The organism is Micromonospora sp. 15K316, assembly GCF_004348525.1.
In the GTDB taxonomy this organism is placed as follows: domain Bacteria; phylum Actinomycetota; class Actinomycetes; order Mycobacteriales; family Micromonosporaceae; genus Micromonospora.
Map to the genome: position 1 here is coordinate 1 of NZ_SMKG01000016.1, position 56,624 is coordinate 56,624.

54 protein-coding genes and 1 pseudogene (1 of these 55 running past the window's edge) are annotated in these 56,624 nt (G+C 70.0%); 28 read left to right on the forward strand and 27 right to left on the reverse strand.

Going from position 1 to position 56,624, the window contains the following annotated elements; genetic code table 11:
- The 4 genes from E1211_RS06280 to E1211_RS06295 all read right to left on the reverse strand — a co-directional run.
- A partial coding sequence (locus E1211_RS06280; protein ID WP_132346350.1) for a TOMM precursor leader peptide-binding protein occupies positions 1-1,940 on the reverse strand: 1,940 nt, incomplete at its 3' end.
- Between the two features lie 125 nt (positions 1,941-2,065).
- A complete protein-coding gene (locus E1211_RS06285; protein WP_132346352.1) occupies positions 2,066-3,814 on the reverse strand; it encodes an AfsR/SARP family transcriptional regulator in 1,749 nt (582 codons plus the stop codon).
- 424 nt (positions 3,815-4,238) lie between these two features.
- The gene (locus E1211_RS06290) at positions 4,239-4,421 is read right to left on the reverse strand and encodes a thiazolylpeptide-type bacteriocin (RefSeq protein ID WP_132346353.1); all 183 of its coding nucleotides are present in this window, start codon (positions 4,419-4,421) and stop codon (positions 4,239-4,241) included.
- Between the two features lie 112 nt (positions 4,422-4,533).
- Positions 4,534-5,841 carry an amidohydrolase gene (locus E1211_RS06295; RefSeq protein ID WP_132346355.1) on the reverse strand — a complete coding sequence of 436 codons (1,308 nt, stop codon included), beginning with the start codon at positions 5,839-5,841 and terminating at the stop codon, positions 4,534-4,536.
- A gap of 213 nt (positions 5,842-6,054) precedes the next feature.
- Here E1211_RS06295 and E1211_RS06300 point away from each other — a divergent pair, with 213 nt between their 5' ends.
- From E1211_RS06300 to E1211_RS32355, 5 genes are all read left to right on the forward strand, one after another.
- On the forward strand, positions 6,055-7,095 hold the full coding sequence (locus tag E1211_RS06300; RefSeq protein ID WP_132346357.1) for a LuxR C-terminal-related transcriptional regulator: 1,041 nt from the start codon (positions 6,055-6,057) through the stop codon (positions 7,093-7,095).
- 454 nt (positions 7,096-7,549) lie between these two features.
- Positions 7,550-8,074 carry a YfbM family protein gene (locus E1211_RS06305; RefSeq protein ID WP_132346443.1) on the forward strand — a complete coding sequence of 175 codons (525 nt, stop codon included), beginning with the start codon at positions 7,550-7,552 and terminating at the stop codon, positions 8,072-8,074.
- A gap of 78 nt (positions 8,075-8,152) precedes the next feature.
- On the forward strand, positions 8,153-8,719 hold the full coding sequence (locus tag E1211_RS06310) for a histidine phosphatase family protein (RefSeq protein ID WP_132346359.1): 567 nt from the start codon (positions 8,153-8,155) through the stop codon (positions 8,717-8,719).
- Positions 8,720-8,850: 131 nt separating this feature from the next.
- Entirely contained in the window at positions 8,851-9,003 is a 153-nt protein-coding gene (locus E1211_RS32350; protein ID WP_165947187.1) for a hypothetical protein, read from the forward strand.
- Positions 9,004-9,055: 52 nt separating this feature from the next.
- Entirely contained in the window at positions 9,056-9,508 is a 453-nt protein-coding gene (locus tag E1211_RS32355) for a PH domain-containing protein (RefSeq protein WP_165947188.1), read from the forward strand.
- 106 nt (positions 9,509-9,614) lie between these two features.
- Here E1211_RS32355 and E1211_RS06320 read toward each other — a convergent pair whose 3' ends face one another.
- Complete coding sequence (locus tag E1211_RS06320) at positions 9,615-9,977, reverse strand: nuclear transport factor 2 family protein (protein WP_132346363.1); 363 nt, start codon at positions 9,975-9,977, stop codon at positions 9,615-9,617.
- A 74-nt stretch (positions 9,978-10,051) separates the two neighbouring features.
- Positions 10,052-10,672, reverse strand: a complete 621-nt coding sequence (locus tag E1211_RS06325; protein ID WP_132346365.1) for a hypothetical protein — start codon at positions 10,670-10,672, stop codon at positions 10,052-10,054.
- Between the two features lie 112 nt (positions 10,673-10,784).
- On the opposite strand from E1211_RS06325, the gene E1211_RS06330 reads away from it, so the two are divergent.
- The gene (locus E1211_RS06330; protein ID WP_132346367.1) at positions 10,785-10,988 is read left to right on the forward strand and encodes a hypothetical protein; all 204 of its coding nucleotides are present in this window, start codon (positions 10,785-10,787) and stop codon (positions 10,986-10,988) included.
- 123 nt (positions 10,989-11,111) lie between these two features.
- On the forward strand, positions 11,112-11,924 hold the full coding sequence (locus E1211_RS06335) for an alpha/beta fold hydrolase (RefSeq protein ID WP_132346369.1): 813 nt from the start codon (positions 11,112-11,114) through the stop codon (positions 11,922-11,924).
- A gap of 119 nt (positions 11,925-12,043) precedes the next feature.
- Here E1211_RS06335 and E1211_RS06340 read toward each other — a convergent pair whose 3' ends face one another.
- Entirely contained in the window at positions 12,044-12,541 is a 498-nt protein-coding gene (locus tag E1211_RS06340) for a DinB family protein (protein WP_132346371.1), read from the reverse strand.
- 111 nt (positions 12,542-12,652) lie between these two features.
- Between E1211_RS06340 and E1211_RS33270 the strand changes: the two genes are divergently transcribed.
- The 3 genes and pseudogenes from E1211_RS33270 (at position 12,653) to E1211_RS06355 (ending at position 14,331) form a co-directional block, all read left to right on the forward strand.
- Positions 12,653-13,207 (forward strand): DUF6086 family protein, encoded by a 555-nt coding sequence (locus tag E1211_RS33270; protein WP_243709371.1) that lies wholly within the window; start codon positions 12,653-12,655, stop codon positions 13,205-13,207.
- Between the two features lie 238 nt (positions 13,208-13,445).
- A pseudogene (locus E1211_RS06350) lies at positions 13,446-13,844 on the forward strand (TetR family transcriptional regulator); the annotation flags it as partial.
- Between the two features lie 136 nt (positions 13,845-13,980).
- Positions 13,981-14,331, forward strand: coding sequence for a DUF1801 domain-containing protein (locus E1211_RS06355; RefSeq protein WP_243709381.1), 351 nt, complete (start codon positions 13,981-13,983; stop codon positions 14,329-14,331).
- A gap of 119 nt (positions 14,332-14,450) precedes the next feature.
- Here E1211_RS06355 and E1211_RS06360 read toward each other — a convergent pair whose 3' ends face one another.
- Together E1211_RS06360 and E1211_RS06365 are read right to left on the reverse strand one after the other, a co-directional pair.
- Entirely contained in the window at positions 14,451-15,086 is a 636-nt protein-coding gene (locus E1211_RS06360; RefSeq protein ID WP_132346375.1) for a response regulator transcription factor, read from the reverse strand.
- A complete protein-coding gene (locus E1211_RS06365) occupies positions 15,038-16,294 on the reverse strand; it encodes a sensor histidine kinase (RefSeq protein ID WP_243709372.1) in 1,257 nt (418 codons plus the stop codon). Before E1211_RS06365 ends, E1211_RS06360 begins: the two co-directional genes overlap by 49 nt.
- Positions 16,295-16,453: 159 nt before the next feature.
- Between E1211_RS06365 and E1211_RS06370 the strand changes: the two genes are divergently transcribed.
- Positions 16,454-17,521, forward strand: a complete 1,068-nt coding sequence (locus E1211_RS06370) for an acyl-CoA desaturase (RefSeq protein ID WP_132346377.1) — start codon at positions 16,454-16,456, stop codon at positions 17,519-17,521.
- Between the two features lie 688 nt (positions 17,522-18,209).
- Here E1211_RS06370 and E1211_RS06375 read toward each other — a convergent pair.
- Positions 18,210-18,461, reverse strand: a complete 252-nt coding sequence (locus tag E1211_RS06375; protein WP_132346379.1) for a hypothetical protein — start codon at positions 18,459-18,461, stop codon at positions 18,210-18,212.
- A 145-nt stretch (positions 18,462-18,606) separates the two neighbouring features.
- Positions 18,607-18,801 (reverse strand): cold-shock protein, encoded by a 195-nt coding sequence (locus tag E1211_RS06380; protein ID WP_132346381.1) that lies wholly within the window; start codon positions 18,799-18,801, stop codon positions 18,607-18,609.
- Between the two features lie 269 nt (positions 18,802-19,070).
- Here E1211_RS06380 and E1211_RS06385 point away from each other — a divergent pair, with 269 nt between their 5' ends.
- Entirely contained in the window at positions 19,071-20,984 is a 1,914-nt protein-coding gene (locus tag E1211_RS06385) for a transketolase (protein WP_132346383.1), read from the forward strand.
- A 778-nt stretch (positions 20,985-21,762) separates the two neighbouring features.
- On the opposite strand, the gene E1211_RS06390 is transcribed toward E1211_RS06385, so the two are convergent.
- On the reverse strand, positions 21,763-22,437 hold the full coding sequence (locus tag E1211_RS06390) for a cytidylate kinase family protein (RefSeq protein WP_132346385.1): 675 nt from the start codon (positions 22,435-22,437) through the stop codon (positions 21,763-21,765).
- A 168-nt stretch (positions 22,438-22,605) separates the two neighbouring features.
- On the opposite strand from E1211_RS06390, the gene E1211_RS06395 reads away from it, so the two are divergent.
- The 6 genes from E1211_RS06395 (at position 22,606) to E1211_RS06420 (ending at position 29,668) form a co-directional block, all read left to right on the forward strand.
- Positions 22,606-22,902 carry a GYD domain-containing protein gene (locus E1211_RS06395; protein ID WP_132346387.1) on the forward strand — a complete coding sequence of 99 codons (297 nt, stop codon included), beginning with the start codon at positions 22,606-22,608 and terminating at the stop codon, positions 22,900-22,902.
- Positions 22,903-23,518: 616 nt separating this feature from the next.
- A complete protein-coding gene (locus E1211_RS06400) occupies positions 23,519-25,429 on the forward strand; it encodes a CocE/NonD family hydrolase (RefSeq protein ID WP_132346389.1) in 1,911 nt (636 codons plus the stop codon).
- A gap of 411 nt (positions 25,430-25,840) precedes the next feature.
- Positions 25,841-28,516 carry a glycoside hydrolase family 97 catalytic domain-containing protein gene (locus E1211_RS06405; RefSeq protein WP_132346391.1) on the forward strand — a complete coding sequence of 892 codons (2,676 nt, stop codon included), beginning with the start codon at positions 25,841-25,843 and terminating at the stop codon, positions 28,514-28,516.
- A gap of 144 nt (positions 28,517-28,660) precedes the next feature.
- Complete coding sequence (locus tag E1211_RS06410) at positions 28,661-28,987, forward strand: PadR family transcriptional regulator (RefSeq protein ID WP_132346393.1); 327 nt, start codon at positions 28,661-28,663, stop codon at positions 28,985-28,987.
- On the forward strand, positions 28,984-29,340 hold the full coding sequence (locus E1211_RS06415) for a DUF1048 domain-containing protein (protein WP_132346395.1): 357 nt from the start codon (positions 28,984-28,986) through the stop codon (positions 29,338-29,340). Before E1211_RS06410 ends, E1211_RS06415 begins: the two co-directional genes overlap by 4 nt.
- Position 29,341: 1 nt before the next feature.
- Positions 29,342-29,668, forward strand: coding sequence for a DUF1048 domain-containing protein (locus E1211_RS06420; protein ID WP_132346397.1), 327 nt, complete (start codon positions 29,342-29,344; stop codon positions 29,666-29,668).
- Positions 29,669-29,823: 155 nt separating this feature from the next.
- Here E1211_RS06420 and E1211_RS06425 read toward each other — a convergent pair whose 3' ends face one another.
- The gene (locus E1211_RS06425) at positions 29,824-31,650 is read right to left on the reverse strand and encodes a CocE/NonD family hydrolase (protein ID WP_132346399.1); all 1,827 of its coding nucleotides are present in this window, start codon (positions 31,648-31,650) and stop codon (positions 29,824-29,826) included.
- A 287-nt stretch (positions 31,651-31,937) separates the two neighbouring features.
- Between E1211_RS06425 and E1211_RS06430 the strand changes: the two genes are divergently transcribed.
- From E1211_RS06430 to E1211_RS06440, 3 genes are all read left to right on the forward strand, one after another.
- Positions 31,938-33,092 (forward strand): serine hydrolase, encoded by a 1,155-nt coding sequence (locus tag E1211_RS06430; protein WP_243709373.1) that lies wholly within the window; start codon positions 31,938-31,940, stop codon positions 33,090-33,092.
- Between the two features lie 220 nt (positions 33,093-33,312).
- Positions 33,313-33,660: a hypothetical protein gene (locus E1211_RS06435; protein ID WP_132346403.1), complete on the forward strand. Its 348-nt coding sequence runs from the start codon at positions 33,313-33,315 to the stop codon at positions 33,658-33,660.
- Positions 33,648-34,154, forward strand: coding sequence for a hypothetical protein (locus E1211_RS06440; RefSeq protein WP_243709374.1), 507 nt, complete (start codon positions 33,648-33,650; stop codon positions 34,152-34,154). The genes E1211_RS06435 and E1211_RS06440 overlap by 13 nt, the downstream gene beginning before the upstream one ends.
- 70 nt (positions 34,155-34,224) lie before the next feature.
- Here the strand turns inward: E1211_RS06440 and E1211_RS06445 are convergent, their stop codons facing one another.
- Positions 34,225-34,824 (reverse strand): hypothetical protein, encoded by a 600-nt coding sequence (locus E1211_RS06445; RefSeq protein ID WP_243709375.1) that lies wholly within the window; start codon positions 34,822-34,824, stop codon positions 34,225-34,227.
- A 92-nt stretch (positions 34,825-34,916) separates the two neighbouring features.
- On the opposite strand from E1211_RS06445, the gene E1211_RS06450 reads away from it, so the two are divergent.
- On the forward strand, positions 34,917-35,174 hold the full coding sequence (locus E1211_RS06450) for a transcriptional regulator (RefSeq protein WP_132346405.1): 258 nt from the start codon (positions 34,917-34,919) through the stop codon (positions 35,172-35,174).
- A gap of 362 nt (positions 35,175-35,536) precedes the next feature.
- On the opposite strand, the gene E1211_RS06455 is transcribed toward E1211_RS06450, so the two are convergent.
- Positions 35,537-36,364 carry a peptidoglycan-binding domain-containing protein gene (locus tag E1211_RS06455; RefSeq protein WP_207915276.1) on the reverse strand — a complete coding sequence of 276 codons (828 nt, stop codon included), beginning with the start codon at positions 36,362-36,364 and terminating at the stop codon, positions 35,537-35,539.
- A gap of 305 nt (positions 36,365-36,669) precedes the next feature.
- Here E1211_RS06455 and E1211_RS06460 point away from each other — a divergent pair, with 305 nt between their 5' ends.
- Complete coding sequence (locus tag E1211_RS06460; protein ID WP_132346407.1) at positions 36,670-37,620, forward strand: patatin family protein; 951 nt, start codon at positions 36,670-36,672, stop codon at positions 37,618-37,620.
- Positions 37,621-37,644: 24 nt separating this feature from the next.
- Here the strand turns inward: E1211_RS06460 and E1211_RS06465 are convergent, their stop codons facing one another.
- Both E1211_RS06465 and E1211_RS06470 read right to left on the reverse strand, forming a co-directional pair.
- Positions 37,645-38,847, reverse strand: coding sequence for a Cmx/CmrA family chloramphenicol efflux MFS transporter (locus E1211_RS06465; RefSeq protein ID WP_132346409.1), 1,203 nt, complete (start codon positions 38,845-38,847; stop codon positions 37,645-37,647).
- A gap of 281 nt (positions 38,848-39,128) precedes the next feature.
- Positions 39,129-40,715: a TROVE domain-containing protein gene (locus E1211_RS06470; RefSeq protein ID WP_207915278.1), complete on the reverse strand. Its 1,587-nt coding sequence runs from the start codon at positions 40,713-40,715 to the stop codon at positions 39,129-39,131.
- Between the two features lie 739 nt (positions 40,716-41,454).
- Here E1211_RS06470 and E1211_RS06475 point away from each other — a divergent pair.
- Positions 41,455-42,042, forward strand: coding sequence for a carboxymuconolactone decarboxylase family protein (locus tag E1211_RS06475; protein ID WP_132346411.1), 588 nt, complete (start codon positions 41,455-41,457; stop codon positions 42,040-42,042).
- A gap of 40 nt (positions 42,043-42,082) precedes the next feature.
- Here E1211_RS06475 and E1211_RS06480 read toward each other — a convergent pair whose 3' ends face one another.
- Together E1211_RS06480 and E1211_RS06485 are read right to left on the reverse strand one after the other, a co-directional pair.
- Complete coding sequence (locus E1211_RS06480; RefSeq protein ID WP_132346413.1) at positions 42,083-42,466, reverse strand: VOC family protein; 384 nt, start codon at positions 42,464-42,466, stop codon at positions 42,083-42,085.
- 70 nt (positions 42,467-42,536) lie between these two features.
- Complete coding sequence (locus E1211_RS06485; protein ID WP_132346415.1) at positions 42,537-43,202, reverse strand: Crp/Fnr family transcriptional regulator; 666 nt, start codon at positions 43,200-43,202, stop codon at positions 42,537-42,539.
- 59 nt (positions 43,203-43,261) lie between these two features.
- Here E1211_RS06485 and E1211_RS06490 point away from each other — a divergent pair, with 59 nt between their 5' ends.
- Positions 43,262-43,540 (forward strand): YciI family protein, encoded by a 279-nt coding sequence (locus tag E1211_RS06490; protein ID WP_132346417.1) that lies wholly within the window; start codon positions 43,262-43,264, stop codon positions 43,538-43,540.
- A gap of 105 nt (positions 43,541-43,645) precedes the next feature.
- On the opposite strand, the gene E1211_RS06495 is transcribed toward E1211_RS06490, so the two are convergent.
- Both E1211_RS06495 and E1211_RS06500 read right to left on the reverse strand, forming a co-directional pair.
- Entirely contained in the window at positions 43,646-44,344 is a 699-nt protein-coding gene (locus E1211_RS06495; RefSeq protein ID WP_243709376.1) for a suppressor of fused domain protein, read from the reverse strand.
- Positions 44,345-44,882: 538 nt separating this feature from the next.
- On the reverse strand, positions 44,883-45,461 hold the full coding sequence (locus E1211_RS06500) for a TetR/AcrR family transcriptional regulator (protein WP_132346419.1): 579 nt from the start codon (positions 45,459-45,461) through the stop codon (positions 44,883-44,885).
- Between the two features lie 116 nt (positions 45,462-45,577).
- Between E1211_RS06500 and E1211_RS06505 the strand changes: the two genes are divergently transcribed.
- Together E1211_RS06505 and E1211_RS06510 are read left to right on the forward strand one after the other, a co-directional pair.
- Positions 45,578-46,579: an NAD(P)-dependent alcohol dehydrogenase gene (locus E1211_RS06505; RefSeq protein ID WP_132346421.1), complete on the forward strand. Its 1,002-nt coding sequence runs from the start codon at positions 45,578-45,580 to the stop codon at positions 46,577-46,579.
- A 137-nt stretch (positions 46,580-46,716) separates the two neighbouring features.
- On the forward strand, positions 46,717-47,631 hold the full coding sequence (locus E1211_RS06510) for an AraC family transcriptional regulator (protein WP_207915279.1): 915 nt from the start codon (positions 46,717-46,719) through the stop codon (positions 47,629-47,631).
- A gap of 454 nt (positions 47,632-48,085) precedes the next feature.
- Here the strand turns inward: E1211_RS06510 and E1211_RS06515 are convergent, their stop codons facing one another.
- The 6 genes from E1211_RS06515 to E1211_RS06540 all read right to left on the reverse strand — a co-directional run bounded on the left by E1211_RS06515 (position 48,086) and on the right by E1211_RS06540 (position 56,159).
- A complete protein-coding gene (locus E1211_RS06515; RefSeq protein WP_132346423.1) occupies positions 48,086-48,961 on the reverse strand; it encodes a carbohydrate ABC transporter permease in 876 nt (291 codons plus the stop codon).
- Positions 48,954-49,886, reverse strand: a complete 933-nt coding sequence (locus E1211_RS06520; RefSeq protein WP_243709377.1) for a carbohydrate ABC transporter permease — start codon at positions 49,884-49,886, stop codon at positions 48,954-48,956. The genes E1211_RS06515 and E1211_RS06520 overlap by 8 nt, the downstream gene beginning before the upstream one ends.
- Positions 49,883-51,130, reverse strand: coding sequence for a sugar ABC transporter substrate-binding protein (locus E1211_RS06525; RefSeq protein ID WP_132346425.1), 1,248 nt, complete (start codon positions 51,128-51,130; stop codon positions 49,883-49,885). The genes E1211_RS06520 and E1211_RS06525 overlap by 4 nt, the downstream gene beginning before the upstream one ends.
- Positions 51,131-51,157: 27 nt before the next feature.
- On the reverse strand, positions 51,158-53,647 hold the full coding sequence (locus E1211_RS06530) for a glycoside hydrolase family 97 catalytic domain-containing protein (protein WP_132346427.1): 2,490 nt from the start codon (positions 53,645-53,647) through the stop codon (positions 51,158-51,160).
- A 180-nt stretch (positions 53,648-53,827) separates the two neighbouring features.
- Complete coding sequence (locus E1211_RS06535) at positions 53,828-55,432, reverse strand: MFS transporter (RefSeq protein WP_132346429.1); 1,605 nt, start codon at positions 55,430-55,432, stop codon at positions 53,828-53,830.
- Between the two features lie 76 nt (positions 55,433-55,508).
- Entirely contained in the window at positions 55,509-56,159 is a 651-nt protein-coding gene (locus tag E1211_RS06540; protein WP_132346431.1) for a bifunctional 2-polyprenyl-6-hydroxyphenol methylase/3-demethylubiquinol 3-O-methyltransferase UbiG, read from the reverse strand.
- Between the two features lie 65 nt (positions 56,160-56,224).
- On the opposite strand from E1211_RS06540, the gene E1211_RS06545 reads away from it, so the two are divergent.
- A protein-coding gene (locus E1211_RS06545) for a helix-turn-helix domain-containing protein (RefSeq protein WP_132346433.1) crosses the window boundary here: on the forward strand, positions 56,225-56,624 show its 5' portion. The gene runs 197 nt beyond the window's last position; 400 of the gene's 597 nt are visible here — the first part of the coding sequence; its start codon is at positions 56,225-56,227; its stop codon lies off the right edge, out of view.

The window sequence follows — 56,624 nt, forward strand, 5'->3', positions numbered from 1 at the left end:
CCGCCCAGCTGCACCCGCCCGAGCAGATCCCGCACCGCGTTCACCACCGCCGCGTCCCAGGTGAGTTCGCTGCCGACCGACCAGAGCACGCCACCGGTGCGCGGGTCGTTCGCGTAGGCGACGACCACCGGCGACGTGCCGAACCGCCCACCGCGCAGGTTCAGCACGGTGACGTCCACGCCGGCGTTGACGGCCGACCGGCTCAGGAACACGACCTCCCGGCTCCCCGCGCCGTCCAGCGACACCGGCGCCACCTCGGCGTGGCCACGGACCGCGTCCACGATCCGGGTGTAGGCGACGGCCGAGAGCAGGCCCCGCGCGGCGGCCTCGGCGGGCGACGTGCCCGCCCCGGCGCCCGCCGACGTGGCGATGACCGGACGCTCCGCGTTCTGCTCGCCGAACGGCCGGACGGCGGCGGCCGGCACCCCGATCTGCTCCTTCGTCAGCAGCGACGTCGCCGTCACGACCGGGCCGCCCGCTGCGGACGTGCCGCTGCAGGTGACGACGTCGGCGACGGAGACCGTCCGGGCCGGCGTGCCCGTCTCGGCGGGCAGCGGAACCGCGTGGTCCACGTACGTGGTCGCGGCCGTGCGCAGGGCGGCGAGCCGGGCGCCGGCCAGGGTGTGCAGGTCGAACGTCGCCACCTCCCGGGTACGCCCGGGACCGGTCGAGAACCTCAGCGTGCTCACCTTCAGCGGCGTCTGGGTCCACTGCTCGTCGGTGAACTCGGCGAAGACACCGGCGTTCGGCTGGATCAGCATCGCGCGACCGGTGAGCTCGGCCAGCAGCTCCGACGCCTCGACCTGCGCCTCGACGACCCGGGTCTGCGGGATGGCGAGATCCGTGGTGACCGGCTCCCCGACGGCCGTGTCGCCGCAGCAGAACCCGCAGGCCGGGTGCGGCAGCAGCGGCTCGCTGACCACGTCGAGCGACTCGAGGTCCTGAATGATCACGTTGCCGGTGGTCTCCGCCGACAGGGCGCCGGTGAGGACCCGGAACACCTCGTACCCGAGCAGGTTGCCGATCATCGCGGCGAGCGGACGGCCCACCGCCGCGCCCCGGCGGCTGGTCGGCAGGGACACGTCCTGCCACAGGTCGGCGGCGGCGGCCGGGTCACCGTTGGCGGCCAGGCGCAACGCGGCGCAGAGCCAGCAGCCGGTGCTGCCGGCCGTCATGTGCGGACCGATCACCGCGCGGTTGCCGAAGGTCCACGCGGTGAGCAGCTGACGCCCGGCCGGCACCCGCGCGCCGAGCAGGTCGAGCGTCTGCCGGGCGGCGGTGGACCCGCCGGTCACCACGACCACGTCGTAGCCCGCCAGGTCGTCCCAGGTGTAGCGGGCACCCGCGGGCGTCACGGTCTCGACGGTGACCGGACAACCCTCGTCGGTCAGCGCCGCGGCCTCGTCCAGCACCTCGGCGAGCCGGTTGCCCGGCTGGTCCAGGCCCGGCACGATGCCGATGCCGCCGGAGCCGTTGCGCACCAGGCTCAGCACGCACCAGCGCGCCATCAGGTCGTCGCCGAGGACCGCGACCCGGGCGTCGCGGAACGTCAGGAACCGGTCGTCCGCGCCGCCGGCGTAGTGGTCGACGTACGCGATCTGCGGCGCGAACCGCTCGGTGACCGCGGGCTGCCCGTTCTCGGGAGCGGGGGCGGCCGGCGGCACGTCACGGGCGAACCCACGCTCGTACAGCGTCCCGACCAGGTTGGCGACCATGGCCCGCTGCTGCGCGCCGAGCGCCGCGCCGAGCTCGGCGACCTGGTGGTCACCGGTCAGGTAGGGGACGATCAGGGTGGCCAGCCGGTACGCGGCGCGGCCGTTCAGGTGGAACCCGCCGAGGGAGTTGTGGAACAGCACCCCGTCCGGGGTCTGGGTGTAGAGCACGTCCCGGCGGATGCGGGGCCGGGTCTCGGCGATGTCTTCGAATTTCGCTGCGGCCATGACAGAGACTCCTCCGTGTCGATTCGGGGTGACAACGCGGCCGGCGCGGTGACGGCCGGGATGTGTGGCGGTCGACGCCGCGGATGGGCAGGGGCGGCGGCGCCCGGGAAAGGGGGGATCGGCGGTCACGCCGCCAGTCGGCTGGTCCGTTCGCCATAGCCGTCGGCGGCGAAGGCCCGGACCAGTTCGTGCATCGTGTAGGTGCCGGAGCCGCCCTCGAGGGCACCGGCGTCGGCCAGCAGTTCGAGGATCTGACCGGCGGCCGGAACGGGCCGGTCGAGCACCTCGGCGAGATGGGTGAGCGTCATGGGCTCCCGGCAGGAGCACCGGGCGATCCGGACCAGCGCGTCGCTGAGCCGCGCGTCGAGCTCGTCGAGCCAGGACCCGAAGATCCTGGTGATCGACATCCGGGGGTCGTCGGTGAGGGCCATCCGGGTGAACCGGTCGTCGCGCAGCCACTGCGCGCAGTCCGCGATCCGGGTCCGCGGGCGGACCTGCAACCGGGCCGCCATGATGCGCAGGGCCAGCGGGAAGTTCCCGCACAGGGCCGCGAGTTGACGGACCGCCGCCGGCTCGGCGGCCGTCCGCTCCGACCCCAGCAGGACCGAGAGGAACTCGACAGCCTCGTCGTCGGTGAACGGATCCAGCCGGTGCACCCGCCCGCCGTGCGTGGCCACCAACCCGGTGAGGCTCATCCGGCTGGTGATCAACACACTGTGCCCGGCGTCGGCCGGCAGCACCCCGCGGATCTGCTCGGCGTCGAGCACGTCGTCCAGGATCAGCAGGCCGGGACGTCCCGCCCCCGCCACCCGGATCCGCACCAGCTCGGCGGTCAGCTCGGCGGCGGTCCGCGCGGTGCCGTCGGGGCGGCGCATCCGCAGCGTCGCGAGTCCCCCGTCGAACCTTGTACGCATCCGGTCGGCCACGTGCAGCGCGAGCGCCGTCTTGCCGATGCCCGGCGCGCCGGTCAGCACGACCGTGCGCGGGCCCGGCCGTTCGTCGCCGAGCCATCCGGTCAGCAGCGCGACGTCCGACACCCGGCCGGTGAAGTCGCTCGCCGCGATCGGCGGCGTCTGCTCCGGCCGGACGACCCGACCTGTGGCGGTCGGGCCGCGGCCGTCGGTTCCGGCCGGCGCGAGCTCGTCGCCGCGCAGGATCGTCGCCTCCAGCCGTTGCAGCGCCGGCCCGGGGTCCAGTCCCAGCTCGTCGAGGAGGTACTGCTTGACGTTGCGGTACTCGACCAGCGCCTCGGTCTGCCGGCCGGTGCGGTACAACGCCTCGATGAGCTGCTCCGCGAAGCGCTCGTGCCCCGGGTACGACCGGGCGGTGCGCCACAGGTCGGGCAACACCTCCCGGCTACGGCCGAGCGCCATCTTCAGGTCGTGCACCCGCTCCGAGGCCCGTAGCCACTCCTCGGTCAGCCGTGGCACCTCGTCGCGGCGGAGCACGTCCGAGGGCACGTTGGCCAGGAGCGCGCCGCGCCACAGGCCCAGCGCCTCGGTCAGGCTGTGCAGCTCCGACTCGAGATCCGGCTCGGTCTCGGCGCTGCGGATCAGCCGGCGGAACCGCAGCAGGTCGAGCGTCTCGGCGTCGGCGATGATGCGGTAGCCACCCGGTACCGACTCGATCGCGTTGCCGGCGATGCCGTGCTTGGTGAACAGCCGCCGCAGGCGCAGGACGCAGGTCTGCAGCGCGGCCTTGGCCGCCGCCGGCTGCTGCTCGCCCCAGATCGCGCCGAGCAGCGAGGAGACCGACACGACCACGTTCGGACGCAGCAGCAGCGCGGCCAGCAGAATGGTCGGTTTGGACGGCTGCAACACGGCGGCGTCGCGCCCGTCGGTCAGATTGAGAGTGCCGAGGATTTGAAAGCCCATGCGTCGGGAATGGACGGGTCTTTCGGGTTGAATGCTCGCTAGTAGTGTCATCGCTCTGGTCCGTTCAACAGAGACACACCGTCACTCCCCCCGTTCGATACCGATGACTGTTGCGGGTCGGTTGATTCAGTGGCGCTTCCCTTTCCGGGGATCCGCGTTCCGTTCCGCGCTGCTGTCATCGAGTCTGTCGGTGGCTAATTGGCGGGTCAAGGAATGAACGGGCGGCAAGAACCTGCATGGCAGGTTTCCCGCGCCTGGCAGTTCCTGACGTCTCCGCAGGTCACGCTGCGGATTTCGCGATGAAGCGACCCTGCCGGCCGCTGGGGGCCGCCGGGGTCGCGGGCGGCGAAATGACGGCGACCTCCTCGAAGAATTCGAGGAGGTCGCATGCCTTGCTGCGTCACTGGCTATTTCGGGGAATGGATCAGGCGGAGCAGGAGGTGGTGCTGGTGGTGCTGGAGCAGGTGCTGGTGGAGCTCGAGCTGGTCGAGCCGGCGAGCAGGACGGCGCTGGCGTCCGAGTAGTCCGAGATCTCGAAGGTCTCCGACTCGAGTTCGAGGATCTCGTTCGCCAGGTCCGCCAGGTCGATCGTGTTGTCGATGTTCATGTCGTCTCCCGAATCTCTCGCCGTCGGCCCCGGCGGGGCCGCATCTGCTTGTGAAGTGAATTCAAACGGGGGTCACCGGCAGATGGGCGTGCGTTCCGCTGTCACACCGCTGTCATCGACCGTCACCGGTCAGATAGGCGAGGGCGGCGACGGTCATCGCCGAGATGCCGGCCGGCAGGGCCAGCCGCACGTGCGGGGCGAACGCCGGCGAGTGGTTGGCGGGCAGCGGCACGGTCGCGGCGGCGGTCCACTGGCGCGGACCGGCCGTGCCGAGCAGCCAGTAAACGGTCGGTATGCCCGGACCGCTCGCACCGTCCGCGTCACGACCGCCGACCCCCCCGTCCGGACCACCCTCACCCGCGTCGCCGAGGTGCGGGAAGTCCTCGGTGGCCATCGCGGGCGGCCAGGCGGCGATCCGCCCGGCACCGAAGTGCGCCTCGTGCGCCGCCCGGACCACCGCTGTCGCGACGGTGTCCGGCAGGTTCACCGGCGACGACGAGATGACCTGGATCTCCGGCTCCCGGTCCGCCCCGGACGCCGCGCACTCGGCCCGGACGATCCTGGTCACCGCGGCGGCCACCCTCTCCAGCACGGCGGCGGAGAACGCGCGCACGGTCAACCCGATGACCGCCTCATCGGGGATGACGTTGCTGGCCGCCCCCGCCCGCAGCGATCCGACGGTCAGCACGACCTGCTCGGCCGGGTCCACCTCCGCGGAAGCGATCTCCTGCAGGCGCAGCACCACCGACGCGGCGATGACCACCGGGTTGACGGCGAGGTGCGGAGTGGCCGCGTGACCACCACGACCATGGATCGTGATCTCCAGGGAGACGCTGCCGGCCATCACCGGGCCGGCGCCGTACGCGAGCATCCCGGCCGGGAACGGCGCCGTGTGCTGGGCGAGGACGACGTCCGGACGGCCGGTGAGGTCGTACAGGCCGGCCGCGAGCATGGCCCGCGCGCCCTGCAACGTCTCCTCGGCGGGCTGCCCGACGACGACCAGGGTCCCGCTCCACCGCGCGCGGCCGCCGGCCAGCAGGGTGGCGGCCCCGGCGAGGCAGGCCAGGTGCAGGTCGTGCCCGCAGGCGTGCATCACCGGGACCTCCCGGCCGTCCGGCCCGACCGCCACCGCGGCACTGGCGTACGCAAGCCCGGTCTCCTCCCTGACCGGCAGCCCGTCGAGCTCGGCCCGCAGCAGGACGATCGGACCGGGTCCGTTGCGCAGGACGCCGACGACGCCGTGACCGCCGACGCCGGTGGACACCTCGAAGCCGTCCCGGCGCAACCGCGCGGCGAACACCGCCGCCGTACGCTGTTCCGCGCCGGACAACTCGGGATGGGAGTGCAGATCGATGTAAAACATGGTCGCCTCGGGCAGGACCATGTCCACAGCAGACAATTCGTCGATTACGGATGGCATCGTGGATGTCGCCTTTCCGATAGATGAACCAGTTCACGGCCTATCTCGCTGCGGATGGGGGCGACCACGGTCCGTTCCGTACGGCTATGCTCACCCCTAACGTGAGTCACGTCATCGGGATGCACGGAATCACAGCACCTCCCAGGTCCTGCATCACGGCATGGCGGCCATACATAGTCGATTCGGTGCTGCTCGGGGTGGTGAGGTGACCCAGTGGGTACTGACGTGGACCGCCAGGAAGACCGACCGGAAGGGACAATTTCCGTAGAGGCGGCCAGTCTCTACCAATGGATTCTGCAGCGGGGACACGTGTCCAGCGAGGATATGGAGGACGCATCCATCGATCTCGGGCAATCCCCGACCGAGGTTTCCGAGGGCATGGACTCGCTGCTGGCCCTGCGATTGTTGCGCCACGCACCCGGAGCGCTCGACGTGCTCGTGCCGAGCAGCCCGGAGGCCGCGATCGCGGAGCTCATCGCCCCCCTGGAGAGCGAGGTACGCCAGCGCAAGCGCCGAATGGAGGCACTGGAAGCGACCCTGGCGACGTTCAATCCGATCTACTTCAACACCCGCCAGGCGCGTAACCGGCGGGAAGCCATCGACATCATCGACGAGGTGGACCGGGTCCGCACGTCGCTCGCCGGGATCGCCCGCCGATGCTCCGTCGAGGTGTTCAGCGCACACCCCGGGGTGCTCTCCGACCGCGCCATCGAGGAATCCCTGCCGGGAGACCTCGAGATGCTGGCGCGCGGCATTCGGGTGAGAACGATCTACCAACATCCGGTCCGTGTTCACCCGCGCATGCGCCCTTTCCTCAAAGAGCTCGCCGACGCGGGCTGCGACGTACGCACCCGCGAAGAAGTCATCGATCGCATCATCATTTTCGACCGCGAGATCGCGATCATTCCGAACATGCTCGCCCGCGGCGCCGTCGTGCTGCGCGAACCATCCGTGGTGGACTATCTGTATCGATCACTGGAACAGATCTGGGCCTCGGCGCTACCCCTCGACGACGACACCACGCCGAACAGTGGTTACGGAGTAGCCGGCGACGACCTCAAACGAGCCCTGCTGCGACTGCTGGCAGCCGGTCGCAAGGACGAGTTCATCGCCCGCAAGCTGAGCATCTCGGTACGCACCTGCCGAAGACACATCGCGGAAATCATGCAGGATCTGGGCGCTGAGAGCCGCTTCCAGGCCGGCGTACTGGCCGGCCAGCGCGGGCTGCTCGACGATCTCCCGGACGTCCCCTGACGAAGGACGAGTCATCAGTCCCAGGCTGTGGAGTTGCTGCCGTTTCCCCTTCGCATCCGGTTCCCCCGTCTCGACGGCGGCCGCTTCACCGGCCATACCGAAATCCTGCTGGCCGCGCCCGCCGGCGAACAGCCACAGGAAACTGCGTGGCAGGTTGTTCCGCAGCCGGCCGTTCCCTCGATCACCGCAGCCTTCGGCTCCGACCGACAGATCACCGTGTCACCGACCGGACGAGCAGAGATTCAGGGCTGCTGCTCATACTCCCCGTCGTCCCGACGGTCACCGACGACGAGCGCCAACGGGGGCGCCGCGACACAGCTGAACCGGAAGTCCGCGGCAGAGGGACTCCAGAGCGCCGCTGTTGTCGGCCAGCACGGCCCCCGCCGTCGCTCGGCAGCGCCAGCAGGGACACCCCGGGACCGTCGTAGCCAGCATTTAGGGTGACGCCGTGAGCATGAACGGCAACTGGCTGCGCGTGTCCCCGGACGAACTGGAACGCGCCACGGCAGACCTCGACTGGGCATACGAAACCGCCATGACGGCACGGGACGACAACTCCGAGCGCTGGAGCGCCACCGACAAGGCATGGAACGGACTCGACTTCCTGCTGCACCGACTCGGCTTCGACGTTCCGCTGGTGATGGGAGCCCAGAGCTTCGTGGAGCTGCCGGACGTCGAACCCGACAGCGAGGAGATGTTCGACTTCCTCGAGAACCTTGAGGACGACTGGGGCTACGGGCCGCCCTCCTACCTGACACCGGCACAAGTAGCGGCTGCCGCCTCACAACTCGCCGACCTCACCGAAGACGACCTCATCCGCGACGTCGACCCGCAGGAGTTGACCCGGGCCGAGATCTACCCCGGCACCTGGGACAAACCCGGCGAGCTGGCGTGGGTGGCCCACTACCTGCCCGGCGTCAGAAGCTTCTTCGCCGCAGCCGCCAAGGACGGCGACGCGGTGATCTGCTGGCTCGACTGAGCGACCACTCCGCCCGCCGAAAACCCCGAGTGGGTAGGAGCGCTCACGACTACCCCCGGGACCCGGAGGAAAACCACGATGGCTCGTACGCAGCTGTACCTCGTCCGCCACAGCGAGCAGGATCCGCGAAACGGCCCGGACGGAGGCCTGTCGCAACTCGGTCGCGGGCAGGCGGACCGGCTGGGTCGGCGGCTGCGCGCCGTGCCGTTCTCGGCAATCCACCACAGCCCGTTGACTCGGGCGGCCCAGACCGCCGCCATCATCGGCGGCCATCTCCCCCAGGTGCCGCAACACCCCTGCGATCGTGTAGCGGACCGCACGCCGATCCCCTCCGCTGCGCAGCGCGCTCAATACCCGGGCCGGTGGCATGCCTGGCTCGACGGCGTGCCCGATGACGAACGCGACGAAGACGCGAAGGCCCTGCAGGCTGCTGTCGCCCACTTCGGTGTCACCGGCGACAGCGACCGGCACGAACTGCTGATCACGCACAACTTCGTCATCGGGTGGTTCGTCCGCCAGACGCTTGACGCGCCGGTGTGGCGGTGGATCGGGCTCAACCAGGCCCACTGTGCGATCACCATCGTGCAGTGGGATTCCGATCGACCCCCGACCTTGATCAGCTTCAACGACACGGGGCACCTGTAGCGGTACGCCATCCGCTCTTGGCACGACGGCTGGCGTCAAATGCCCACGGCCGGTCATCGTGCCGCCGACCGGTGGCAGGCTTTGGCCAGCTCGGTGCTGTCGTCAGCCCGAACGCTGCCAGACGGTGCGGGATGGCTGCCAACCAGAGCGGCAGCGAAGCCGAGGACGGCATCATCCTCGAGCTGCTCTCACCGCCGGCCACGACCTCCAACGACGCCGAACCACGGCAGATCCATGTGTCGGATCTTGACGCCGCTCGATGGTCCGATGACGCGATGCCGTAGTCCAGCCGGACTACTCCGTTACCCACGCGGGCCATCCGTAGCATGGCCCGCCATGAGCCGCATCGTCATCAGGCCACGCGTCCAGATCCCGATCCTGGTCGTCATCTTCACTCTGTGGACCCTGCTGGGCGTTACGTACTTCACCTCCGGGGACGTAGTCGCCGACCGCGACTGGTTCCGCATCGTGCTGGGGTGCGCATCCGTCACGAGCGGCGTGGCCGGGATCTGGCGGGCTCTTCGACTCGGTGTGGTCATCGACGCGGGCGGTGTCCGCGTTCGCGGCTTCGACAGCCGTGACACGGTCACCCCGTGGAGCGCGATCCGGTCGGTCGACCGTGCGCAGATCGGCGTACGAGGGGGGTTGCCGCTCTACGCTCCGGTCCTGCGCCTCGGTGACGACGCCGACGCCATGCCCCTCCCCGCCCTCGGCTCCTACTCACGGCAGGACGCCGAACGCAAGGTCGAACAGCTGCGGAGCCTCAAGCGCGGCACCCCGAGTTCCTGATCGGGATACAGAGGTGGACGGCGGCAGCGGCAGTCGTGTGTATCTGGACCGCAGCACGTTTCTCGCTCGTCACGGCGTGATACCACCTCTCGGTCGGGTTCGGCTGTCAGGCTTCGGCGAGGGTGCTGAACTGAACGCCCGCGAGTCGCCAGCCTTCGGGTTGCTCGACCCAGGTCTGGCTGACGCGGACGGTCAAGGTCATCTCCTGGCCACGCCAGGCCGAGCGGCTGCGCTGGACGCACCGGACGATGGCCGCGTGGGCATAGGGGTTCACCTCGACGTCGCTGCTCTCCAGGCTGAGATAGGCGAAGTCGGCGAACTTCCCGATCCACTGTGCCTTGTCGAGCAGGTAGCCCTGATCGCCGATGGATCGAAAGTCGTCGGTGAGCAATCTCTGCAGCGTGGCGGCGTCGCCGTGGAGTTCGGCCTCGTCGAAGGCCTGCTGAAGTCGGAGGACATCGAAGATCACTCGCAGATTCTGACCGACCGCGATCGCCTACGGAAAACGGCATCGCGGAGCGGTTGCTGCTGCGGGTCAGCCGGTCAGGTGCGCGGTGGGATGGCCGATCGGTGGCCCCCGTGCGAGGCGACCAGGGCATCAGCCACGATCGCGGCGTCCGCCTCGGCGAGGTCGGCGGGATACTCCGGCAGGAGGTCGTCCCAGACGACCAGCCAGGATCCGTAGAACTGCGTCTGACCCTGCGGCCGGGCGAAGAACCAGACGTGCAGGTGAGCGGCGCCGTCGCCGAGGCGGTAGACGTGGGCTCGCGCGATGTGCGGCAGAGCCTGCACGTGGCGGACGATCCGAGTCGTCAGCAGTCCCAGCTCCGCGGCGAGATCGTCGGGGAGGTCCGCCATGTCATAGTGATCGCGCGGGTACAGCATCAACGCCAGCGGTACGCCCACTCCCGTGACACGGGCCAGCCGCCAGTGATCGTTGAACCAGATGCCCTCGTCGCGCTCCTGGCAGTTCCGGCACTCCGCCGGATCCTCGCCGTGCCGGGCCGGCTCGGGCAGCACCGGCGGGCGCAGCGGCGCGACGCGCAAGCCGTCCTGTTCGAACGGGCTGATGTCCCACCCCGTCATCCGCGCCAACGGGAGTCGCCGCTCGCTGTCCGCGGCGGCCACCGCATGGTCGTAGAACCGGTCCGGAGGCAGGGCCATGGCGCGAAGAACCGTACAGCCAAGATCCAATCGCTATTCATCGCTCGGGTAGATCAACGCATCTCTGACCTTGGCCGACCGGTCCCCGGCGACCTGCGATTACGGTCTGCGCATGCCGGATGAGATCGCGCTGCGGCTCGACCGCGCAACCGCCGAAGATCTGTACGCGGCGCTGTACGAGACCGGAGAGCACGTCGCGGCTGGCGCGGCCATCACTCCACCCACAGCCGGAGAGGCCGAGCGGCTGGGCCGATTCCTGCGGGACCTGGGCCACACGTTGGGCCGTCGTTGCTCTCCGTCCTGCGACCACCTCTAGTCGGACGGCGTCGCGTTGCTCAGCGGCCCATGGGTGCGGTTCGGCGTTGCCACACTGCACGAACGGCGACTATGTCTCTGCGCCGTACAGGGCGAGGCGTCGAGCGTCTAGCGGGGAGGCGATATGGATTTGGTGCTGCCCGACGGTCGAGTCCTGGGCTGGGCGGAGTACGGCGATCCGGCCGGGATGCCGGTCGTTTTCCTGCACGGCACGCCGGGCTCTCGGCTCAGCCGCCCGGAAGACTCGGCGCTGGCGGGCGTCCGCCTGATCACGATTGATCGGCCCGGGTACGGCCGGTCCACACCCGTCCGACAGCCGACGCTCCTCGGCGTCGCTGAGGACGTCGGCACGCTGATGAGCTCAATGCGGATCGAACGCTTCGGCCTGATCGGTTTCTCTGGCGGTGCGCCGTACGCCGTTGCCTGTGGGGCCCGGCTCCCGCATCGACTGACCGGGGTGGTCGCCGCGGCCTTCACCGGCCCCTATCGGGAACTGCGCACTGTCCGTGGCCGGCAGCGGTTTCAGGCGTGGGCCCTGCGGAACGTTCCGGGGCTCGGGCGCCGCTACGTGACCCGCACCGCCGCGTGGTACGCCGAGGATCCGCTCAAGCAGCACCGGCAACTGCTCGCCGGCGGCCAGGACCCCTGGATGCGGCCCTACGAGGAGTCCAACCGCGAAGGTGCCCGCCAAGGCGCGGCCGGGCTGGCCGGGGACTGGCTCGCCACCGACATCCACCCCTGGGGGTTCGGCCTGCGCGACGTGCCCTGCCGCGTACTCATCTGGGCCGGTCGGCACGACCCCGGCCGGGCCGTTCCCGACGCACCGTTGATCGCCGCGCGGATTCCCAGCGCCGAGATTCGCGTCAGCGAGGACGCAGCCCACACGCCGTCTCCAACCGACTGGCGAGCAATGCTGACGTGGGTAACGAGCCGCTGAGAACCTGCACTCCCCGAAGTAGCCGTGAAACCGGAGCGGGGTGAATCACTTCCGCTGTTCGGCGGAGCCCGAGAGGGAAGGGATGGGTGCCCTGAAGCGGCGAGAGGACGTACGCGGCGCTACTCGTTGATCAGCTGCTCTCGAAGAATGTCCGCGTGCCCGCAGTGTTGGGCGAGCTCGCGCAGCACGTGGAGATACACCCACCGCAGTGGAAGCGGCCCCCGCCGGTGCCCGTGCAGGATGTCGTCCAGAGCGAGGGATGCCGTCGCCCGGCGTGATGCTTCGCAGGCTTCACGGTGTGCGTGCTGGATGCTGGCGATGGTGTCGTCGTCATCGAGGATGAACGACTCTTCTGAATTCGCAGGGATGCCGATCTCCGCGCGCGACCGGCAGGTGACGGCTTCGTCGAACCAGACCTTTTCGACGAACGTCGCGTGCTTCACGAGGCCCAGCAACGTGGTCCGGGAGGCCACCAACGATCGTCGCGCCTGCTCCTCTGTCAGCCCGTCCAAACGATGATTGAGTGCGTTGCGGTGCTCGTCGAGGAACGCCTCGAACTGGGCACGGGCCGGCTGTGCGATGACCTCGTCGGCGAAGGTGGGCGGGTAGGAAGGCATGGGCGAAGCATTCCAGAACGGCAGCTGTAGCGGCGGCGGCGGTACCTGGCGTCATGCGCACACGGCGAAGCCGGGCGCCCTGGAGCGTCGTCGGCCTGGGATCATGTCGCGGTGAGTCAGTACTTCCAGGTCGGCGAGCTTGTGCTCTGGAACCCGTCCCACACGGTCGCGCAGCTGTTCGCTCGCATGACCGAGGCGATGGTGCCGGTTGCCGGGTGTCCGTCAGGTGTCGGACCGGACATCGGGCGGGACGAGTACGAGGTCGACCCGGATATCTTCGCGGCGTTCGTGGACGCGCTGACGATGCGATACCTGTCGACGAACCACCCCATCCTCACGGCGATGCTCGAGGGGTACCTACCGGCCGCGCTCGTAATGGTCCGGCGCAGCGGCCGCGACCTGCCGGCGCTTGAACGGCAGATCGCACGGGGCAGCCGTGATGTCTCACTCAACCGCGACGTGTTCGATCCGGACGGCGACCGGCAGCGCCTCCTGAACCTGGCGGAGCGCCACGCGCGCGATGCCCAGCTGAACCGCCGCCACCGCCGGGCGGCCCTCCTGACCCGGGAGTCGACCAACCTCGCGACGATCACTGCGCCTGGTCGAGCAACCTCTGAATCGTGTCACGCACTCGGCGATCCTTCTCAACCTTCGAATGGTTGTTGAGGATCTCGCGCAGGTGACAGCTCAGCTGCGTACCCTCCCGCGTGCTTGTCGCCATGAGGATGGCCGCGAGTGATCGGACGGTGGGCGCCTGGTCTGCGAGAGCTGCAGGCAGCAGATTGCGACCGTGCTCGCCCTGGGCGGACAGCGCGTGCAAGATGGTCTCTCTTACGGTCGCGTGCGGTTCGGTCATCAGAGCCTGCGCGAGCACACCGGGAAGCGATGCGCTTGGCCTCGGGTACGTGATGAATGTGTCGTCGCCGTCTACCGGCACCAGGTCGAGGCCTGCGCCGAAGCCGACCCGACGCTGCTGGCGGAGAGCAGCACACCGCACACCGCACTGGCGCGTTGGATCAACCTCTTCGTCGACTTCCTGGTCACCAAGCACGGCCTCGCCGAGGCGTTGCAGTCCGACGACGCCGCCTTCGAGAATCTGCACGCCTACTTCCTCGACCGCCTCGTCCCCGTGTGCGCCCAGCTCCTCGACGCGGCTGCCACAGCCGGCGAGATCGTCGCCGACCTGGATGCCTACGAACTGCTGCGTGGCGTCGGCAATCTCTGTATCGGCGCGGGCAACGACAGCCGCTACGACGCGCGTCGCCTGGTCGCACTGCTCATCGCGGGACTGCGGCTGCGCTAATCAGCGCTTGGATCCGCGTCGGCGACGTAGGCAGCGACTGATGTCAGTCATTGATGGCACACTGCCCCTTCAACTCGAAGGACATCACGAGGGAAAGTGACAGGTGCCAAGCATGTCTGGCGAAGTAGATGACTTCATGGCGACGCTCGCTCACCCCCTGAAGTCGGGTGTCGAGGAGCTCAGGTCGGCAATCTTGGCGTCGAACACCGAGATCTCGGAGCACGTGAAATGGAACGCTCCGAGTTTTCGATTCCGTGGGGACGACCGAGTGACCTTCCGGCTTCGACCCGGTGACCGTGTCCAACTCATCTTCCATCGAGGGGCGAAGGTCCGATCGGACGTTGCCGAGTTCACCTTCCAAGATCCCACTGGGCTGATGACCTGGCTGGCACCCGATCGCGGCGTCGTGACGTTCCCAGATCTGAAGGCCATGCAGTCTCAACAGGCTGCCGTGGTCTCCCTCGTGAACCAATGGGTCCGGGCATAGCGCCACGCCCACCCTGCCGGGTCAGGTCGAGACCCCGTCGGGGCACGCAACTCGCAGCCAGGCCTTTCACCCTCTGCAGTGGGTCAACTCCCCCTGGCGATCACCGTGAACGCACCCGTTCAGACGTTGAGGTATGCCAGAACGGCGAGGACGCGGCGGTTGTCATCGTCGGAGGGCGGCATGTCCAGCTTGGTGAGAATGTTGTTGATGTGCTTGCTCACGGCCTTGTCAGTGATGCGGAGCTTGGCCGCGATCGCGGCGTTGGAGCGACCTTCAGCCATCTCGCCGAGCACCTCACGCTCCCGCGCGGTGAGCACCGCCAGCGGCTCCCGGCGGGCGAGCAATTGCGAGATCACCTCGGGGTCCATCGCCGTGCCACCGCCGGCGACCCGGTGCACGGCGTCGACGAACTCGCCGACGTCGGACACACGATCCTTGAGGAGGTAGCCCACACCGCCGTCCGGGGTGCTGAGCAGTTCGCGGGCGTAGAGGGGCTCGACGTGCTGGGAAAGCATGAGGATCGGCAGGCCGGGCATCTGGGTCCGGGCCGCGATCGCGGCTTGCAGGCCCTCGTCGGTGAATGTCGGGGGGAGGCGGACGTCGATGACCGCCACCTGAGGCTTGTGTGTGATCAGGGCGGGCAGCAGGGCCGGGCCGTTGTCAATGGCCGCGACGACGTCGAAGTCGAAGGCCTGCAGGAGCCGGGTCAGCCCGTCACGGAGGAGGGCATGGTCCTCGGCGATGACAACGCGCACGGCAACTCCATGGTGATGACGGTGGGGCCCCCGGGCGGGCTCGACAGTGCGATCGTGCCATCGAATGCGGCGAGGCGGCGTTCGACACCGCGCAGACCGGTGCCGGCGGCGGGATCGGCGCCTCCCGTGCCGTCGTCGGCGACCACCATGCTCAACGCACCGTTCGAATGGCGCATGGACACCGCTCCGGTGCGGGCGCGGCTGTGCCGAATCATGTTGGCCAGCGCCTCGGCGACTGCGAAGTACGCCGCGGACTCGACGGGTGTGTCCGGCCGCCCCGGCAAGTCGATGTCAACCGTGATCGGCACCGGCAGGCTGAGCGCTAGCGCACGGACCGCGCCGCCGAGTCCCCGTTCGGCGAGCACCGGTGGGTGAATGCCACGGACGAGGTGCCTCAGCTCGTCCAGCGCCGCGACCCCGGACTCACGCGCCTCGGCGAGCAGCTTGTGGGCCTCGGCCGGGTTTCGGTCGATGAGTGTGTCGGCCAGGCCGATCACCATGCTCAGCGCGACCAGACGGGCCTGGACGCCGTCGTGCAGGTCGCGTTCGATGCGGCGCAACTCGGCCGCTTGCGCGTCCACCGTGTCGGCACGCGTGACCGTCAGCTGCGTGACGCGCAGCCGGAGTTCGGCGGCCCGGGTGGGGGCGAGGAAGAGCCGGGCGAAGTGGGCGTCGACGCGACGCAGCCACGGCGCCGCCCACAGGCCGGCGGCAAGGATGACGGCGCCTTGCGGTAGGCAGAGCAAGCCGGCGCTGACCGTGTCGATGGACCAGATGGCACCATAGCCGTACCACCCGGCGCCGTGCCAGATCCACAACGGGGTCAGCGTCAGACCCACGAGCCCGTACAACGGCACGACCACACCGATCGTCCCGAGGGTGAACCCGACGATCGCGCCCGGCGCAAGCCAGGCAAGGTCGCGCCAGGTGGCCGGGTCCGTCACCGTCCACCGGAAGCGGCGCCAGCCACCGGCCATGGCACGTTCCGGGGGCGGAAGGTACGGACGGGTCACCAGGACACCGGCCCGCGAGGCACGTCTGCGCTCGAGATCGGCGCGCATCCGGACCAGCGTCATCGTCCACGGCACCAGCGCAAGGCCGAGGAACGGCACCGGGGCCAGGGCCAACGCGACAAGCGACACGGCGAGCAGCGGCAGGTTGGTGAGCGCCAAGCCGATCGCGGCCAGGCCGCCCAGCCCCGAGCGCACACCGCGCCGGGCCCATCGGCCCGTCCGTTCACCAGCCCCAGCCATGTTCACCCGTCATATTGTGCCCGTCAGCGCGGGGTTCGATGGTGGTGCCAGCACCACCTCGCCGGAGGGCGTAGCGCTCCTGACGATTGAGCCGTCAGGCGGTTTGATCGAGCCATGACGATCACCATGGCGCCGTCGCGGACAACGACCGGCAGTGACTTCGCCGTCCTGTCCCGCCAGATCAGCGGCGCGGGGCTGATGCAGCGCCGGCCCGCCTACTACATCGCCCGGCTGAGCGTGGTCACGCTCATGTTGCTCGGCGGCTGGACCGCATTCGTCGTCATCGGCTCGTCCTGGTGGCAGCTGGTGACCGCCGCGTTCCTCGCCGTAACATTCACCCAGGTCGCGCTCGTGGCGCACGACCTGGCACACCGCCAGGTGTTCCGCACCAAACGTCCCAGCGAAATCGCCGGACGGCTCGCCGGGAACCTCGGTGTCGGAATGAGCTACGGCTGGTGGATGGACAAGCACACCCGTCACCACAACAATCCCAACCACGACGACCTCGACCCTGACGTCGCGCCCGAAGTGCTCATCTGGGCCACCGAGTCGGCCATCGGCCGGCGCGGGCTGAAGGGCTTCATCACCCGGCATCAGGCCGCGCTGTTCTTCCCGCTGCTCACCCTCCTCGCCATCGACCTGAAGGTGTCGAGCATCAAGTCCTTGCGCAACGGCACGGTGAAGCGCCGCCGACTGGAGAGCATCCTGCTGATCCTGCACGCCGTCGGCTACCTCTCGGCACTGCTGATCGTGCTCTCGCCACTTCAGGCCATCGCGTTCCTGGTCGTTCACCAGGCGCTGTTCGGCGTCTACCTCGGCATGACATTCGCACCCAATCACAAGGGCATGCCGCATCCGACCGGCGACGAGGACTACCTGCGCAAGCAGGTGCTGACCTCCCGCAACGTCCGCGGCGGCTGGCTGACCGACGCGGCGCTGGGCGGTCTGAACTACCAGATCGAGCATCACCTGTTCCCCGGCATGCCGACCCCCAACCTGCGCAAGGCCCAGCCGATCGTGCAGGCATACTGCGCGGAGCTCGGCGTCGCCTACGAACAAACCAGCCTCGTCACCTCCTACCGCCAAGCCCTGCAGTATCTGCACCAGGTAGGCGCACCGGCCCGCGCCGAACACGCCGCACGCCGGCGGCGGGAGCGCAGGTCGATGCCGTCGGTCAAGTAAGGAGACCGCCCGGCAGACGGTTTTCGGTCGGGGCGGGAAAGTCCGGGCCGATCATTTTCGGCGCCTTCGCCGAACGTTCGAGTCGGCGGCCAGGAGCGGCGCGCCGGCAACCGGACTCAGCCCGACCGCTACACCCCATTCGTGAAGATCTTGACACAGCAAAGGGGTCAGGCGTTGACTTACGGCTATGGGCCCCACGTCAGCAGAAGAACGCGAATTGTCCGTCCGGCCCCATGTGACCGACCGCCGGATTGCCGTTCCGTGGTGGTACTACGCGACGATCGGAGCAATCGCAGGCGCCGCAGTCGTGGTAACTGCTCTTCTGCCACAGCAGATCGCGAGCCTCTCCCTCGTCGCCGCAGCCCTACTTGTGGGAACGACCAGCCGCATCGCAGCGAAAGTCTCGGGAACTCGTCTGCCTATTCCGGCCAGCGCTGACGGCGTCGGTTATCTGGCAGCCCTGGCGGTGGCGATAATCGGGTCCTTGATCGTCGTATGGACCGTGGTGCGTCCCGGCGGTCCTTCCTGGCTCGCCTGGACGCTCGCCGCTCTCGTGTTTGTGGTCGCACTCAGCGGGACATGGGTCGCGAAGGCGGGGCGTGCGACATAGACCTGACTAATGGCAGCAGCGTGACGACACCAGCACGGATCGGGACTGCCCGCGCTCACGCCACCTGGGCGGTCGTCTCTACTGTCGGTCGACGATGAACGGGTAGCGCAACCGGTTCATCGCCACCTCGCCCCGGTTGGACGCACGATGAGCGGGACCCGCTTCTTCCACGTTGGACGGAGCAAGGAACTGGGCCTCGCAACCGCAGGCTGCGGCCGGGGTCAGGCTCCGAAAACGCGGCGTGCCGGCAACCGCGTGCGGGTTGCGGCTGAACCGGCCGAGGACCGTCGCCGTGCGCACCTCGGGTGTGCGCGGTGACGTGCTGATCATGATGCCTGCCTCGAACGGCGCGTCGAGGCAGGGGCCGCAGCCCACGGCACCTCGCAAAAATGAACCCGAACAAACGATCGATGATGGATGAGAACGCCAAACGGCGGCCCGCTGAACCAGTCGGGCCGCCGCGGCAAAGCGTGAATCAGAGCGGACGGATGTCCGACGCCTGTGGGCCCTTCGGGCCCTGGGTGATGTCGAACTCGACCCGCTGGTTCGCCTCGAGGCTACGGAACCCGCTCGCCGAGAAGTGGGCGAAGACGTCGGCGCCGCCGCCGTCCTGGCTGATGAAGCCGAAGCCTTTGTCGCCATTGAACCACTTAACGGTACCGGTAGCCATGTCTGCTCCTTCGCAGGCTGTCGGAGACCGCACTGCGCGGACTCGCACGCCGCCGCGTTGATCACCCGCATCAGAAACGACACGAAGACGAAAACGAAAGAAGCGCCCGAAGGGCTTGGATGACCCATCAGGCGCCGAAACGTCAACGGAAATCAAAACTGCAACTGGGCAACCATAGCACGCGCACGGCGGGCCGGACGACGTCTGATCGAGGCCGTCGGGGGTAAGCGCGGCGGCAGCATCCGGTTCGCGCCGTAACAGGAGGCACCGTGACCCTCACCGCGCCCACCGCCACCATCGGCCTCGACACCGCCGCCGAGCTGGCCGCCCAGCTCCGGGTGGATTCGATCCGATCCAGCACCAGCGCCGGATCCGGGCACCCGACCTCCGGCATGTCCGCGGCCGACCTGTTCGCCGTGCTCGCGACCCGGCACCTGCGCTACGACTGGGACGACCCCCGCTCGCCGGCGAACGACCACCTCATCCTGTCCAAGGGCCACGCCTCCCCCCTGCTGTACTCGCTGTTCAAGGCGGTCGGGGTCATCTCCGACGACGAGCTGATGCAGCGCTACCGCCGATTCGGGCAGCGGCTGCAGGGCCACCCCACTCCCGCCCTGCCCTGGGTCGACGTCGCCACGGGCTCACTCGGCCAGGGACTGCCCGACGGCGTCGGCGTCGCCCTCGCCGGGAAGTACCTCGACAAGCAGCCCTACCGGGTGTGGGTGCTCTGCGGCGACAGCGAGATGGCCGAGGGCTCCATCTGGGAGGCGCTGGACAAGGCGTCCTACTACCAACTCGCCAACCTGGTGACCATGGTCGACGTCAACCGGCTCGGCCAGCGCGGCCCCACCGACCTGGGCTGGGACGTCGACGCGTACGCGCGCCGGGCCGAGGCGTTCGGCGCCCGGGTGCTCGTCGTCGACGGCCACGATCTGGCCGCCATCGACGACGCCATGGCCACCGCCGCGAACCCGAGCGGGGACCGGCCCACCGTGATCCTGGCCAAGACGGTGAAGGGACGCGGATTCTCCGAGGTGGAGGACAGCAACGACTGGCACGGCAAGCCGTTCCCACCGGACATGGCGGAGCGGGCCGTCCGCGAACTCGGGGGCGAACGCAACCTGACGGTGCGGGGTCCGCAGCCCGAACCGTCAGCCGCCGACGGTTCCAGCCCCGCCAGCGACCCGGCGGCCCGCCCCGTCACGACCCAACCGACCGAACCGCCGACGCCCGCCCGATACGACCTGGGCCAGAAGGTGCCCACCCGCAAGGCGTACGGCGACGCCCTGGTCGTGCTCGGCGCCCAGAACCCGCGCGTCGTCGCGCTCGACGGGGAGGTCAGCAACTCGACGTACGCCTTCGAGTTCGCCCGTGCCCATCCCGGGCGGTACTTCGAGATGTTCATCGCCGAGCAGCAGATGGTGGCCGCGGCGACCGGGCTCGCGGTCCGCGGCTACCACCCCTTCGCCTCCACCTTCGCCGCATTCCTGACCCGGGCGTACGACTTCATCCGCATGGGCGCCGTCTCCGGTGTCGACCTGAGCCTGGTCGGTTCGCACGCCGGCGTCGAGATCGGCCCCGACGGACCATCCCAGATGGGCCTCGAGGACCTCGCCATGATGCGCGCGATCGACGGCTCGACGGTGCTCTACCCCAGCGACGCGACCAGCACCGTGGCCCTCACCCAGATCATGGCCGTCCTGCCGGGCATCAGCTACCTGCGCACCACCCGCGGCAAGTACCCGGTGCTCTACCCGGACGGGGAGAGCTTCCCGGTCGGCGGCTCCAAGACGCTGCGCTCCTCCGACCAGGACCAGGTGACCCTCATCGGTGCCGGAGTCACCCTGCATGCCTGCCTCGCGGCCGCCGAAGCCCTGGCCGGCGAGGGGATCCGGGCGCGGGTCATCGACTGCTACTCGATCAAACCGATCGACGACGCGGCCATCGCCGACGCCGCGACGACCACCGGACGGATCGTCGTCGCCGAGGACCACCGCGCCGAAGGCGGCCTCGGCTCGGCCGTCAAGGACAGCCTCGTCGCCGACGGGCGGACCAGGCCGTCCCTCGCCCACCTCGCCGTACGCGGCATGCCCGGCTCCGGGTCGAGCAAGGAGCAGCTCGCCTGGGCGGGCATCGACGCCGACCACATCGCCTCCGCCGCCCGGAACCTGCTGCACGGCTGACCCAGCTGCTCGGCACCAGGAGAGAAACCGGTGGCCCTACCAACCCGCCCGGCTCTACCGTGACTGGATATTTCTCCTCCGCCCCACTCAGGAGAGGACTTCACCCCGCGTGACGCCGCCTGCTCTGTAGACCTGACACCTTCCGCGCATCGGTCGCCGACTCACCGTCGGCACATTTCCCATGCCCTCCGTCAGATCTTCAGAGAGATCATGTCTGCGCGTCCTCATATCGTTCTGTCCTGGACCCTCCAGCGCAGGGGCCTTACCCTGCTCGACCCGCTGCTCGCCCGTCGCAACCGGTTCGGCCTGCAGTGGGACTCATGCCGGGGCCCACTCGCCGCGTCTCCTCCCGAAAGCCCATGGCCCAACCGGTTTCCGGTCATCTTCGACGAGCCCGTGCCCGACCCACTCCGCACGTCCCGGCCCGAACGATTCATCGCCCAGGCGGCCGGACATCAGCCGCAGGGAGGTCGCTCGCGGTGTCGAGACCGGCACTCCGCTGAACCGCGGAATCCGCCGGGACTTCTCGTGGGTCCTGCGGTGAGCCGTCGTCGCGGACCTGAGCCGTGGAAAGGGGCAAGGTGGCCTTGCCCCGGACCGCATCACGCGGCGTTCCGCGCCCGGTCGCTCATGACCGGGCGCGAACGAAGCTCATGGCCGGCCCGGTATCGGCGACGACGGTGAACGCCCGGCGAGCGCCTGCCGCTGAGGGTGCTCGCCGGGCCTCGCTGCCGGTCACGTCGGTCGGTCCCGGTCCGGGCAGGCCCGAATCGCGCGGTCAGCGTGTTCGGGCCTCCCAGACCGGCTGCTGGGGATCGTCGTTGTGCACGATGACGTCGACGTGGTCGGTCGGGCGGACCGCAGCGAAGTAGAACTGCTGTGACGGGATGTATCGCTCGCGCCAGCGCCGCTCGACTTCGGCCCGAGTTGACACCTGGCGCTCTCGGATCACCGCACGATCCACGGTCTTCTCCAGCGCGGTGGACACGAAGATGCGCAGATCCCACCGGTCAATCAGTTCCGGGCGCATGAGGAAGACGCCGTCGAAGAGCAGCACGGCGTCGGCGGGAGCGGTCGTGACCGGCGGGGACAGCGTGGTATCCGTCGTGCGGTCGTAGACCGCGTGCCGGAAGCGCCGGTCTCCGCCGGGGCCGAGCGGATCGAGCAGAACCCGGTTCAGCGCGTCGTAGTCGTGAGTATCGAAGTAGCAGCCTTCGGCCGAGTACTCGCCGCGCGGATAGCGCTGCGCCCGGGGGAAGAGGAAATCGTCGATCGTCGCCCGGATGACGTCGCGGTCCCGTGCACGCAGGACGACGCCCAACTCGTCGGCGAGCGTGGTCTTGCCTGCGGCGGGCGGTCCATCGATGGCAACCCGCATCGGGTGTGCGACCGTGACGGACCCGACTGCCTCAGCCAGGCGGCGAAGCACCTCGTCGCGCGCGCCGTGGTCCACGTCCTTCCCCCTCTGGTGTCGTGACGGTCGCCGCGTCGAGCCGACCTTATGCAGGGCCAGCAACGGCGGTCTCCGCCCCGAGGATCTCGGACCACACGTCACGCAGATTCCGGCCGTTATGCCCGGAATTTGACCTTACGATGAGGCCCTTGGTGGAGGTGAGGGACCGTGCCGACGTATATCGCGTTGCTGAACTGGACCGATCAGGGGATCCGAGGTTACAAGGACACCGCGAAGCGGGCCGAGGCCTTCGCCGCGGCGACGCAGCGGCTCGGGGCCAATCTCCTGAACATCTACTGGACCGTCGGTCCGTACGACCTCGTCGCCGTCGTCGAGGCGCCCGACGACGAGACCGCCACCGCGGCGCTCCTGCAGCTCGGCGGGGCGGGCAACGTCCGTACCACGACCCTGCGGGGCTTCGGTCGAGACGAGATGGATCGCATCATCGCCAAAACCGGCGGCTGAGGCCGCAAGCGGCGACCAATCCGAGATGGACCTCCAAGACCCCGGCCGCAGGGACCGGCACTCACCCTGACCGTGACGGAGAGGTCCCCCGCCCTGGCCCTCGCCGCCCCACCGGCACGGGCATCGACGTCGTCCACGGCGGCGCCCCGGACGCTCCGCGTTCATGCCGTCGGGTGAGCTGCGCGGGCGAGATGCCGGAGAGTGCGGGTGACCTCGACAGACATCGAAGAAGGTCTTGCAGGAATCTTCGTATACAACATACGCTCGCCGGGGTCGCCGACTCGAGGAGCTGCCATCGAACCCTTCCTCAGCGAACGAGCCCACCCGGCCTCCGTCCACTTCGGGCAGCGATGGTAGGTCGCCCGTGCGCGACCGACGACCCGGGGCGCGGCAGTGGACTTCGACGGGCGGAAGGCGCTACCAGCAGGCCGTCGAGCTTCTCGAACGCCGCAGCACGATCCACCAGATCACCCGAACGTCGTCCTGGCGGGCGCCTCGGCCGTCACCGGCTCCGAGGTCTTCGCCGACTGGCTGCCCCGCCTGAAACCCGCCCACGTCGCCGATCAGCCGGTGATCCCCACACGTCATCCCCTACGCACCGAAGGAGCTGGTGACCATGCGTCTCCACGTCCACCGACAGCGACGACCACGAACCTGGCTGCCCGGCGCCGCGGCGCTGGCACTCGTCGCCTCGCTCGGGTTCGCCTCCCCGGCGGCCGGCGCCCAGGAGCAGCCGACCGGGCAGCGTCCGGTGTTCGAGAACGGCCGGGCCCAGCCGGTCTACGCCGGCGAGGAGATCATCACCCAGAACGTCTGGGTCGAGGTCGAGGGCATGGACACCGACCGGGACGGCGCCGACGACCGCATCCGGGTGCAGATCCGGCGCCCGGCCTCCACCGACCAGGGCGTCCAACTGCCGATCATCATGCAGGCGAGCCCTTACTGGGGCGAGGGCGGGGAGTTCCTGAACAACGACGTCGAGGTCCCGCTCTACGCGCCGAAGCGGCCGGGCTACGCCAAGCCGCCGGATCCCGGCCCGTTCCCGTACTTCCCGCTCCCGGACAAGCCGTACGACGGCACCGAGGCGCCGCACCAGACGATCAACGGCGGGACGTACCAGAACGAGTTCCTGCAACGCGGCTTCATCTTCGCCCACGCCCAGATGCTCGGCACGGGCAGCTCGACCGGCTGCCCCACCGGGGGCGGACCCGACGAGCACAACTCGCTCAAGGCGGTCATCGACTGGTTCAACGGACGGGCCGACGCCTACGACATCGACGGCGACCGGGTGGAGGCCGACTGGACCACCGGTCAGGTCGGGATGATCGGCACCTCCTACGACGGCACCCTACCGATCGGGGTGGCCACCACCGGTGTGAAGGAGCTGCGGGCCATCGTGCCCATCGCGGCGATCTCCAGCTACTACGACTACCGCCGGATGAACGGCGCGCCCATCTCGACCAACACCAACGTCGGCGGCGACCAGAACTCAAACCACAACTCCAACCTCTCCCGGAAGTACCCCGAGGTGTGTGACTACACCAAGGAGCAGGTCCGAAGGGGTCAGGACCGGCTCACCGGCGAGTACAACGAGTGGTGGCACGAGCGCAACTACCTGCCGAACATCGGCAACATCGCCGGCGGCGTCCTGGTGCAGCACGGCCTGAACGACCAGAACGTGAAGCTTCGCAACGCCGCCCAGCTCGTCGACGCGCTGGAGGAGAACGGCATCCCGCACCAGGTGTGGCTGCACCAGGGCGGGCACGGCGACCGGGCGCTGTCGAGCAACCGGGCAGCCTGGCTGGACCTGCTCAACCGCTGGTGGACGTACTGGCTGCACGGGGTGCGGAACGACGTGCTGGACGAGCCCGCCGCGGTGGTCGAGCGGGAAGACGGCACCTGGACGGCGTACGACAGCTGGCCGGTGCCCGGCTCGGAGTCCACGCCGCTCTTCCTCGGCGCGAGTGGCGACAACACCACCGGCACGCTCACGCCGACCCGCAACGTCAAGGGCAGGCCGGTCACCGAGAGCTTCACCGACGACATGACGATCGACGCGACCACCTTCGCCAGCGCCGAGCAGTCGCCGAACCGCCTCGCCTACCGCACCGCGCCGCTCACCAAGCCCGTCCACCTCAGCGGGACGGTGCACCTGTCGACCCGGATGTCGATCGACGCCCGCGCCGGGATCGTCAGCGCGATGCTGGTGGAGTACCCGCAGTCGGGCACCCCGAAGATCATCGCGCGGGGCTGGTCGGATCCGTTGAAGCGGTTCGGTTTGGATCGCAGCTACGGCATCAGGCCGGGAGCCCCGTTCTCACACGACTTCGACCTGCAGCCGCACGACTACGTGTTCCGCGAAGGTAGCCAGATCGGGCTCGTCGTGTACTCCAGCGACCGGGTCTTCACCCTCCGGCCGCCGCCAGGCACAAAGCTGAACCTGTACACGCATCACAGCCAGACCAGAGTCGACCTCCCGATCGTCGGCGGCGCCGTCGCCCTCACGTCCGCCCTCGGCGGCAAGTAGGGACGAATTGCTTCGGCCCGGTCCGGGTGGCGGGTTTCCGCCCACCCGGACCGCCGGCCGGGCTCTCGTCGAGGCGAGCGGAGCGTCACCTCGGCGCTACGGAGCGGTTGCTCCCGCGCGAAAACGTCCCTTAGGCTCCGGGACGCGAGATCCCCGCGTGGGGCCTCGCCCGCGTCAGCCCTGTTCGATCCTGTTGGATTCGCGTCTGGCCAGGAGGGAGGTCCACCCCCCCGCGCCGGCCCTTCCGGCCGGCTCTTGCCGGCGTAGGCAACGCGACCGCGGTCAGCCTGAAAACCCCGCAACTCATGGCGCAGGCACCCCTGCCGTCAGTCGACTGCCGCGTCCCGCCCTGACACGTGCCTGCTGGTTCGGCATCCGCTGATCGAACCCACCCGCAGAAAGGGAAGATCGATGCGTGTGCACAGCTCGCGGCACCGGTTTCTCGTCCGTTGTGTCGTACCACTGATCGTCGCCGCCGCGACCGCGGTGGCAGCCTCCCCCGCCACAGCCTCGGAGACCACCACCTGGGCCGTCAAGGGACCGTCGCCGGCGTCTCCGGTATCGGCGACGGTGGCGCTCGACGCCGACGGCGCGTTGTCGCTCGCCGTCGCCCACAAGGGATCGACAGTGCTCGCACCCGCCGCGATCGGCATCGAGACCACCGCCGCCGACCTGACGAGCGGTCTCGCGTTCCTCCGCCGCACGGACCGGATCGTGACCGAGAACTACGCCATGACGACCGGCAAGCAGCGTGTCCGGCACGCCAGGATGGCGGAGTCCACGCTTTCGTTCGCCGGTGCCGGCGGCATGAGGATGGATCTCGTGCTCCGCGTCTCGGCCGACGGGGTGGCGTACCGGTACGTCCTGCCCGACGCCGGCGGCGTCACCGTCAAACGCGAGGCGTCGTCGTACGCCCCGCCGGCCGGCGCGGCCGCGTGGCTGCTGCCGTACAGCCCGAACTACGAGGCGACCCGGATCGAGACGACCGCCGGCGCCGCCACGGCGGGCGACTTCGGCTTCCCGGCGCTGTTCGACGTGGACGGCACCTACGTCCTGCTCACCGAGTCGGACGTCGACGGCCGGTACTCGGGCGGGCGCCTCACGCACCAGGCGGGATCGGGGACCTACACGATCAAGCTCGCCGACGCGGAAGTCAGCTCACCGGGTCCGTTGGCCACGCCCTGGCGTACCGCGATCGTGGGCGACCTGGCCACGGTGACCGCCTCGACGCTTGTCGACGACCTGGCCCCGGCGTCGAAGCTGACCGACACCTCGTGGATCCGCCCGGGCACTGTCGCCTGGTCGTGGCTCTCCGAGCACGCCAGTCCGCGGGACCCGGTGCGCCAGAAGCAGTACGTCGACTTCGCCGCCCGCAACGGCTGGTCCTACGTCCTGATCGACGAGGGTTGGGATCGCAGCTGGGTGCCGGACGTGGTGCGCTACGCGCGCGCCCGGGGTGTCGAGGTGCTGCTCTGGTTCCACTGGACGGCCCTGGACACCGCGCAGGAGCGCGATGCCACCCTCTCGCTCGTGAAGTCCTGGGGCGTCGCCGGGGTGAAGGTCGACTTCATGGACTCCGATTCCCAGGCCCGGTTCCGGTGGTACGACGACATTCTCCGTAAGACCGCCGAGATGCGGCTCATGGTCAACTTCCACGGCGCGACCATCCCGCGCGGGATCCAGCGGACCTGGCCGCACGTCATGACGCTCGAGGCGATCCGCGGCGCGGAGCAGTTCCGCACCCGGGCCGCGACCAACACGATGTTCCCGTTCACCCGCAACGTCGTCGGCGGCATGGACTACACCCCGGTCGCCTTCGTCGTCTCCGACCGCGACACCACCGACGCGCACGAGGTCGCGACCTTCCTGGTCTACGAGTCGGGCTGGCAGCACGCGGCGGACAAGCCCGAGAACTACGACGCGCGGCCCGAGGCGCTGCGGACCCTGAACCAGCTCCCCACGACGTGGGACGAGACGCGACTGCTCGGGGGACGGCCCGGGCAGGAGGCCTACCTCGCCCGACGGGCGGGTGAGCGGTGGTACGTCGGCGGGATCTCGGCCGTGCCGGCGAAGACGTTCGACACGCCGCTGACGTTCCTCGGCAAGGGCCGGTGGCTCGTGGAGACCCTCCGTGACGGCCCGCACGGCCTGGTCCGGGAGGCCCGCATCGCCGACTCGGACGACTCGCTGGCGGTTCCGGTCGCGACCAACGGCGGGTTCGTCACGGTGATCTGCGCGTACACCAGGGGAATGTCGACCTGCGACCAGCCCGTGCGGCGGGTGCCGCGGACGCACCTCGCGGTGACCCCCGCCCAGGCGGAGACCCGACCGGGCAGCACCATCGACGTACGCGGCACCTTCACCCTCCCCGCGGGCGGCCCGATCCGCGATGTCCAGCTACGGGTGACCCCACCCGCGGGCTGGACCGCCAGCGGCCCGACGGTGTCGGCGAAGCGCATCCGAGCCGGCGAATCGATAAGCGGCGCGTTTACCGTGACCGCCCCGGCCGACACGGCCCCCGGGTACGTGGACGTTCCCGTCGTCGCCACGTACCGCTTCCCGGATGATCCGCAGCGACGCCCGGTCCACGTCGAGCAGGCGGTACGAGTGTTCGTGCCGCCGCCGAATCCGAGCGGAGCGGCGTACGTCAGTGATCTGCCGTTCCTGAGCGAGAGCAACGGATGGGGACCCGTCGAGCGGGACCAGTCCAACGGCGAGCTGGACGCCGGCGACGGGCAGCCGCTGACCATCGCCGGCCAGGCCTTCGCCAAGGGCATCGGCACTCACGCGCCCAGCGAGGTCACCGTGTGGCTGGGCGGCACGTGCACGCAGCTCCAGGCGGAGGTGGGCATCGACGACGAGGTCACCGGGTCCGGCTCGGTCGCGTTCCAGGTCCTCGGTGACGGCCGGCAACTCGCCGACACCGGGGTCGTCCGGAGCGCCGACGGCCCGCGCCCGCTCACCGTCGACGTCGGCGGTGCGCGAATGGTGACCTTGAAGGTCACCGACGGTGGAGACGGCAAGAACTTCGACCACGCCGACTGGGCCGACGCCCGGGTGACCTGCGCACCGGCGTTCGCCGGCTGAGCCGCCGCCTCACCTGACGAAGCTAAGGCTCCGGACCGGCACGGTTCGCCGCGCTACTTGGTACTACCGCATAGCGGTACTCGGTGCTACCGTATAGTGGTACTCGGTGGCACGAGGTACCAGGGAGATCGAGAAGGAGCCGCGATGGACGGCCTGACGGAGATGCTGAAGGGCACGCTCGAAGGCTGCGTACTCGAGATCATCAGCGACGAGGAGACCTACGGCTACGCCATCACCCGCCGGCTGAACGAACTCGGCTTCGCCGACGTCGTCGAGGGAACGGTCTACACCATCCTGCTGCGGCTGGAGCGCAACGGACTCGTCCAGGTGACGAAACGGCCATCCGAGGTGGGCCCGCCCCGAAAGTTCTACGTCCTCAACGACGCCGGACGGAAGGAACTCGCCACCTTCTGGGCGAAATGGCAGTACGTCTCATCACGCATCGACAAGCTCAAGGAGGGCGGGAGATGAGCTTCTGGGAGACCATCACGGGCAGCGATCTCACCAGGGACTGGAAGGCACTCGAAGCCCGGGCAGCGGCCCTGCCCGCCGACTACCGGGCGGCGTGGGGACAGATCAAAGGCAACCTCTTCCCCTACGGCGACTTCACCGGTCGCAACCTGATGCCGATCCTCGACGCCGCCCTGGGGCTGCTGGAGGAAGCATCAGCGGACGGGCAGAGCATCCACGAGGTGCTCGGCGACGACATCCCCGGCTTCTGCGCGGCGCTGGCCGGCGGCGAGGGGGCCCGGACCTATCGCGACCGGTGGCGCGAGCAGTTGAACAGGAACGTCGCACGGAAACTGGGCCGGCTGGGAGGCTGACGTGGGCATCCAGGACATCATCGAGGGCAAGAAGCAGTGGCGGGCACACGTGGCCCGGGTGAAGGCGCTCCCGCCGGACTACCGGATCGTCTACAAGGAGATGCAGCGGTACCTGTTCAAGGTCGGGCCGACCAACCTGTCCGACGGGCGCCTGCTCCCCGGCATCGTGGACTTCTTCGAGGAGGGCGTCGCGGCCGGCAAGGGGGTTCTGGAACTCGTCGGCACCGACGTCGCCGCCTTCTGCGACGACCTGATCAAGGACTCGCCCACCTACGCGGAGATCTACCAAAAGTCCGTCAGCGCGAACGCCCACACCGACGAGAAGTGACACCCGCCGTCACCCTGCACGCAGCATCAGCGTGAGGCACGAAGGCCTCCTGGTTGCCGGAGCGGCTGGCAGACAGCCCACTCCACAACCGGGAGGCCTTCGTCATCACGTCCGAACCCGCCGTCCCGACCCGGCGGTGCCGGACGCCCGTTCTGTCAGCGGCGGCGGGGAAGCCACAGCGCGAAGGTGCCCGGGCCGACGTCGCTGAGCGTGGTGGTGTTCGCCGCCAGGTAACGGTCCAGGTACGGCGAGCGATCGCCCTGGGTCGGCACGTCGAACCGCGGGTCCTGCAGGTCGAGCGCGAGCCGGGCGTCAGAGACCCTGATCGTCTGCCCCGACGGCACGTCCCGCCAGCCGGATGCGCTGACGGTGCCGATCTGCACACCCAGCCGGTGCCCTCGCTCGAAGGTCCAGTCCGTCGCCTTCAGCTCGACCACTGTCGTCCGGCCGCCTCCCAGCAGCGCGGCGTTCTCGTCGAACATCGTCGCCGTGCCGTCCGGAGCCACGTCCCAGAGCCGTACCAGCACGTTGCCCTGACCTGTGGTCTTCACCGTGACCTCCGGCGTGGCCGTGATCCGCACCTGCTTCGTGACGGGCGTGGACCAGGTCCAGTAACTGTTGCCGGGCGCCGCGGCGCTCTGCACCCCCGTCCGGTCCTGCGGCGGCGGGCCGGCCGCCGGCGCGGCCTCGATGTCCCAGCCCTTGACCTGCGGCGTCGCTGACAGCCGGCCCGCAGCCGGTGCGGCGCCGCCGTCGTCGACGTACTTGCCGGGCGACAGCCGCACCCGGTAGGAGGTGGTCGCCTGCGGCCAGGTGTCCTGCGCCCGCCAGTTGGCGAGGCTGTCCTCGACGGCGAACGCCGGGTCGGCCACCGAAGGCTTGATGCCGCGCAGGTACTGGTCGTAGAAACGCATCACCTCGTCGAACCAACCCGCGCGCCCCATCTTGAGCCGGCCCTCGGCGTCGGTGTCGTTACCGCGTACGTGCTCCCACTGGCCGAGCCAGCCGCGCTCCGGACCCTTGTGGTTGTCGAGGTACTGCTCCATGTCCTCGGGCTTGGTGTTGTCCTCGATGAAGCCCGACGTGACGAAGAGCGGCGTGTGGGTGCCCACCGCGCGAGCGGCGAAGTCACGCGCCCGCCAGTACGGCGACGTCGGGTCGGGGTCCTGCGTGTCGGTCATGTTGTTGCTCAGGCACTCGGGGTGGCTCGCCTCGTACGCCGCGTTCGCCTTGTAGCGGTCGCTGTCGTCGTCCAGCGGGGCCATCGTCGCGATCGAGCCGTACCCGCGCGGGCTGCTGGTCGCGTTGGACCGGGGCACCCCGTTGCTGAACAGGTAGTTGTACCTGTTCCACGTCGGCTCCTGGGCGACGATCGCCCGCAGCGGCTTGAGCTTGAGCACGTTGGCCGCCAACCCGGTGTTCGCGTCGTACGACTTGCCGTACATGCCCACCTTGCCGGTCGACCAGGGCCGGCTCGCCGCCCACTCGACGGCCGCCTTGACGTCGGCCTGCTCCCCCGGGCCGAGGAAGTCCAGGCATCCGGTGCTCCCACCGAAGCCACGCAGGTCGACCATCACGAACGTGTAGCCGCGCGCCATCAGGTCGGCGCCGTCGATGAAGTCCTGGAAACGCGCCGACGGGCCGACCCGGTCCCAGCCCTCCGGGTCGGTCTGCCCGGCGTGCGCGAAGTACGGGCCCACCGAGAGGATCACCGGCGTCTTCGCGTGCGCCGGCAGGTGTGCCGGGCGCAGCACGTCGGCGTGCAGCTCGACGCCGCTGCCGTCGGAGGACGGGAAGTACGCCTCCGTCCACGCCGCCCCCTCCGGGACCCGCGGGTTCTCCTCGTGAGTGATCGGCGCGTCAGCTCCGGCGGCGATCGGTGCGGTCTGCGCCGCGGCGGGTGACGCACCCGCGCCCACTGTCGTGATGACGGCCAGCGCACCGGCCGCCGAGACGACCGACACCTTCCTGCGAAGGTTCATCCACCCTCCCCGTGATCAGCTCCGGACGATGATCCGCCCGGACCAACCATCGAGGCTAACGGATCTCTACGGTCCTGTCTCCCTCTCACCGGCGCTCCGCCTACCCGTGCCGGCCACGCGGCTCCGTGCACAGTGGTGGGGTTAGCCCCAGGTCAGGCTTCGGGTTCACCGGCTGGTAGGGCCATCGATGCTCTTCGTACGGTCGAGGCACAGTCAATCTCCCCGGAAGGAGCCTCGATGTGAGCGCACGTTCCGCAGCCCGCAGGGCGGGCAGGTGGCGAAGGATCGTGGCGGCCGTGACGGCCGGCGCGGTGCTGGCCGCGGCGGTCGGCGGTGGGGTCGCGGCCGCCGCGCCGCCGGCCCCGGATCAGCGGTCCACGGCCACGGTTCTCCAGGACGGCCTCGACGATCTGCACGCCCTCGGCGTCTCCGGGGCGCAGGGCGTCGTCCGCGACGGAGGCCGGGTGACCAAGGCCCGCAGCGGCGTGGCCGACGTGGACACCGGCGCGCCGATGCCGGTCGACGGGTACTTCCGGATCGGCAGCGAGACGAAGACCTTCGTGTCGGTGGTGGTGCTGCAACTCGTCGGCGAGGGCCGGATCAGGCTGGACGACCCGATCGAACGCTGGCTGCCCGGCGTCATCGACGGCAACGGCAACGACGGCCGGCACGTCACCGTACGCCAGGTCCTGCAGCACACCAGCGGCCTCTACGACCCCACCGGCGACCTCGACGCCCTGCAGTCGGCCGACGAGTTCCTGGCGCACCGCTTCGACCGCTACACCGAGGCGCAGCTGGTGGCGATGGCGATACGGCATCCGCCGCTCTTCCCCGCCGGCACGCACTGGAGCTACTCGAACACCAACTACCTGGTGGCCGGGATGCTCATCGAACGGGTCACCGGACACCTGTGGCACACCGAGGTGCGCTCCCGGATCCTGAGGCCGCTGCGCCTGACCCACACGTTCTACCCCGGCGACCGACCCACTCTGCCCCAGCCGCACGCCGAGGCGTACCAGCAGTTCGCGCCGGGCGAGCCGCTGGTCGACACGACCGTCTTCAATCCGACCGTGGCGGCCTCGGCCGGCGGCCTGGTCAGCACCACCACCGACCTGGCCCGCTTCTGGCAGGCACTGGGGCGCGGCCAGCTGTTGCGGCCGGGACAGCTGGCCGAGCTGCACCGAACCGTGCTGGCCGAGACGGTCCAGGGCGTCCGGCCCGGCATCGCCTACGGGCTGGGCATCATGTGGATCCCCAACCGGTGCGGCGGGTACTGGGCGCACTTCGGCGACATGCCCGGGGTCAGCACCCTCAACGCGGTCTCACCGGACGGGCGCCGCTCGACGGTCTTCTACCGGGCGACGGTGCTGGCCGACCCGGACCGAGCCTCGGCGGTGATGCAGCGGGAGATGGCGCTGCTCGACGACCTGATCTGCGACTGACACCCCACCAGGATCATCGGGAGTTCGACGTACACCCGGTCGGCGGCGTCACGGATCTCCGTGGCGGCGCCGACCGGGTGGCCAGGCGTGTCCCCCGGCCGAGGGCGGCGCCGCGGACCAGGCTTCCCGCGGGCCCCACAGAGCGCTCGGCTTGCCGTACCTTCTAGTTCTGCTACGCGGATCTGCTCGCGCGCCGGTCGACGTGATGGGTTTGGGGCCGATGCAGAGAGACAGACAACACGTACGCCTCTCCCTGGCCAGCCTCGATTTCCTCGGCACCGACGCGCAGTTGCGGGCGCAGGCCGAGTACGCCCTGCGGGAGTCGGACACCCGCCGGCAGCGCACCGTGAACAGTGGCCGGGACCCGACGGGCTCCATCGCCGTGTTCGTCGACGAGGACGGTCAGGTCGAGGAGGTGACCGTCGGGCCCGCGTGGCACAGTCAGGTGGGTGTCAGCGGGTTCGCCGACGCGCTCTTCGAGGCGTACGCCGCGTCCACGCGGCGCTCGACGCGGTCCTCGACCGAGTCGACAAGGCGCGTGAACATCAACTCCCTGTGCTCTCGCTGATCAACATCAGCTTCCGCTGGGTCAACGAGGTGAAGACCCCCCTCTCGGACCTGTCGTTCGTGACCACCGAGCCGGCCGACGAAAACCTCGCCAAGTGGACGGGCGACGCGGCGAGCGCCTACAACGCCAAGACCGTCAAGCAGAAGGCCGCCGTCGACGAGACGGTGCTCAAGTCCGAGTTCATCAGTCAATGGCTGTTCAAGATCGCTAAGACCAACGTCGACTACGCCGTGGAGCTCGCCAAAATCGTCACCGGTCTCGCGGGCAGGCTGGCGCAGGCGGCGACCGAGGCGGGCACCGTCGTCGACCTACCCTGGGCCGTCTCGACCCTCGCCGAATCCGTCGGCGACATCGTGACCGCCGGCCTCAACAACCTGCTCAGCATCGGGCAACGATTCGTCGAGGCGCTCGGCAACGTGCGGGACATCGCCACCCAGGTCGGGGACTACTCGAAGCTGCCCCAGGGACAGTGGCCGCACGCCGTACGCGGATGAATCCACCGACGCGGCGGCCTGTCGCGGCGTGGACGGCCGGTGCCTCTCGAACGTGATCGCGCGGCGCGAGTCAGGCCGTAGGTACGGCCTCCTGCGTCGCCCTCAGGATCGCCAGCGACTTGGCGGCCAGACTCGACGTCGGAGCGTACGACTCACCACCGACGGCAAGCCACACCTTCACCACCAGGTTGCCGCTGCGGGCGTGCACCATGTGTTCGGCGTACTTGAATCCCGGCGTGGACTGCTTGGTGAACGCCTCCGCCTCGTCCCCCACATCGGTGATCGAGCCGACCGCCGTCATGCCCGTTGCCTGCTGCGTACCTCGGTAGAGCCGGCGCGCCTCGTCGACGGTCGCGGGTGTCGACGCCTCGACGCGCAGGTTCGCCGCATAGCCGGCCTTGGTCCGCATCTCGAACAGACAGGCCGCGCCGGGCCTCCCGACTGGTGGCTTCGGGTCGGTCCGCGTGACCGTCAGCGCCAGATCCGCGAGCGGCTCCAGGCTCGTGCGCGCGCACAGGTCCAGGTCGACGGCGCGGTAGGAACGTTCGACGGCGGAAGAGGGCGTGCTCCCGACGCCGGTCGACACCGGAGCCGGACCGGTGGGTGCCGCGCCGGGCACGTCGCCGTCGCAGCCGCCGAGCGCGAGAAGAGCGACGAAGGCGGCGACCACGCTGGATCGACGGAACGTGTCAGGCACGACACGAAAATACCCGTAGCCGCCCTCCGGGAGGGCCCGCGCAGCCGGCGGCTAGGGTGCCACGTGTGGCCACCCGGGAGACGCCTGAACAAGTCGCGCGCACCCGGACGGTGACCGCCGAAGCAGTCCTCACCGACCGTGCCGACCTCCGCGGATACCCCCACCGACTGCTCTCCGTCGTGTCCCACCGCGGAATCGGCAGCGATCAGGTCACGCAAGCCCTGGCGGCCGCGGAGGTGCTCGAGTCGTTCGGCTGGGAACTCGTGACCGTCTCCGAGTTCGCCAGCAGCAGGATGGTCTACGCCGTGCTCCGACGCAGATGACGAGGGCATGATCGGAGCGGAGCCCTGAGGGCCTTCGTCGGGGTCCGCCGGATGGGGCCGGCGATCAGGCGGCGCGGAACATCCGGCGGCCGAGCGTGATGATGAGGCCCACCAGCACGCTGGCCAGCACCTCCACGGCGATCTTGACGAGGATTGCGCTCATGTTGATTCACTTTCGGGTGGATTTGTAGCGGTCCAGCGAAAGCTAATCGCGGTCGACCAACAGCAGGTGTACGGCCGACGACAGTTGCCCGCCGCGCGGGTTCACACCGGCTTGCCGTCGCCTGCTCACCACGGGTCGGGTGTCCGGGCGCCCGGCGTGGGCGCTGGTCCGGTCGTACCGCGGACCGGGCCGCCGCGGGTCAAAGGGTGCGCTGATACTCCTCCCAGGTGCGCTTGGGGCTGACCACCGGACCGTCGTCCGAGCCCCGATTCGCCAGCCCGTTGCGGCCGAGGTAGTAGTCGCCGGCCTGGTTCCGGGCGCCGGTGGACTGGTCGGTGTCGGCGAGCGCGACGGCGTGGATGTGGTACCCCCAGTCGCCCTGCTCCGGCGTCCGCAGCCAGGCGGCGAAGCCCACCGTACGCAGCCGGCGCAGCACCTCCGTCCGGGTGGCCGAGGAGAGCCCGCTGACCGACAGGTCGAGCGCGCCTCCGCCGTCGTGGGTGCCAGCGGAGGCGTCCACACCCGCGTTGTACGAGCCCTGGGTGATGGTGAGCTGCCAGCCGAGCAGACGCTCGGCCTCGAAGAGCATCGCCCGAGTCCGAGTGTTGACCTGCACGCCACGCAGGCCCACCACACTGCCGGGCGAGAGCGCCTTGACCACGGCGTAGCGCTGCTCGCCGAGCAGCCGCAGCGACGTCACCCCGGGCAGGCCTGTCGCGTCGAGGCCCGTGTAGCCGAGCGACCGCTGGTACGCGGCGTACGCGGCGACGGTGCTGGTGCCGAAGTGCCCGTCGACATAGGTCGACGACAGCAACCCCTTGGCCTGAAGCGCGCGCTCCACCAGCAGCACGCTGTCCCTGGCCCCGTCGGTGAGGGCGGTGTCCGGCCGGCGGGGATCGATCTGCGCCGCCTTGATGAGCGCTTCCATGTCGACCTGCGGCAACGCGGCCGCGGCGGGGCGGGCCGCCGGTCCGGCAGCGACGACCGCCACACCGGCGGCGACGAGCAGGCGCCTTCTCGTAATCACGCGTCCTCCGTACGAATCTGGGTTCTGTTCGGCCACCACTCACAGTCGCCGGAATCGACCAACCCAGCACCATCCACCCGCACATGTCGACAACCTTCGAACTGCCCACCCATCGTGACAGCAACCTTCATCGATGGGAAGCCCGACGATGGCCGCCCGTACTCCCCCGTCGGCCGGGCGCGCGTTACCGTCGGCAGGTGGCGTTGCTGATCGTGGTGGCGGCTGCCGAATCCGGGACGCTCACACTCCACCCACCCGGGCGGCTCCCGGACCAACCCGGCACAGACAGGAAACCAGGTGCAACGGTGACCGACACTGTCCTTCAGCTGCTACGCGACCGCAAGCAACAGGCAAGCCTCCCCGGCCGACGCAGCGACGACGCGCGCCTGGTCCTCCTGATCGAGGGCGGCAGCTCGCGCGGCGCCTACTCCAGCGGCATGACCATCGCCATCGAACAACTCGGACTCCTACCGCTGTTCGACGCCGTCTACGGCAGCTCCGCGGGAGCGCTGAACGCCGCCTGGCTGCTCTGCGGCCGCGCCGAGAGCAGCCAGCACGCCTGGTGGGACCCGATCATCATGCGGACGACCATCAACCCGACCCGCGCTCTGCGCCGCCAACCGATCGTGGACACCCGCTTCCTCATCCACACCGTCTACACCGAGATCCTGCCGCTGGGCTTCCAGGAGGTACTCGACAGCCCGATCGAGTTCCACCCGATCGCCACGGACGCGCTCACCGGCCAGCCCGTCGACCTGCACGGGCAGATCCACGACCGAGCCGGCTTGCAGGCCGCGCTCCGCGCGTCGACCGCGATGCCGCTCCTCGCCGGCGAACCGATCGAGATCGACGGCCGGACGTTCGTCGACGCCGGGCTGAGTGAGGCGGTCCCGGTGCGAACGGCCCTCGCGCAGAAGGCCACCCACATCGTCGCGCTGCGCACCCGACGTACGGACGAGATCGCCTCGGCGCCGTCGCGCGCGGAACGCCTGCTGATGTCGCGGTGGTTCGCCCGACGCGCGCCGGGCGCCACCGAGACGTGGCTGCACCGCGAAGCCATGCGGGCGGAGGAAGAGCGGCTGCTGGCGTCGCACCCCGCGACCCTGCAGATCCGCCCGCCGCTGGGCAGCGCGAGGATCGGCCGTACGGAGCGCCGCCCCCACCTGCTCCGCGGAGCTGTCGACACGGGCCGGCAGGCGGCGTGGAACGAACTGGCCCGCCTCGAAGACGCGGCCGTGAGCGTCTCCCCGAGGTGACCCGGCGGGCGCAGGGTCGGCGACTCAACTCTGCTCCTTGACCGTCATCGAATCGCTTCGGCCGACGCGGGGCGCGATGAATCGCCGGAACGGCAGGGCGACAAGCAGCGCCACCGCGACCAGGAAGCCGCTGGCCCACACCGGGCCGAGGTCACCAGCACCGGTCCCGAGGGTCGCCGCCGCGACGACGGGGCCACCGGCAGCACCGACGTTGAGCGCCGCGGTCGCATACGAACCTCCCATGGTCGGAGCGTGCGCTGCCGCATAAAGCACCCTGGCGATCAGGGTGCTGCCCAACGCGAACGAGAGCGTGCCCTGCACGAACGCGAGGAGCAGAAGCGCCACCGGCTGAGCAGCAAGACCCGCCAACGCCACCCATCCGAGCAACAGCAACGGGCCACCCGCTCCGATCACGACGCCGGGATGCTGGTCGGCGAGCCGCCCCCCGAGATTGACGCCCGCGAAGGAGCCGACACCGAAGAGCACCAGCACGACCGGGACCCACAGCTCACCCAGATCGGCGGTGCCGGTGACGAGCGGAGCGAGGAAGGTGAACGTGGCGAAAGTGGCGGCGTTCACGAGAGCAGCGAGCAACATGACCAGAACCAGCTTGGGCATTGCGAGTTGGGCGATCTCACCACGAAGAGACAGCCCGGCCAGAGCGCCCCGAGGGGCCGTTCCGGCACGCGCCGGTATGCCTCTCACCACGCCGTAGGCAGCGGGAACCGACAGCAACGCGATCGCCCAGAAGGCTGCCCGCCAGCCGAGCACCGCGCCGAGCACCGCACCGCCGGGAACCCCGGCGACAGTGGCCATCGTCGTACCCGAGAGCAGCACCGCCAGCGCGCGACCCTTTTGATCAGGTGCCACGAGCGTGACCGCCGTGCTCAGCGCCACAGCCAGGAAGCCCGAGTTGGCCAGGGCTGCGACCATCCGGGTGATCATCAGAACCGGGAAACTCGTGGTGAGAGCGCCCACGACGTGGGCCACGGCGAAAACCAGCAGGAAGCCCAGCAGGCTCGTCCGGGCGGGCCACCGGCGGGCAAGCGCGGCCATCAGCGGCGCGCCGACGATCATCCCGGCGGCGAACGCCGAGGTCAGAAGCCCGGCGTTCCCGACCGACACATCAAGGCTTTGGGCGATGTCCGGCACCAGGCCGGCCAGCATGAATTCCGAGGTGCCCATCGCGAAGACAGCTACGGCGAGCAGATAGAGCGGCAGAGGCATCAGGATCTCCGAGGTGAGAGAGAACGAGGAGACGTCTCGTCACCGCGGCCAGCCCTACGGGCGCACGCAGGATCCCGGCCAGCACCAACTGGCAGGGTGCGGGCTGAGAACTTAGTGGTTCAGGGGGCTGACGGCGTGACCGAAAGCCCCCACCCTGGATGCCTCAGGGCTCGACATGCCGCCAACACTACTCTGAACCGCCGGTCATCGCGCATCCCCGCACGGGCTGGTGACGCCACGTTGCGGCGTCGGCCCCAAGGAGACCGACGCCGCAACGGACGTCAGAACGGCCACTGGTCGCGGGACCCGGCCTCGATGAGCGGAATCATCGCGAACGCCGCGTCGGAGAGACCGCCGAACGTGTGCCGGTTCCCGATTGTCGGGGTGTGCCCCACCCGGTAACCGGCCAGGTTCCACGTGTACACCGGCACCTCCGTGGGCACCGCGGCCGCCACATCCTCCGAGCGGTGCCAGTGCGCCTGCTCGTCGGTGAGGATCACCACGCGGTCGTGCCGGCCGTAGTGCGCCCGCACCGCCTTCTCGGTCTCGGTCCCGCCCCCGTAGAAGTAGCCACCGTCCTTGAACCGGCGCACCGCCGCCAGCACCGACTCCCCCGCCACCGACGGGAACACCCGGCTGGCGTTGGAGAAGGAGACCACCGTCGCGTCGTGCGCCCGGGCGGCCAGCGCGAGGCCGAACACCGTGGCCGCGTCCCAGCAACGCAGCGTGCCGTCCTTGCTGAACGCGCTGGTCATCGACCCCGACGTGTCGATCAGGATCAGGGTCCGCGCGTCCAGGGCGGGCACGTTCGCCAGCGCCTGCTGCAACGCCTTCTCCAGCGGGTACGCCCACCGCAGGCTCGGCGCCGCGTTGTACGCCGACAGGAAGCGCATCGGGAGCACCCGCGACCGCGCCACCTCACCCGGGTCGGCCAGCTTCGCCGCGACCGCCTCGGCGACGGCGTCGCCGACCCCGGCCTGGTCGAAGTTACGCAGATTGCGCAGCAACGCCAGGTAGCCCATGGTCGGGATGATCGCCTCCCACGCGGCGGCGTCCATCGCGGTCTGCCGCCAGCCGGCGAGCGCCTCCCACGTCATCCCGGCCGCCCCGAGCACCGCCGGGTCGATGACCTCCCGGCGCTGCTCGACCGGCAAACCCATCAGCTCGGCCCGGCCGGCCAGCACCGTCAACGACGCCGGAATCGGGTTGTCGCGCTTGTGGCGCCGGTCCAGGGCATGCCGGAACAGGTCTCCCTGCCGCTCGTCCTTGGCCGTCGGGTGGGTCAGATCGATGACGTCACCGAACCGCACCGCGCTGCTCTCGGAGTCGTACTTGAGCAGGCTGCGCTCGTGATACAGCCGCACGGCGGCGTCGGCGATGCCTCGCTTCACCGGCTTCGGCAGCGCCCGGCCGTAACGGCCCAGCCAGTACGCGAGCGCCTCCCCCGGCTCGTCGGCGCGCTGCAACGCCGCGTCCACGATCGCCCGGGATCCCGGCACGCCCGCCGCGACCTGCGCGCGGGCGCCCTCCACGGCCGCCACCACCGCCGCCGAACGCAGCATCGCGCCGGTACGCAGCCACGGCACGAACCGGGCGAACCACTCGGGATCGGCGATTGCGACAGCGGCGATCAACTCGCGGAATCGGGCGTCCCGGCCGGCGGCGCCCTCGTAGAAGGTGTCCTCACCGACCATGTTCGACACACCCAGCAGGAAGAGCTCGGCGCGCGGCTCGCGGGTGAAACCGGGCGCGCCCTCGGCGGTCACGATCCCGTCGGTCTCGTGCCGGGTCGAGCGCGGCTTGACGTTGAACTTGGCCATCAGGTCCCCCATGCCCGTCGAGGACGGGAAGACGCCACCCCAGCGCATACCCGAGACCAGAAGTCGGCGACGGACTAATCCGCTGCTCTGTCCGGTCGAGCTATCAGCCCGAAGGCCTCGGGGGACTCGAACCCCCAACCCGCGGATCCCTGAAGTAACCGTTGCCTGCGCACCCGGTATGCGGTGTGGTGGCGCCTCCCGAGATCAGAAGTCGGCGACGGACGAGCTCTTCACCGAGGCCGTGCGGCCCCTCCAAGATGTAACCGTCACCTTCGCACCGGGAAGTGCGTGCGTGACGCTAGCCGCGGCATCGGTGACCGGGCAACAGAGTTTGCGGTCCGGCGATCGTGGACAGAGAACACGCCGCAGGCCCGAGATCGGAAGTCGGCGACGGAAGGTCCTATCGCTCTGCCATCTGAGCTACCAGCCCGACAGGCTGGAGGGGACTCGAACCCCCGACCCATAGATGAGAAGTATCCGTCGTCTGCGCACCGGGCATGCGGCGTGAACGCGCCTCCCGAGACCAGAGTCGGCGACGGCGACCGGCCCTCGCGGGCCAAGGTGACCTGGGCCGCTGGTCGACACCGCCAGAGGCGGCGGCGGGATTCGAACCCGCGTCTCCCCGTTTTGAGCGGAAGGAGCCGTTGCCTGCGCACCGGGAGGTGCGAAACGCACACTATGGGGCCGCGTTGCGCATCGGCAACCGGATTCCGTGCGCCGGCCGCGGCCGGCACGTCGCGCTCGCCTGTCGTTGGGTGGTGATCGCCGCGTGCAGCACACTGACGCGATGAACGGTCCGGCTTCCTTCCTCGCCGATCCGCCGCAGAGCCCGGCGGTGACCGCCGCCTACGAGGCCGACGTCGCCTCAGACGGGTACGTCAACACCCTCACCCGGGCCTGGAGCTGGCGTCCGGACGTGCTGGCGTCCTTCCAGGACCTGCGTGGCGATCTCCTGGCCGAATCCGGCCTGTCGGCCCGGGAGGTCGCCGTCATGGTCGCCGCCACCGCCGCTGCCCGTGGCGACGCATACTGTGCGCTCGCGTGGGGATCACGGCTGGCCGAACTCAGCGACGAGGTGACCGCCGCGAGGGTGCTACGCGGCGTCGACAGCGACCTCTCCGATCGGGAGGCCGCGCTGGCCGGCTGGTCTCGGCAGGTCGTCCGGGATCCGAATGCCACGACCGAGGCCGACCTCGACCGCTTGCGCGACTCGGGCCTCGACGACCAGGAGATCTTCGAGGCGACGACCTGGATCGCGTTCCGGCTGGCGTTCTCCACCATCGACGACGCGCTGGGAGCTCGGCCCGACACGCAGCTCGCCGAGAGGGCGCCCCGGCTCGTCCGCGAAGCCGTCACCTACGGCCGACCGGTGTGACCGCCGGTCGTCCGAACCCGTTCAGGATGGCGTGCGAGCGTCAGGAACTTGTCGCGGCGCGGTCGGAGTCGCTGCGGAGTACGCAGAACTCGTTGCCCTCGGGGTCGGCGAGGACCGCCCAGCCGGAGCCGTCAGGATTCCGGTGATCGGCGACGAAGGTGGCACCGAAGCCCAGCAGCCGTTCCACCTCCTGATCTCGCGAGGTCTCCGGACGCAGACACAGATGGATACGGTTTTTGATCGTCTTCGGCTCGGGCACCTGGTTGAAATAGAGCACCGGACCCTCCGCCAGCTGCACCTGAGTCTCCCGATCGCCCGGCCTGGATTCCGGATCCAGCGGACGGCCGGTCACCCGGCTCCAGAACCGGGCCAACTCGTAGGCGTCCGCACAGTCGATCGCCACGTTCTGCACCACCGAAACCATGCGCGCAAGCCTCCCTGACTTCCGCTCCAGACGCCACCGGCCAGCCACCCATCTGGAGCGCGCGGCACCGTCAACGGCCGTCCCGGAGCGCGGCGAGACCCCGAGGATCGATCACCACCACCGCGCCCGGCTCCACCCGCAGCAGACCGGCCGCGGCGAGGCCGCGTAGCGCCCGGTTGACGCTCACCCGCGACAGCCCGATCTCCTCGCCGAGACCCTCCTGCGAGCCGGGCAGCGCGACCCGGCCCGCCCTCCCCTGGCCGGCTTCGAGCAGCCAGGACGCGACTCGGGTGTCCGGCCGCCCGGACGCCCGCCGGACCACGGCCCGCCGGTCCCGGTTCACCTGCTCGGAGAGGTGCCGCAGCACGTGGTCACGCAGCGACGGCACGGTGTCGATCAGCTGGTGCAGCAGGTTCGCCGGGAGCCGGCGGGTACGGCATACGGTGGTGGTCGTCCAGGTCAGCGGGTGCGGGCCGCCGGCCAGCACCGCCGCCTTGTCCACCACGGCGGGCCCGGTGACCGTCGCGAACCGTACGCGGGACCCGTCACGGCCGTCGTGGGCGGCGGACAGGGTGCCGCTCTCGACCACGACGAGGTGTTCGGCCGGATCGCCGGCGTGGGCCAGCACGACGCCGGCGGGAACCGTCCCGGCCGGGTGCCGCCGCGCGATCTCGTCGAGCCGGGCGCCGTCGAGCGTGCGGAAGATCGGCACCCTGGCCAGGCCGTGATCCGTCATTCCGGGGACTGTATCCGGCGATACAGCGGCGCGACCGTCGGCTGTTTACCGTACTGCTCATGATCTGTGTCGAGCTCACCTTCAGCGACGACCCGCGGCGCCTCGAGGCCCGCCCGGCCCATCGGGAGCGGCTGAACGCCCTGTACGCGGCAGGCGAGGTGCTGGCCTCGGGCCCCTGGGCCGACGACTCGGGCGCCCTGCTCGTCTTCACCGTGGACCGGGCGAGGGTGGATCAGATCCTCGTCGAGGATCCCTACTACTCCGCGCCCGGCGTCGAGGTGACGTCGGTGCGCGAATGGTCGCCGGTGGTGGGGCCGGACCAGCCGGTTCAATCCTGAAAAGGCGTCGTCCGCTCCCTGGGGCTACAATGCCCGGCCAACGGCCCTGCGCCGACGTGCGGTCGCAGTGAGGCAACCGGCGACGTGGGGACGGGCCACGTGCCGTCAGGCGTACGAGGGGCGGCCCGGGTCGAGCAACTCGGTGACGTGACCTCGGTCGAGCACCTCGATGAGCGCGCTGGTCCCGCGTTCGATCTTGACCGCCACCTCGTCGGGGTGCAGCGGGATCAGTGCGAGCAGGGCGATCCGGCTGCCGTCGGGCACCTCGATCGTCCGGGCCTCGGCGGACACCCGCAGCATCGGGGTTACGACGACCCCGGCGAACGGGGTGCCGGGGGCGTACGGCTGCGCCGGGTCGCCGTTCGGCACCGAGTGCCATTCGCCGATCCAGGTTCCGTACTCGTGTGGCAGTCTTGCGACCTCTTTGAGCACGCGCACCGGCCAACCGGTCGGCTCCTCGCCCAGCCCGGTCACCTCGGTCAGCGGCCAGTCGGCCGGCAGGCTGAGCATCAGTTCCGCGTACGGACTGATGTCGTGACCGTCCGGAACGGTCATCGGCAGGTCACTCATCCCGGAGGTGATGAGCGTCCGGTACGGGCGTTCCTCGGTCGGTCCCACGACGTAGACGTGCACACCGACAAGGTGGGAGGCGATCTCGTGGTAGACGAACTCGACCGGGCCGAAATGCTCCTCGATGTGCCGATCGATCGCCTCGGCGAAGGCCTGCCGGGGCCCCTGCGCCGCCACGAACCCGTCGTGCAGCGACTGATGACGAAGCACCCCTGACCCGCGCGGCTCATCCACGACGACGCAGCCTAGGCGACGGTCCGGCGGTGACCGGAACCGGCTCGCGCTCGCGGTCGTCGTAGCTGAGACATTCGTCCTGAGGTTCGCGGAACCACGTGCCTGGCCGCCGGGCTAATAGCGCTCGACCTGGTCCGATACACGGAAGGTGCTACCGCACTGGGTGCAGATGGCGCGGCCGAACACGTGGGCGACCGCTTCGGCAACGGACTGCTGTCCCACTTCGGTGCTCATGCGATGCAGTCGCAGGCCGACGCCCTCGAGATCGGCGGATGCAGCCGGCTTCCGCTTCGTGAAACCCCTCCTGGCAGGCCCGCTCGTACAACACGTTCCACGCCGCCGCCTGCGGGTCAGCCGCCGCCTGCGCCAACAACTCCTCCACCGTCGCCACGGCGTGATCTAACCAGCCGGGGCCGACAAGGGAACGGAGGCTCGGGCCCGCCGGCAGCCCCTTCGGCCCGCCCTCGGCGACCTGGAGTCCGCTCCATCAGGTGGACGTGACACCGGGTGCCAGGCCCGAGCCGGTGCCGATCGGTGGTCAGTGCGTGGGTCGGGTGAGGCGCTCGACCGCGGCGATCAGGGCTTGGCGGTGGGTGGCGATCCGTTCCGGTGAGTCGGGGTCGGAGCCGTCGGCGGTGAGGAGATCCCGTGGTGTGTGCATCCAGGCACCGGCCATCCCCTGAATCAGGACGAGGAGGTCCACCGGCGGTACGCCCTTGATCCGGGTGGTGTTGTCGCCGGACTCCATCGCGGTCACCTTCGCCGCGTACGCGGCCTCGTTGCTCGGGCCCAGGGCGGGGCGTTCCAGTTGGCGCCACATCGACAGGCGCAGGGCCTCCGGGTGTTCGTGGATGTAGTCGAAGAGCCGGCCGGCGAAGCCGGGCAGGTCCTTCTCGTCGACCGGGACGGCTTCGATCAGGTCTTGCAGCACCCGATCGAGGGTTGCCGAGAACAGTGACTCTTTGTCATTGAAGTAGACGTAGATCAGCTTTTTGTCCGCTTTGGCGGCGGCGGCGATCCGGTCCACACGTGCTCCGGCGAGTCCCACGGCGGAGAACTCGGCGATGGCGGCCTGCAGGATGCGGTTGCGGGTTTCGGCGGAGTCGCGGGGTGACATGGGTCAAGGTTAGTTCACTCACTAGTGATTGAAATACCTCGGGCGGGCGTGCTGTTGTTGCTATGTCACCAACTAGTGAACTCGGGGTCGTGAAGACCCCTCCGGAGGAGAGCAGCATGAAGCAGTGGGTTATCCCGGCCGACGTCACCGACCCAGCCGGCCTGAAGGTCGAGAACGTAGCCGTCCCCGAGCCAGGACCGGGTCAGGTCCGGGTCCGGGTGACCGCGCTGTCGCTGAACGCCCGGGACGGGCTCATCCTCTCCGGCCCCTTCGGGCGGCTGCCCGGCACCGACTTGGTGCCGTTGTCGGACCTGGCGGGGGTGGTGGACAGCCTCGGCGCCGACGTCACCGCGTGGCAGGTCGGCGACCGGGTCACCCGGGGGCACGCGCCTGTCTGGATCGGTGGGCGTCCGGTGCCGTTCGGGATCGGGCCGGGCAGCCTCGACGACCCGGGCGCCGCCGCCGAGCACGTCATCCTCGACGCCGGAACCCTCGTTGCCGCACCGGCACATCTGAGCGACAGCGAAGCGTCGACCTTGCAGGTGGCCGGCGTCACCGCCTGGAACGCCCTCTTCGACACCAACCCGGTCACGGCCGGCGACCGGGTGTTGGTCATCGGCAGTGGCGGCGTAGCCCTGTACGCACTGCAACTCGCCCAGGCCGTGGGCGCTGAGGTCTACGTCGCTCTGCGCAGCCGCCACGACGACCCGCGATGGAAGGAACTCCAGGTCGCCGGGATCGTCGACACCACCGATCCGGGCTGGGGTGAACGGGCGAAGGCCCTCTCCGGGGGTATCACCAAGGTCGTCAACACCGTTGGCTGGGGCCTCCTGAACGAATGCCTGGCCGCGCTCGAGCCCGGCGGTGAGCAGGCCGTCGTCGGCCTCTACGACCCGGCGCCGCAGGCGCCGGACACCATGCTGCTGACCGTCAACCAGCTGAGCGTGCGCGGCGTCGCCGTCGGAAGCCTCGCCATGCACCGCGAGCTGGCGCAGTTCATGGCCCACCACGACATCCACCCGCTGATCTCCGAGCACATCGCCTTCGACCGGCTGCCCGATGCGTTCACCGTCCTGCGTGACGGCGCGGTCTTCGGGAAGATCGTCATCGACCTGTGAGGTGTCTCGGCGGGCTCCGGGTCGGCGCCGCGCGCCGCCTCGGAGCCCGCGTCCCAGGAAACCCCTCAACCCGCGGTGGCGTGTTCCGCCCGTCCGGCCAACGCACGTGATGGCTCCACGGCATGGACAATCCGCTGGTGACCGCGCACGATGGAGCCGTGCCGCTCCAGGAGGGTTTTCGCGGGCAGCGATTGGCCTCGGTGCCGCGTCCGCTCGTCGCCGAGGCGCTGCGGCGCCCGATCACAGGGCGGCTCCTCGTCACCGACGCCGGGTACTACCCGGACGCCGCCGACCACCGGATGAACCGCCCCCGAGGCACCCCCGAGGTGGTACTGATCGTCTGCGCCTCGGGCTCGGGCTGGGCCCGCGTCGGCTCGGGCACGCATCGCGTCGGGGCCTGGCAGGCGCTGGTCATCCCCCGTGGCGTCGCCCACGAATACGGTGCCGACGAACGCAATCCCTGGACGATCTGGTGGGCACATCTGATGGGGTCGGACGTGTCGAAGCTCGCCGAGTGCATGGAGGCGACGACCGAGCGGCCCGTGGTGCCGGTGCGGTCCATCGGTCGGGCGGTGGCGCTGTTCGACGAGATCGTCACCGCCATCGAGCGCGACCAGTCACCTGTTCGCCTGCTGGGCGCGGCGGGGACGGCGTGGAAGCTGCTGACGCAGATCAGCGTCGACCGGGTGCTTCCCGAACCGGGGGACCCGCTGCAGCGCGCGATGAGCCACCTGGCCGAGCGACTCGACGGGAAGGTGACGGTGCCGGAGCTGGCACGGCTGGTGGGGGTGTCGCCGTCGCATCTGAGCACCCTGTTCCGCCGGGCGACCGGAGGCGGGGTGTTGGCGCACCACACCGCGCTGCGGATGGCGAGGGCGCGGCAACTGCTCGACACGACGGGTGCGTCGGTCACCGAGATCGCGTCCGAACTCGGCTTCGACGACGCGTTCTATTTCTCGCGGGTCTTCCGTAAGCACCACGGGATGAGCCCGAGCAGTTTCCGCCGCCGCCACGAGGGCTACCAGGACGCCGATGCCGCCTTCGAGATGTGACCGCACGTGCTCGATGGCGGCGTAGACCTGCGTCGCCCGTCAGCACGACGAGGCGCCGGTCACGAGCGCCTGGGCCGTTTCCGTCCTAAGTAGGAGGCTTCCCCGCCCGGGCGGCGCATCTGGAGCAGACCGGCCTCTGTCAGCACACGCAGGTGCCACCGACGGTGCCCAGCGGCAGCCCGGGTCGCAGCAACCAGGGCCGTGGTGCTGACCGGCTCGGCCGCCTGCACCAGGATTCTGCTCTGCGGGGCACCGGCCTGCGCAGCCGCCCGAGCCGGCCGCAGGCCTGATCCGAACGGCTCGCCCGAGCGCGCCGAAACCCGAGCGCCGCTCCGGCAAGGCCGGACCATGTTCCGGAAGGACGTCCGGCCGAACACCCGGGTGTCCGTCCGGTGTCCGGGCGAGCCGACGGGCGCGCCGGTCGGCGCCTGGTCCGGCGCCGACCGGCGACGGGTCAGCCCTTCAGGCCGCTGCTGGCGATTCCGGAGAAGAACTGCCGCTGGAGTACCAGGAAGATCAGGATGAGCGGCAGCGACGCGACGAGCGCGCCGGCCATGAGGGTCGGGTAGTCGGTCCCGAACTGCCCCTGCAGGCCGGCGAGGCCGACGGTGAGCGGACGTTTGTCGCCGCGTGGGGTCACGATGAGCGGCCAGAGTAGGTCGTTCCAGGAGTAGAGCGAGGTGAGGACGGCCAGCGCGGCCATGGTCGGGCGGACCATGGGGAGCATGACGAACCAGAAGGTGCGCAGGGGTCCGGCGCCGTCGAGGCGGGCTGCTTCTTCGAACCCGGCGGGGATCGACATGAACGCCTGGCGCATCAGGAAGATCCCGAATGCGGAGAACATGCCGGGGATCGCCAGCGCGGGAACGGTGTCGAGCAGCTGGAAGTCCCGGATGATCTCGAACTGCCCGATGAGGAAGAGTTGGCTGGGCACCATGAGCATGGCGATGAAGAGGCCGAACAGGAGTCTGCGTCCGGGGAAGCGCAGCCGGGCGAACGCGTAGCCGGCGAGAGCCGAGACGGTGAGCTGCCCTATCACCCGGAGCACCAGCGCGGAGAGCGAGACGGTGAGCTGCGCCCAGAACGGGACCGAGCCGAAGAAGGTGGCGAAGGCGTCGGTCGTCGGGCCTTCGGGCAGGAACGTCGGCGGGACCTGGGACGCCTCACGGTTGGACTTGAAGATGGTGAGCAGCTGCCAGACGAACGGCGCCACCATGACCACCGCCGCGGCGGTGAGGACGACGTGGATGACCCATTCGCCGTGGCGGGACGCCTTCGATCCGTTCGCCGCCCGGTCCGTACGCCTGCTGCGCAGGATCTGATCAGTCATAGAACACCCACCGACGCTGCAGGCGGAACTGGAGGATGGTGGCGGCCATGATCACCATGAGGAGCACGATCGCGATCGCCGCGCCGTAGCCCTGGTCGAATTCCACGAAGGCCTTCTCGTAGAAGAGGTAGACGATGGTCTTCGAGTCGGCGAGCGCGGTGTTGTTGACGCTGCGGAGCATGACGAAGATCAGGTCGAACATCTGCAGCGCGGAGATCACTGTCAGCACGGTCACCAGGAACACGCTCGGCGAGAGCAGCGGCAGGGTGATCCGGAAGAACTGGCGTACCCGTCCCGCCCCGTCGAGGGAGGACGCCTCGTAGAGGTCCTGCGGGATCGCCTGGAGTCCGGCGCCGAGGATGATGAGGTTGATGCCGAGGCTCATCCAGATGCCGACGACGCCGACGGCGTAGATGGTGAACGTGGCGTCGGCGACCCAGTACTGCCCGGGGACTCCCACCAGGGAGAGCACGTAGTTCAGCAGGCCGAAGTCGCCGTTGTAGATGAAGCGCCAGACCATGCTGACCGCGACCGGCAGGGTGACGACGGGCAGGAAGAAGAGCACCCGGTAGAGGGCGCGGCCGCGACCGACCTGCTCGATGAGCGCGGCGAGGACTATCGCGAGGGGGACGCCGAGCAGCAGGATCGCCGTGTACAGCGCGGAGTTGCGCAGGGCCTGCCAGAAGCGGTCGTCGCCGAGCAGGTCGGTGTAGTTGTCGACGCCGGTGAACGTGCCGGGCCCGAAGGCCGGTACGTCCATGAAGCTCTTGCCGAAGGTGGTGAGGAACGGCCAGACGTAGAGGGCGACGAGGCCGACGAGCGCCGGGGCGATCATCAGGTAGCCCCAGCCGGGTGCGGGCAGGAGCCCTCCCCCGCGGCGGCGGGTGCGCTGCCGCGAGGGAGGGCTGGCGACGTCGGTGGTCACTGTGCGAGGACCTCGTTGATCGCTGTGTTGTAGGCGCGGGCGGCGTCGGCGGGGCTCTGCTTGCCCTCCCACGCCGGGCCGAGGTACTGGGTTTCGAGGCCGGTCCACTTGGCGGCGTCACCGGCGATCGGCAGCGGCACCGAGTAGGCGACCGCGTCGACGAAGACCTTCAGGTTGAATTCGGGCATCGCGTCGAGCCAGCCCTGCTGGGTGTCCCGGTAGGCGGGGAGCACCGCACCGCTCTTGGCCTGGATGACGGCCGCCTCCTTGCCGCTGGCGAAGATCAGGAACTCGGCCAGCTCCTTGGGGTGCTTGGTGCCGGCGTATCCGGCGTTGAGGATGCCGCTGATCATCGTGGCCCGCTGCTTCGCCTTCGGCAGCGGCGCGACGCCGACGTGCGGGCGCAGCGCCTGGTCGCCGTAGAGGCGTTGGGCCCAGAAGGAGCCGGAGAAATACATGGCGACCTTCTGGTCCATGAACATCTGCACCGCTTCCGTGTCCGAGAGCTGCTTGAGCGTCGGCGAGAGACCGTCGGCGTGCATCTGGGTCCAGAACTGCAGGCCGGCGATGGCTTCCGGGCTGTCGATGGTGGCCTTGCCGTCGTCGCCGATCACCTTGCCGCCGGCCTGGTAGATGCTGTTGTAGTACCCGCCCTGGCGGTCGATCGGGGCGGCGATGCCCCACACCCCGGCGGCGGGGTTCGTGAGCTTACGGGCAGCCGCCCGCGCGTCGTCCCAGGTCCAGTTCTCGTTCGGGTACGGCACACCGGCCTTGTCGAAGAGGGCCTTGTTGAACCAGATCCCGTTCGTGTCGAAGTCCTTCGGCAGGCCGTAGAGCTTGCCGTCGACGTCGTACAGGTCGAGGACGGCCTTGGGGTAGGCGGCCAGGTCCACGCCCGCGGCCTTGACCGCGTCGGTGATGTCGAGCAGCTGCTTGCCCTTGGCGTAGGCGGGGAACTGGTCGGCGAGCATCCAGAACGCGTCAGGTGCCGTCCGCCCGGCCGCGCCGACCTGCAGGGTCGACCAGTACTCGGGCCACGGCAGGACCTGCACCTGGACGTCGATGTTGGGGTGCTTGTCCTCGAAGGCCTCGGCAATCGCCTCCATGGCCGGCTTCTGGTCGTCGCTCCACGTCGCGTAGCTCAGGGTGACCTTGCCGTCTCCCCCGCCGCTGCCGCTGCATCCGGTGGCGGCGAGGGTGGCCAGCACGGCCGCGGCGGCGATCCATCTCTTGCCGTGTCGCATGGTTTCTCCTTGGTGGGTGGCCGAGCGTCAGTGCTCGGCCGGGGTGGTGGCGGTGTCGTCCTGGTGGAAACGGGCCGATGCCCAGTCGACGTGGGCCGGCTCCGGGTGGTCGGGCAGGGGGTCCGCGCCCAGGGTCAGCGTGGCCGCGCCCCGGATGTCGAGGTCGATGTCGCGCGGAGGCTCCCCGGAGCGGACGTCGGCGCTGAACAGTCGCACGCCGTCGGCGTGCACGCTCATCCGGGCGGCGGTGCCGGGGGTCTCGTCGTCGACGCCGACGCGGGCGGTGAAGCGGTCGGCCGAACCGCCCGGGTAGAGCGCGATCCGCGACGGCGTGGACGCGCCGAACCCGTCGTCGAACTGGGTCCCGGCGATGCTCATGCGGCGGCCGTCACCCGGGTTGCCGCCACCGTTGCTCTGGTCGCGTTCGATCGGGCCGCTCTCGTTGTCGAACGCGACCATGCTCAGCGCCGACAGGCGATGGGATCCGGGCGTCAGGGGGCGGAACAGGCGCGCATGCGCCACGACCGGGACGCCCTCCTCACCCGGCGTCTCGACGCTGACCACGCCGGCCCGGCCGGGCGGGAGAGCGGCGGGCGCGTGGACCCGCCAGCGGTCGCCGTCGAGCTGCTCCGCCGACCAGCCGGGCGGTAGCCGCAGACGTCCGTCGGCCCGCAGGACGGCCGTGCCGTCCGGGTCGAGCAGTTGGACGGGCGGCTCCACCAGCGGGGCGGCCTGCTCGGGGCGCGCGACGGCCCGGTGCAGCCCGACGCCGCGGGCGGCGACGATGGCGACGAAACCGCCGTTCTCCGCCACCTCGACGACCAGCTTGTCCTCGACAGGCCGCCGCTGGGAGGCCAGGCCGCCCTCGGCGCCGTCGCCGACGATCCACGCCTCGGCCGGCCCGAGCGCCAGCCGGTCGAGCGGAACGGTGAGCCGCCGCGCCGGACCGGTGGCGATGCCGCCGACGAACCAGCGGTCGCCGTGCCGGCGGGCGATGACCGCCTCGTGGTCGGGGTCACCGGCGAGCAGCACCGTCTCGTCCCACGAGGGCGCGAGCTCCGCGAGGAACCGCGCGGCGTCCGGCCGGGCGAGGTAGGCGTCGACGTCGTCGGCGAAGTGGGTGATGCCGCATTCGAACGCGACGCTGAGGGCGAGTTCGTGACCGTCGCTCGTCGTCCGGCCCGGCGCGCCGAACGCGACAGGGGTGTAGTCCATCGCGCCGACGACGTTACGGGTGAAGGGCTGGATCACGTTGTGCGCGGCGGTCAGGGGCGTGTCATGGTAGAAGACGTAGTACTCGCTGCCGCGAATGGCCTCGTAGCCGATGACCTGCGGCCAGGTGCGCGCCCAGCCTCGCGGGATGACCGAGCCGTGGAAGTTCACGTGCAGGCCGAGCCGGGCGGTCTCGGCGAGGATCGTGTCGTACCAGCGGTAACGGTCCTTCGACTCGGACTCCATGAAGTCGACCTTGATGCCGGCGACGCCCCAGGACCGCCACAGGGCGAGCTTCGCCAGGTTCTCCGGCCCGTCGAGGTCGTGCCAGACCACCCACAGGTGCACCTGGATGCCGCGGCGACTCGCGTACGCGACGATCTCCGGTACCCACGTCTCGTCCCAGCCGCAGTCGATGAGCAGGTGCTCCCAGCCGAGGCGGGCGGCGACGTCGACGAAGTGCCGCTGCCGGTGCAGCTGTGCGCCGGAGTAGAAGTCCGACCACCACGACCAGGCGGCCCGGCCCGGCCGTACCCACCCCAGGTCGGCCGGCGGGTCGAGCGGGGCGGGGGCCAGCTCGTCGACGAAGCGGCTCTCGACGATCGCGGCGAGGTCACCGACCAGGAACACCCGCCACGGCGTCACCGGACCGCGGGTGATCTCGGCCGACTCGTCGGCCAGCGCGAACCGTGCCTCCCCCTCGGCGTCGAACTCGGCGTGGGCGCCGCTGAACCGGCCGTCGATCGCCGCCTCGGTGAGCAGGACGTGCACCCCCGCCCGGGGCAGGCGGACGAGCAGCGGGAAGCCGTACGCGCCGGCGGGTAGCTCGGCGACGTCGGCGCCGAAGCGCGGCGTCTCGTACCAGGTCTGGTAGTCGAGCGCCCAGACGCGGGCGTCGGGCCCGAACGACAGCCGGGTGCGGTCGGCGTCGAGACGGCCGTGGCCCTCCAGTCGGGCGAGCGCGTACCGGACGGCCACCCCGTCCCCGCTCGCCCGCACGTGGATCTGCCACTCGACGCCGCTGTCGTGGCGCAGCTCGTGAACCGTCTCGACATGGGTGTACCGGTGGGTGCCCGTCGCCTTGCCGGAACGGGCGGTCCACTCGTCGCTGATCTCCCGGACGCGGGTACGCAGGAGGACCGAACCGGCGTCCAGGTCGACGCCGCCGACGCGGATGCCCAGCCGGACCGCGTCGAGGACGATCCGTCCGGCGTGCCGCACCCGCAGGACGACGTCGTCCGCGCGCGCCTGGACCTCGGGCTCGACGCGCTCGGGCGGTGCCGTCGGGCTGATCTCGTTGACCACGTCGTCTCCGTGCCGTGCGGGAGCCGAACGGGCGGATCCCCTGCTCGGCGGCTTCCGACGCTAGGTTCGCGAGGCACCGGCGGGAATGTTCATTCGGACTCCGGGCCTGGACGATCCGCTGCTGTATGAGAGGGCCGCGCGGCGGCGAGACCCCGCCTGCGGCCCCCTCGGCAGGGACGATCAGCGTGTGAGAGTCCGGTCGGCGGTGTCCCTCGCCGGGGCCGCTCCGGTCGTCGGTGCGCCGGCTGGGCCGTGCCGGTGACCTCCGGCAAGGACGTACACGAAGAGGACGATCATGACAGCGACTCCGGCCCACATGGCCTGTTGCCAGCCGTCGACGAAGGACTCCTGGGCGGCGCGGATCAGTGTCCGCGCCTGGCTACCGGCTCCGTCAGCGGCGGCGATGGCGTTGGCGATGCCGTCGCCGGCCGTGTCGGCGGTGCTGTCCGGCATCCCATCGAGCCGGGGGTCGATGGCGTTGCGGTAGCCGGCGGAGAGCACGGCGCCGAGCAGCGCGATGCCGAGCGCGGTGCCGAACTCCCGGGTGACGTCGTTGAGCGCGGAGGCGACACCTTGACGCTCCCGCGGCAGGGAGGCGGTGATGGCCTCGGTCGCGGGGGTCTGGGTCAGACCCATGCCGAGCCCCATGGCGAGCATGCCCGGCAGGACGGAGAGGTAGCCACCGTCGACGGAGACGAAGGTGGCCATGAGGGCCAGGCCCGCACCGCCGAGGAAGATGCCTGCGGCCATCGTCGAACGCCCGCCGATGCGCGCGGCCAGTCGTGGGGCGAGGCCGGCGGCGAGCATCATCATCACCGCCATCGGCATGAGCGCCAGCGTGGCGCGCAGTCCGGACCAACCGAGGACCGCCTGGAAATACGGGAAGAGGACGACGAAGATCCCCGCCTGCACGCCGAAGACCACCAGAAGCGCCACGGATCCGCTGGTCAGAGTCCGCTCACGGAAGAGACGGACGTCGAGCAGGGGAGCCGGCCGGCGTCGCTCCCACGTCACGAACCCGACGGCGCCGATGACGCCGACGAGCAGGCTCAGAAGCGTCACCGGAGCGGTCCACCCCCGCACCGGGCCCTCGTGCAGGACGACGATGAGCCCGACCGCGGCGATCACGGACGTCAGCGAACCGATGACGTCGAACCCGTGTTCCGACCTCTCCCGCGAGTTCGGCACGGAGCGCAGCGCCATGGTGACGGCGACGGCGACGAGTGCGACCGGCAGGACGAACAGCCACCGCCAGTTGGCCAGGTCCACCAGGGTCGCGGACAGGTACATCCCCAGGATGCCGCCACCGCCGGCGACGCCGGTCCAGACGCCGATCGCCTTGGCGCGCTCGCCGTCAGGAAAGGTCGAGGTGATGACGGCCAGGGTGACCGGCATGATCATCGCTGCGCCGACGCCGCTGAGCAACCGCGCCGCGATCATGATTTCCGACGACGTCGCGAGGCCGGCCACCGCGCTCGCCACCGCGAAGACCACCAGGCCGGTGAGGAGTACGGGACGGCGTCCCCATCGGTCGCCGAGAGCGCCGAGCGGTAGCAGCAGCGCGGCCAGGCTGACGGTGTAGATGTTGATGATCCACAGGACGGTGCTCTGCGAGGCGTGGAACGCGACAGCGATCTCCTGCTGAGCGACGTTCAGCCCGGAGACGGAGGCGATGACCGCCATGAGAGCCACGCACACCGCGATCAGGATCGCGCGACGCCGGCGCGGGTCGTGCACCGTCGTGTCGACGACGTCCGACTGAGCGGACAGGTCCGGGGAGAGCATGCGCGATTTCCCTTCGAGAAGCGCAGGTTGATACGGCGCCGGAGCGGTGCGCCCCGGCGCTGCGCAGGTGGTGTGATCAGGTGCGCCGGGTGGCGCGGACGACGACGTCGTGCAGCGGGACCGGCCGGCCGGGGATCGTGCGAACGTGCTCCTCGGCGCTGGTGATCTCCCACCGGGTGCCGTCCAGGCCCGCGGTGATGTCCGCGAGGGTGACGGAGGCCTCGGCGGGCGGGTGGTGCCCGTGCTCGGCGGGCGGGTGGTGCCCGTGCCCGGTTGTCGCCGAGGTGTGCAGGTGCCCGACGATCAGCAGGGTGCCGCCGGGCGCCACCCAGGCGGATATCCGGTCGTAGAAGGCGAGCTGCGGCATCGCCGGATGCGCGTAGTGCGTCGTGACCAGGTCGAAGCGCTTGTCCGGTTCCCAGACGGTCAGGTCCGCCTCGATCCACCGCACGCGCCCGGACATCCCGCTGGTCGCCTCGCGTTCGGCGGCGAGGGCGAGGGCTTCGGGGGCGATGTCGACAGCGGTGACCTGCCAGCCGTGGGCGGCGAGCCAGATCGCCTCGGCGCCGGCGCCGCACCCGGCGTCCAGGGCACTGCCGGGCGTCAGGTCGCCGGTTGCCTGGGCGAGGTACGGGTTCGGCGGCTTGCCGGCCATGGCGGCGGGCGAGTGGCCGTGTGGCTGGTGCCAGTGCTGGTCCCAGTAGTCCTTGTCGAATGCGTGGGTCATGGGGCGATCCTGACCGCGTACCGAACAGACCGGCAAAAGATTTTGCCGAATGGAAAAATGGGGGGATGAACGAGAACGTGGACCGCACGCTCGACGCCGTCGGCGCGCGGCTGAAGCAGCTCCGGGCCCGCCGCGACATCACGCTCACCGACCTGGCGAAGGAGACCGGCATCTCCGCCAGCACGCTGTCCCGGCTCGAGGCGGGCCTGCGGCGCCCCACGCTCGAGCAGCTCCTCCCGCTCGCCCGCGCCCACGGGGTCACCCTCGACGAGCTCGTCGACGCGCCACCGACCGGCGATCCCCGCATCAACCTGCGCCCCATCTCCGCCGGCGACGGGGCGACCGTCCTACCGCTGACCCGCCGGCCCGGCGGCATCCAGGCCTACAAGTTCGTCCTCCCGGCCGGAACCGACGACCGCGAGCCCGACCTGCGCACCCACGAGGGCTACGACTGGGTGTACGTCC

Bases quoted from the DNA above. Each gene is read 5' to 3' on its own strand.
- E1211_RS06405 (WP_132346391.1), top strand. From the start codon at position 25,841: ATGCGTGTGCACAGCTCGCGGCACCGGTTTCTCGTCCGTTGTGTCGTA.
- E1211_RS06290 (WP_132346353.1), bottom strand. From the start codon at position 4,421: ATGAACATCGACAACACGATCGACCTGGCGGACCTGGCGAACGAGATC.
- E1211_RS32350 (WP_165947187.1), top strand. From the start codon at position 8,851: ATGGCTGCCAACCAGAGCGGCAGCGAAGCCGAGGACGGCATCATCCTC.
- E1211_RS06325 (WP_132346365.1), bottom strand. From the start codon at position 10,672: ATGGCCCTGCCTCCGGACCGGTTCTACGACCATGCGGTGGCCGCCGCG.
- E1211_RS06285 (WP_132346352.1), bottom strand. From the start codon at position 3,814: ATGGGCTTTCAAATCCTCGGCACTCTCAATCTGACCGACGGGCGCGAC.
- E1211_RS06415 (WP_132346395.1), top strand. From the start codon at position 28,984: ATGAGCTTCTGGGAGACCATCACGGGCAGCGATCTCACCAGGGACTGG.
- E1211_RS06335 (WP_132346369.1), top strand. From the start codon at position 11,112: ATGGATTTGGTGCTGCCCGACGGTCGAGTCCTGGGCTGGGCGGAGTAC.
- E1211_RS06480 (WP_132346413.1), bottom strand. From the start codon at position 42,466: ATGGTTTCGGTGGTGCAGAACGTGGCGATCGACTGTGCGGACGCCTAC.
- E1211_RS06490 (WP_132346417.1), top strand. From the start codon at position 43,262: ATGATCTGTGTCGAGCTCACCTTCAGCGACGACCCGCGGCGCCTCGAG.
- E1211_RS06465 (WP_132346409.1), bottom strand. From the start codon at position 38,847: ATGCCTCTGCCGCTCTATCTGCTCGCCGTAGCTGTCTTCGCGATGGGC.
- E1211_RS06470 (WP_207915278.1), bottom strand. From the start codon at position 40,715: ATGCGCTGGGGTGGCGTCTTCCCGTCCTCGACGGGCATGGGGGACCTG.
- E1211_RS06425 (WP_132346399.1), bottom strand. From the start codon at position 31,650: ATGAACCTTCGCAGGAAGGTGTCGGTCGTCTCGGCGGCCGGTGCGCTG.
- E1211_RS06535 (WP_132346429.1), bottom strand. From the start codon at position 55,432: ATGCTCTCCCCGGACCTGTCCGCTCAGTCGGACGTCGTCGACACGACG.
- E1211_RS06375 (WP_132346379.1), bottom strand. From the start codon at position 18,461: ATGATCAGCACGTCACCGCGCACACCCGAGGTGCGCACGGCGACGGTC.
- E1211_RS06400 (WP_132346389.1), top strand. From the start codon at position 23,519: ATGCGTCTCCACGTCCACCGACAGCGACGACCACGAACCTGGCTGCCC.
- E1211_RS06525 (WP_132346425.1), bottom strand. From the start codon at position 51,130: ATGCGACACGGCAAGAGATGGATCGCCGCCGCGGCCGTGCTGGCCACC.
- E1211_RS06380 (WP_132346381.1), bottom strand. From the start codon at position 18,801: ATGGCTACCGGTACCGTTAAGTGGTTCAATGGCGACAAAGGCTTCGGC.
- E1211_RS06505 (WP_132346421.1), top strand. From the start codon at position 45,578: ATGAAGCAGTGGGTTATCCCGGCCGACGTCACCGACCCAGCCGGCCTG.
- E1211_RS06340 (WP_132346371.1), bottom strand. From the start codon at position 12,541: ATGCCTTCCTACCCGCCCACCTTCGCCGACGAGGTCATCGCACAGCCG.
- E1211_RS06330 (WP_132346367.1), top strand. From the start codon at position 10,785: ATGCCGGATGAGATCGCGCTGCGGCTCGACCGCGCAACCGCCGAAGAT.
- E1211_RS06540 (WP_132346431.1), bottom strand. From the start codon at position 56,159: ATGACCCACGCATTCGACAAGGACTACTGGGACCAGCACTGGCACCAG.
- E1211_RS06295 (WP_132346355.1), bottom strand. From the start codon at position 5,841: ATGCCATCCGTAATCGACGAATTGTCTGCTGTGGACATGGTCCTGCCC.
- E1211_RS06500 (WP_132346419.1), bottom strand. From the start codon at position 45,461: ATGTCACCCCGCGACTCCGCCGAAACCCGCAACCGCATCCTGCAGGCC.
- E1211_RS06435 (WP_132346403.1), top strand. From the start codon at position 33,313: ATGCAGAGAGACAGACAACACGTACGCCTCTCCCTGGCCAGCCTCGAT.
- E1211_RS32355 (WP_165947188.1), top strand. From the start codon at position 9,056: ATGAGCCGCATCGTCATCAGGCCACGCGTCCAGATCCCGATCCTGGTC.
- E1211_RS06485 (WP_132346415.1), bottom strand. From the start codon at position 43,202: ATGACGGATCACGGCCTGGCCAGGGTGCCGATCTTCCGCACGCTCGAC.
- E1211_RS06410 (WP_132346393.1), top strand. From the start codon at position 28,661: ATGGACGGCCTGACGGAGATGCTGAAGGGCACGCTCGAAGGCTGCGTA.
- E1211_RS06305 (WP_132346443.1), top strand. From the start codon at position 7,550: ATGAACGGCAACTGGCTGCGCGTGTCCCCGGACGAACTGGAACGCGCC.
- E1211_RS06475 (WP_132346411.1), top strand. From the start codon at position 41,455: ATGAACGGTCCGGCTTCCTTCCTCGCCGATCCGCCGCAGAGCCCGGCG.
- E1211_RS06310 (WP_132346359.1), top strand. From the start codon at position 8,153: ATGGCTCGTACGCAGCTGTACCTCGTCCGCCACAGCGAGCAGGATCCG.
- E1211_RS06355 (WP_243709381.1), top strand. From the start codon at position 13,981: ATGGCGACGCTCGCTCACCCCCTGAAGTCGGGTGTCGAGGAGCTCAGG.
- E1211_RS06370 (WP_132346377.1), top strand. From the start codon at position 16,454: ATGACGATCACCATGGCGCCGTCGCGGACAACGACCGGCAGTGACTTC.
- E1211_RS06515 (WP_132346423.1), bottom strand. From the start codon at position 48,961: ATGACTGATCAGATCCTGCGCAGCAGGCGTACGGACCGGGCGGCGAAC.